This is a genomic window from Proteus sp. MB838, assembly GCF_054767435.1.
Genome location: NZ_BAABMO010000013.1, coordinates 1 through 57671 on the forward strand (window position 1 = coordinate 1; position 57671 = coordinate 57671).

Below are 57671 nucleotides of genomic sequence, written 5' to 3' on the forward strand. Positions count from 1 at the left end.
ATCGTTAAGCTCGTATGAACTGTGCAGTAATACGCCCTGATCGCGGGTGTTCCACCACATCCCTTTTTGGGCAATATTCCGTCGACCATTAGGGGCCTTAGGAACATCGATACCCGCTAAGACAATAAAAGGACGATTAGGTGATTTGACATATTGATATTGATCGAATAAATCAACTGAAACAGTGAATCCATCTTTTCCATAGTCAAGAGCGAGTGCACCTAATGCCGTTTTTTTATGAGTATTATCAAGCGCCAAATCTCCACCACTACCACCACCATTAAATCGGACGCCCCACATTTCACCGTCTGGGGTTACCCACAATTTACCTACATCTATATAGGCACCAAGTTGATTATCAGATCCCCAAGTGGTGGTAATCTGTTTAGTTCCCTGACGAGTAGGTCTTTTCGTCACAGCGTTAACAACACCGCCAACGCCGCCATTGGGGGAGATACCATAAAGCCCCGCACCAGGCCCTTTTAGTAATTCTATTCGCTCTAAATATTGAGGTAATAACTGATAATTTGGCGCTACACCATAAACACCATTGAGGGCAACTTCACCAATATTACCTTCCCCGATAGGGAATCCTCGGATCATAAAGGAATCAAGAATACCACCTGACGGAGATGTCACTTGAACGGATGGATCATCTTTTATTACATCGCCAAGAGTTTTAGCCTGTCGTTGCTCAATATATTTCGAGGTATATCCTTTAATACTAAATGGAATATCTTGGATATCTTTATTTCCCAATAAACCTATGTTGGCTTGTTGTGATAACCTACCTTTAGTTTGGGGGTTAACGCGCTCTGCGTTAACAATAATTCTCTCTTCCGCGCTGACGAAATCAGGAATTAAACTTGCTGCAATAGTCAATGCTAAAAAATGTTTGTTTGTGATCATTATTATTCTCTCAGATCTTAGAGTTATCTACTTGTTCACCAGCTAACGGATTGTTAAGTCCATGCTGAAGACGGTAATCAGTATATTGCTGTAAATGCATGCTCATTAATGAGCGGGTATACCAAGGGTGGTGGAGAAAATGTTCACGCTCTTTGTGCCAAAAATCCGCCTCTACTCTGGGTTGAAGTGCTTTAAACACAAGTTCAAGCTCTTCGCCGATCACAGTCCATATGCGGGTATCAGGGATGTCATAAAGTTGAGTTAAACAAAGCGCAATTTCATGTAAATGGCTGACAAGACAAGCATCTACAACGAAGGTTCTGACAGGTTCAATATCATCTTCAAACACCGTGGGTAAAATGCCGGGCCAGATATAAGGTTGAAGCTCATAACCTTGCTGGCGCAGTGCTGGAGCCCAACTGCGTCCATCACCAAAATCACGAATAAGCATAGTGACCGCACGACCGGAATCATCAAACAAAACTTGCGTATTTTGTTGGTGTGCCTCAAGGGCAATGCCATAAATTAAATACATCGCTAAAACCGGTTTCAGTATGACTTTGGTATAATTACGAAACCATGTTTCAGGTAAGTCGCCTGATAATGCGATCAGCTCGCTAATAAGGGGTTGGGGTTTATGTGGGAGCTCAGTAAATAATGATGCAACTGTGATAGCGATTAAATTATCGTTTCTTTCCCATGCTTGCGTATCACGAAATACGACCGAGAGAAACTTACCTTCAGCGTCATCCATACGCACGTTATGATGAAAATGCCACGCCACTTCTTCTCGGAAAAAGTCCAGCTTGCCATCAAAATCCTTATCCACCCGCAAAATATCCTCAATAATCGTACTAATACGTGGCCCCATATGAATAGATTTGGCTTGAAGGCTGCGCATTTCGCTAGTCATCCAGATAGCAACAGGTAATTTGATAAAGGGTGATTTAGATGCGGTAGGAAGCATGGTTCTAAACGACATGGATGCCGCAGTCTCAAGTTGAGGGCCTAATGGTAGAAGAATGCCTTCATCTATTTCTTTTGAGAAATGCGCAATGATCCAGTGTTCAAGATGCCAAGGATGCAGAGGAATAGGTAACCATTTTTGTGGGTTTTGGTGTTGGCTTGTAAGCCACTCACACCATTTATTCCAAACGGTTGGAAAAGCCGATGAAAACCATTGATGGATATCCTGAATATGGGGCATCTTCTCACAATAAACCATATCGGTTTGTATGGCTGCGATGCGCAGATTAACTCGTGCACCAAATTCAGCTGATAGTGCGACAATATCATCATCGCTTAAACCGGGTCTAGATTTCCAAGTTGGGTAATAAGAATGACCTTCAAGAGCGCCCCACTGATCGAGAAAAGTTGCACCATCACGCCGACTGTAATGACGTGTTATCCATTCAATAAAACAAGATGTTCCCTCTTGTGCCATCTCATTAGAAATCGTATCCCGCCACTTTGACCGATGTGCTCTAGCTAATCGATCATTATGGATACTGTTTGCTACATCTTTATTGAATTTTGTTATTCCCTCCGTTGTAGGGGTGAAACTAAGCTCGTTTTTCAGTATCCCCATAAGTTCTTCATGGGATTGCACCATTCGGTGGTGACCATCCATTGATTTAAGGATAATATCACCGCGATTAATAACGGTATTTGCAGGAAAAACGGTCGTTTGATTAAATTGAAGGATATGTATCCCATCAGAAAGCGGGTACTTAACGTTATTTTCATCATTAAAAACTTGCAGTTTATTATCATCCAATAATTTTTCTGCAAAAAGACAGCGAATGATACGAGCAAGGGCATTACGTGTTGAAAAATCTGTTTGTATAGCAGTTTGTTGCCCTGCAATACTCTTTTTCTCTACCGTCTCCATCATTTTTCTCCCAAAGAAATAAGGCTTAAACAATTAATTTAAATTTATCTATCTTGGGGGGTTACTTAACCTTTTTTTACTTTTTCGAGCGTCTTGAAAAAGGTTGATGAGTAAGCTACCATCAGAAAATGATGGTGTAAATAATAATCAATCTCATTCTCATAATTATTCGTTTTTATGGAAGATACATTATATTTATTACTAAGGTAGGTAAATATGAACGAAGAGATTAGCTATCTGTTTGTCCCTGCTAATAAAAAAGTTATGATTTCCAAAGCGTTAACTTATGGTGCAAATGCGATCATTCTTGATCTTGAAGATGCGGTTCATCCTGATGAAAAACCGCTCGGACGTGACAACATTCAAAATTGGCTAACGACAATAAATAACACCATCATTAACACCAGTATATATATCAGAATAAATCATCCTAAAGAGAAAGAATTTAAAAACGATGTTGATCTATTAAATTCATTAAATGAAACGCTAATGACAGGAGTAATGATCCCAAAACTGGAAGATGCGGAAATACTTTCCTATATAAAATCAAAACTTCATCTGGCTATATCAAAGCGACCATTTATAGGCATTATAGAAACAGCGCGTGGAGTGCACCATTGTGAAGAGATTGCCAATAGTGGTGTAACGAGATTAGCATTCGGCTCATTAGATTACTCACTAGATATTGATTGCCAACAAACAGCAGAAGCGTTGCTATACGCAAGAAGCCGAATCGTTATCGCTTCACGCATTGCCAACCTTATCTCCCCTATTGACTGTGTCACCCCTGAATTTTGCACACCTAATACATTATTAATGGATGCCAACCATGCTCGCGCTCTTGGATTTGGCGCTAAACTCTGTATTCATCCAGATCAAATAGATACTGTTAATAAGGCATTTAAACCTACTGAGGAAAAAATTAAATGGGCGCAAGAAGTGGTTAAGCAATCAACAGCCAGTTATGCTTTTCAGATTAATGGGGAGATGATTGATTTACCTTTAATAAAACAAGCCACGCGTATTATCAATGGTAAATATAAACCAAATTGAATCTATCAAAGACCACCCAAATAAGTATAGTCATCATATCAAATACAATTATTTGAGTGGTTTAAAAATGCTATATATCATTTATCCTCCCATCAATTAATACCTGGGGATGGCCTCTAGAGCATCGTTCAATACGGGCGCTAACGCGATAAACATCGGCGAGTATTTCTGGTGTGATCACCTCAGTTGGTAAACCATTGGCAACTAACTCCCCATTTTTAAGCATTAATACATGCTCTCCATGGCGTAATGCAATATTAATATCGTGAACAACAACCACAGTAATCATATTACGTTTCTTGGTTTCTCTCGCGATTAATTCCATCACATGAAACTGATAATTAAGATCGAGTGCGCTAAGTGGTTCATCTAGCAATAATAAACTTGGTCGTCGAATTAGTGATTGAGCAAGCCCCACCAATTGTTTTTGCCCACCGGATAATTCGTCAAGATATCGCATAGCTAAATGTGAAATTCCCAGTTGTTCTAATAGATCTATAACTTCACCATTCGCTGAATGAGAACGATGTTCACCTAAAGCTCGTCTTGCAACCAGAATTGACTCCAAGACACTCAAATAAACACCCGCAGGTAGAGTTTGTGGCAAATAAACTACCTGCTCTGCTCGTTTAGAAAAAGAGAGGGAGAGTAATTCATCATCACCAAGAAAAAGCTTTCCTTGTGCGCTATTAAGCCCAGCAAGCGCCCTTAACAACGTCGATTTACCACTGCCATTAGGCCCCAAAAGAACAGTAATTTTCCCTCGTGGAAGCAGTGAGACCGTTAATTCTTTAATTATTTCTCGCTTCGCATATCCCGTAGAAAGCTTTTCAATACGCAACCCAGCATTCAATCCCGTATTCATTATATTCTCCCGCGATGACGCAAAATGATACTAACAAAGAAAGGGATACCCACAAGAGAAGTCACAATTCCCACCGGAATAATCACACCAGATAAAAGGTTTTTGGAGACTAAAGAAGCTATCGATAATACCAATGCACCAATAAGGGCACTTGCGGGCAAATAAAAACGATGATCTTCGCCAACCGTCATCCGAGCAATATGAGGTGCGACTAATCCAATAAAACCTATTGGGCCAACAAATGCCACCGCCAAGGCAGAAATGATGCTAATACGAAGTAATGTTGTTAGGCGTAAGCGTCTGACGTTGATCCCAAAGCTCATCGCACGATCTTCCCCTAGACGAAGTGCCGTCAGTTTCCAAGCATTCATCAATGACAAGGGGAAGATAATCACTAATACAACCAATAAAATGTATAACTTATCCCACGATGCCCGATTAAGGCTACCCATTGTCCAGAACACTAATCCCTGAAGCGTATCTTCATTAGCGATAAATTGCATAATGGAAACAGCAGCATTAAAAGTAAACACTAACGCTATGCCAAAGAGAATAATTCCAGAGGTAGAAACTCGCATCCAACGTGAGATAAAGTCCAGTAACAACGTTGCCAGTAATGCGAAAATAAACGCATTAACTGAAATAAACCACTGAGCAGGAACCCCCGGAATACCAACCCCTAAAACAATCGCTAAAGCAGCACCAAAAGCAGCGGCAGAAGAGACGCCAAGCGTAAAGGGACTTGCCAGCGGGTTATTGAGTATAGTTTGCATTTCAGCACCCGCTAACCCGAGTGACATTCCAACGACAACCGCCATAAGGGAGTAAGGTAGCCTGATATCCCACACAATAACCCGAGTGCCAGCATCGGCAGTTTCTGGCGATATTAGTGTATTCCACAGTTCAGTCAGCGATAATCCTGAAGGCCCTAAAGTAAAATCAAGGATCAAAACGCTACATAACACGCCCCCCTAATATCATTAAGTAAAAGAAACGACGAAGTATCTGTCGCTGATATTCCTTCACTACCCTTGCTTTTGTTGTTTTACTTGAGTGTTGTTTAGACGCTCTATTTTCGCTCATTGAATGTTAGCCTGTTAGTTACCCCACGCTAGATATAAGAGATATTATAGCAAGCTAATGCGAATTAAAACTATAACGATAATAGTTACTATTCTCAATAACAAGATGTAATAGGTAAAATAAAGCTACCAGTTGATATGAATTGCTCTTATTTAATAGCAAATAAAACTTAAACATTTCAACAGATACTTTATTCATCACTAAAGCTCAATTACCCATGATGATCCTATAGCTAATGACTAGCCCAAAAAAACAACTAAAATGAGTAATGTGTCACATACCATTGCATCATATGAATTAATATTTCAATTACAATATAATAACTAGAGTTATAATTTCTTTGTGTATCTTTATATGCTATAAAAAACTATTTTAAAATCATAAAGTAAGATATTAAAAGGCAAAAAAATATTGATATAAACGATCAATAAAACACACAATGATAGTTAAAAGCTATCAAAAAAGACAAAACAGATCGTTTTAAACTATTTCCACTGCTGGCTAATTTACCCTACCCTTTCCTTCCAACAACCCAGATGCTTATCCTAATAATTTAGGTATACCCTTTATTTTATTTCAAAAAAACAGGTGAAAGGTGTTAATGAAATATAATACAGTAAACATAAATGTTCGTGTTGGTTCATTTATTAGAAGACATAGGACACTACTAGGTATCTCAGGGAAAAGCCTAGGAAAAAAATTAAATCTTTCCCAACAACATATTTCTCGATTAGAACGAGGACAAACAAATTTTACAATCGAAATTATTTTATATTTATTAAATGAATTGGATAAGACAATATTTGATTTAGTTGCTGAGGTATTTTATGAAGATCCCGGTGAAATTTTAACTGAATACCAGCGTCAACAACAATTCAATACTGAATTAACACTAATAAACTAGACTGCATTTAACATCAATCTATTTTACTGGAATTAATTTAAGTCTTAATATGATTTAAATTTACTATTTATATTATTTTGAATTATTATTTAATTACATAAAGATTGGATTATATATGCTTAAACGTCTTAACTTTATTTTAATTTATTCTGTATTATCATTAATAAGTATAACAACATCAGTCTATGCTTCACCTTCTATTGGCATTGGTAGTATGTATGATGTTTTTACACCAGAAACCCAAAGCCTCACCAAGCGCGTATATAACACAGGAACATCTACTGCGTTTGTTCGTGTTGAGATATTGGAAATTGATGCTGATCCAAAAATGAATCAGCGTGAATCAGCACAAAAAGAAATTAAAGAAGGTTCATTAACGCAAGAACGGCTGATTGTCTCCCCATTGAGATTAATTATTCCACCATCAAGTTTTCAGTCAGTCCGCATACTATGGCCAGGGGATAGAGAAAAAGAACGTTATTTTAGAATTCGTTTTACTCCCGTTCTTCCTGAAGAAAATGATGGTTTTGGAATGAGCAAAGATGAAATAACACAATACAAAAAAAATGCATTGGATGTGGGAGTTAATGTGTTAACTGGCTACGGCAGTGTGGTTGTGATGCAAGCTAAAAATCCCTTATTTAATACCGTTATTGATGACACAAATAAACAAATTTCAATAAAAAATAAAGGAAACGCCACCATTATATTGGATAATATCCGTTATTGTGAAAATATAAAGTCACACTGTGAGAATAAAGCGCGAGAAATTATCTTACCAGGAAGAGAATTTGTTCTACAAAAAAAAATAAATAATAAAATTAACTTTGTATTAATCGAAGGTGATAAATCTAACACGTTTAATTATTAATATTAATCTAAACAACTAATTTAAATTTCAGTAATCGCAAATAAATAGAGTTTATTTGTTTTATTTTTTATCAATCATAATATATGAGGTATTTCTAAATGTTAAAAAGATCATTATCCATTATATTTCTATCTTGTGGCGCCTTAGGTTCAATGGTAGCTCACGCAGCAGATGAACAACGCTATGCTATCGATTTAACGGCAACTATTCCTACAGAATCTTTTCAGGTTATCCCTGTTGAGAGTGGTTGGATAAACCAAACACAAGAAATGGCTTTCGATTTAGGCACCCGTAAATTACAAGATTTCACCAAGCAATTTCAATATAAAAACACCTCTGGGGGTATTCAAGCAACTTTAACAAATACTGACTCAAAGGGTACCGCAATCTTATCAAATGGTAATGATACCATTCCATTAGCAGTCATTTTTAACGGCGTAACACTCAGTAAAACGCCTAGCACTGTAGTTAATGCTGATGATGCCAAAACAGGCGGTCGTACCAACCTTCGTATTACACAACAAACAGATACCCCTCTAACAGTAACAGGCTCTTTTACAGGCCAAGTAGCCATGGTTTTTGAGCCTGTAGTTGAGACTCCAGTTGAGCCTGAAAGCTAATAAATTATTCAACTAAGGGGGCTCTTTAGAGCCTTCCTTCTTGCTACCTAGGCTAACCACATTTCGTTCTGATAAGAATATTTTTGTGCTTATTAAGCATCGGAACGCTTTTGTTACATAAGTATACAGTGATTTAGTGAGTATATGTGATATGAAAGTATTATTTGCATTAATGTTAATACCAGAAATAGCCTTAGGATCAAGTGTATTCCTGGCAAATAATACAATAAAAATACCGAGTGAATTTAAGCAATATTTTTATAACTCAGAAATTGTTTCTCAAGTGTATCTTAATGATTCTCCCCTTTTTGAAGCTGTCTTTTCACTTCATGAAAATGGACAAATTAATCTCTTGAGAATTTTAGATGAAGAACCTGATATTAAACCGCAAGTTAAAAATGAATGGGCTGAGATTTTACAAAAAGGCATCTCATTAGGTGCTTGTGATGCTTCCTGCCCCGCAGGACTCGTCTCTGCTGAATATCGACTAGATAATTCTTCATTAAAATTATTTACTTCGCACTATGAAACTGAACAAGTGAAAAGTGATTATATCTATTTGCCTAGCGCTTTGCCAAATGGTGTCATTATGCACAATAATTTGTCAGCCGTTTCAGTGCATTCAGCAAAGACCTGGAATTTTAGTTCATCCGTAATTTCATCTCTTTTCGGCTGGACGCAAAATATATCACTACAGTCCTATGGCTCTAGTCAGGCCAACCAATCACAAGAAACCAATATTTATGCGCTATACACCCAAAAAGAATTAGCCGGTAGCTTTATCCGCTTGGGCATTTTTTCTCCAGATACGGATAAAGGAAATGTCGAAACCAACGGATTTAATACAGGCTCTGTCGCCGGAGTGATGTGGGGAACATCAAATGCATTATTGATAAATAACGAAAGTGTCAGTGCCTCCCCTATTTATATCACGGCCGCCAATCAAGGGATCGCAGAAGTATGGCTAGATAATCGGCTCATCTATTCACAACAACTGCAACCTGGCATGCAAGCCATTGACACACGGCGTTTACCTAGTGGTATTTATAACATAACAATTAATACCCTTGAAAATGGTAAAGTTGTGGATACTCAAACGGCTCAAGTATACAAACCGCTAGGGTGGCAAAACCCTAATCAAAAATGGCGTTTGAATTTATGGGGAGGACAAAAAAAGGATTTAGTTCTTAGTAGTAAGAATACAACTGAAAATGATAGCGCATTTATTGGTGGCGGAGCCATAGATTACTTATTCACCCCCCCGTGTCATTTTAGGAAGTAGCCTCTTGATATCGGCTGATAACTATCAACTCAGTGCAAGATCAAATATAACATTATCTTCTGATGATAGTTTTTTTGCTCAATACACCCTGACTAATGAAGATACCCGAAAAAATTCAGGCGTGGATTTACGCTATTACCGAACACTTTCACCGGGGAATTCAATGAATGTATTTTGGCGTCGAACTTCCAATCAAAACTATCGTTTAACAGAGTCGTCTCAACAAGTAGGAAATACTTGGGGAGCTTCACTATTCACCCAATTACCTTGGTCTAGTTCACTGACATTGAATGGACAATATATGAAAAACCCATCAAGAGAAGGAGTTGAGATTGATACCGCATTGACAACAAAAGCGATTTTGGCTAATCGAGATGTTAATTTTCGGTTAAGTGCGTATGACCGCCCTGGGTTTAATCAAAAAAATCGGGAGCAGGGTGTGGCACTAGGCGTCAGCCTGTCAGTAATGCCGAGTGCAAAACATACTTTATCAGTAGATGCAGGTATTAACGATAGCAATAGTTATTCTAGCCTAAATTACCAATGGCAACCCCAAGATGAAGGGGCTGTTCGTTGGTTAGGTGCAGGAATATCACAAAGTAGTGAAAATACACTCATTAGCGGTAACGGCGCCTTGGAAAGTCGAACACTTAGTGGTGATGCATATGTCCAGCATTACGTGCAAGACAAAAGCACAACAACGGGGATCAACATAAGTCAAACACTGGTGTTGGGTGAAGGAAATTTTGCGGTGAGTAGTGGCGAACGCAGTTTAGGGATGGAATCGGCATTTATCGTTGACTTAGAGTCAGATGATCCCGATATGCAAATTGTCGCCTCAGACAGTATCAAAGAAACAAAATTATTTCAGGGACGAAATATCATTCCTACTGATATCTGGAAAAATGAGCCTATTCATTTTTACAGCATGGGTACAAATAACGGCAAAGTTTTTCCTGAGTATGAATCGATAAATATGAACCGGGGTAGTGTGAAATATTTAAAATTAAAAGCCGTCAAAACAACAGTGCTGGTGGCAATGCTACAAGATAACTTTGGTCAAATATTAAAGCATCGTCAGGTTACTAGTGATATCAGCAGTGGGATTATTAATGCAGAAGGCGTTTTGACATTAGATTCAGGTATTAATAACCAAAAATTAACGGTCTTAGGCAATAGTCAATCATCGGCGTTATCGTGTCAATTACCTGATGCCCTATCACCAGGAAAAGACGTACAGTTTTTCCCAGTTATTCATTGTTCACCAATAGGAGATATGTAATGCGCTATTATCATTACATTCTTGGCACTGTTATGCTCGCAATGAGTGCGGTTGTTAATAGTGCAACGATTAATTTAACCGCAAAATTCACCCCCGCAATAAATAACAGTAATAGTGATGGTATTTTTACAAATACAACCCCCAGAAGCGGATATTGTTCTCGATGGCCAAAATATTGCGATGCTAATGATGTCAGTGTTTATTTGCCGTTAACAACAACAATTTCATATCCTATTGTTGCTAAAAATAAACCTCGTGAAGGTGCTTACTTTAATTTTCCTAAAACCCCTAGAATACTTACAGTAAGAAATCAGAATACTGGTGAAACATTTGACGTTATATTTAGGGTTACTAGTTATTCTTCACAACTTACAACAAATAGCAGTTCATCTAGTTGGGATGAAGGCAAAGATTTTAGCGCACCTCGGGGAGGGGGCTGTACTTTTTATACTCCTTCATGGGGAGGAGGGTCAGGCTCAGGAAGCTGGATCCAATTTATTTGGAAAACATCAAACAACACTTCACCCTGTTATAAAATAAGTACCATAAACAGAACCGAACCTCACCGATTTTATGACATGAGCATGGGTTATTCATTAGTGGCTAAAGATAACTTATTAACCGTAGGATCAGGGACCTATAAAGGGAAATTATCATTTACTGTAGGACCAGGAGGCGACTTTGATTTTGGCGATAATTACCAAGCCAGTGACAGCGTTGTTGATATCAATCTCATTCTTTCTGTTAATCATGATTTAATCGTCACTACAACGCCTGAAAGTCGTGCGTTATCATTGCAACCTTGTAGCGCAGGTAAAATTTGTACCGAAGAGCAAGGAAAGCAAAACTGGGAACGTTGGATGATAACGAAAATTACACCTCAGCTTACTGCTCGAAGTGATTTTTTACTGTCTTCAACAGGTGCATTTACGACTTATATACAATGCCAATATGTTCACGGTGAAAATTGTGCCATAAAAAGTGACAATAATGGTCAACTGGTTCCAGTAAAAGCGTATTTGAGCTTACCAAATAATATTATTAATCAGAAAACCAATAGCACGGTTACACGTGCGCTAATGCCAATCCATAAGGATATAGTAAATAATACGTTTTTAACAAAAGATATTGGAAGTAATCGTAAGGGGAATATTGATTTTCTGGTAGCGCAACATGATGTCGATAAAATGCTTTTAACAAGACCTGATACTTACCGTGGAACGGTTACTATTATTTTTGACCCCCAAATATATTAGGATGACCATAAAAATGGTGAGATTATCAATACGAAATATCCAAATCTAAGTAAGTCAATAATGGTATTCCATCATAACCTAAAAAAAAACGCCATGCTAATCAATAGCATGGCGTCATATTCTGGCGGAACGGACGGGACTCGAACCCGCGACCCCCTGCGTGACAGGCAGGTATTCTAACCAACTGAACTACCGCTCCGCGTATCCTTTCGGACGAGATGAATATTACGAATCTCTTACCTTGTCGTCAACTATTTTTCTAACAAAAAGATGCGTTTGGATAGTTTTTAATCTCAACACTCTATTTATATCACTTTACCTTTATGCAGTTTCATCATTCGAAGCAGGAGCTGGACGCCATAAACAGTGGCCTCCTTTTTTCACCACTAAATCTAACCGAGCTTCGTGCGCAACTAACTCTTCTGCAGAGGCTTTTATTACTCTTAATCCACGCACTGGTCGTACAATACGTTGTATATCATCCCCTTTTTGCTCTTCGCTCGGTTCACCTTCCATTGAAAAAGCTAATGCGGTTTGCCCACCGGTCATAGCTAAGTAAACATCAGCGAGGATCTCGGCATCTAATAATGCGCCGTGCAGTGTTCGTTTGGAGTTATCAATTAAATATCTGTCACATAACGCATCTAGATTATTGCGTTTGCCAGGAAATAACTCCCTTGCCATAGCAAGGCTATCGGTTATTTGGCAAAAAGTTTCTGTGAGAGGAATATCACGGTTAAGCTTCTGAAACTCATAATCCATAAAGCCGATATCAAACGAGGCGTTATGGATAATTAATTCTGCACCACGAATATACGCTAAAAACTCATCCGCTATTTCTGCAAATGAAGGACAATCTTCTAAAAATTCGTCACTGATCCCGTGAACTTCAAAAGCTTCAGGATCAACCAGTCTTTCTGGTTTTATATAAACATGGAAATTTCGCCCAGTTAAGCGACGATTGATAACCTCAACGGCACCAATTTCAATGATATTATGGCCTTCATAGTGAACGCCCAGTTTGTTCATACCGGTTGTTTCGGTATCTAGTACAATTTGTCGTGTGATTGGAGTGCTCATAATCCGTTTTTATGTCAGACTTAGGGTTAATTTTTCGTATTACTTAAAAAGGATAAGTCGCCTTTATGCACAAGCAGGTAGAAATATTCACCGATGGTTCATGTTTAGGCAACCCAGGTCCTGGTGGTTATGGTGCAATTTTACGCTACCAACAGCATGAAAAAACCCTTAGTGAAGGTTTTTTTATGACCACCAATAACCGCATGGAACTCCTTGCTGCTATCGTAGCATTAGAAGCGTTAAAATTCCCTTGTAAAATTACACTGACTACGGATAGCCAGTATGTCAGACAGGGAATTACCAAGTGGATACATAGTTGGAAAAAACGCCAATGGCGTAAAGCAGATAAAAGCCCTGTGCTGAATGTTGATTTATGGAAGCGTCTTGATAAAGCCATTGAGCGTCATGAAATTGAATGGCATTGGGTTAAAGGTCATGCAGGCCATGACGAAAATGAACGCTGTGATGAACTGGCCAAAGCGGCCGCGCAATCTCCCACAAAAGAAGATACTGGCTATCTAGAAAGTCAACAAGATAAAACCTGAGAGTAATAACGGCAGATAGTGATATTAATCAGGTCGATTACGTGTAGCGCCTAAAACTCTGCCTTTTACACTCATACGCGGTAATGCAAACTTCATCGCGGTGGGTGTTAAAGGAAGCGTTCTTTTACGTGCTAATATTAAATTTAAACATCCCCCGACATGATAGCGCTTACCATCACGTTTTACGGGACGGGAAAATGGCATAATCTGGAAGTTCTGTTGTGTTATCACTTCATAATTAAGCACACTTAACCAATCAACTTGGCGACGAAGTGAAAACATCCGACAATAATAGGGCTGTTTATGCCGTAAAATAGGCGTACATTTTCCTATACCTAATAGGCTGATAGGATTAAAACTTGATAGGATGATCCAACCGTCATCCACTAATACACGATCGGCTTCTCTTAATAACCAATGAGGATCTGCACTGTAATCTAAAACATGAGCCATAAGACAGACATCAACCGATTTATTTTCAAATGGCAGATAATTGAGAGACGCCATAACATCTGTGTTTGTCGTCGTTGTAGTCACGTTAACTTGATGTGAGACCATACTGGATTTAGTATCGAGTTCAGCACTAAGTTGACCTAATTTAAGCATATGAAAACCGTATATTTTCGGCCACCAATTTTGTAATCGCAATTCAATTGCCATACGGTAATATTCTCCCCAAGGAATATTACGCCAAGAGCTTGGCATACAAATTGGTTTTCCCGAACGCGCTGCTTTCATCGTTTAACCCTTTTATATTTATAAGTAAGGTAACTTTATGGAGCTTATCAGAATTCCCGCTTTATCCGATAACTACATTTGGCTATTAAGTAATGAAAATAGTGAATGTGTGATTGTCGATCCTTCCCAAGCCAAACCGGTTATAGACATCATCTCACAACGTTCATTAACACCTGTCGCTATTTTGTTAACTCATCACCACGAAGATCATGTCGGTGGTGTTGCTGGGTTGGTTAGTAAATATCCTAACATTGAGGTTTTTGGTCCACAAGAAACACAAACTAAAGGCGCTAATAAAATTATTCATGATCAAGAACACATTATTGTTGATTCTTTTTCTTTTTTAGTCATCGGAACACCAGGCCATACATTAGGTCATGTCGCCTACTATAGCGAACCTTATTTATTTTGCGGTGACACGCTATTTTCCGGCGGTTGCGGACGTTTATTTGAAGGTAGTGCACAACAAATGTTTAGCTCATTACAAAAGTTAATGGCATTACCTGATAACACCTTAATTTGTTGTGCCCATGAGTATACATTAGCTAACTTGACCTTTGCGCACCATATTATGCCAAAAAATCCTGATATTACCGATTATTTAAACCAAGTTACTGAAATGCGCCATCATTTGCAACCAACAGTGCCGATAACACTGAAAAATGAAAAGAATATTAATCTTTTTCTAAAATCTGAAGATATTGATTTACAAAGAATTTTAGGTATAACTTCTAATACTTATGCTCCAATAAAGACATTTACAAAATTAAGAGAATTAAAAGACAACTTTTAGTTCCTATCGGTTGTTTTATTTGGGAACACTAGTATTATTTAGGGCAAAAAACACACAGGACTAATTTTCGAACATGAAGACAAAAGTGATTTTGTTCTCTATATTGCTATTGGCGGGTTGCCAGCAATCTAAGAGCATAAAACCCGATTTGTCTGCGATAACACCCACATCTTTAGGGACTTCAACTTCTTACCAACCACAATATGATATAAAAACCAATTTGTGGGGTTATGTAGTAAGTGAATTAAAAATGGATATCCCTGACAATGAAAGGATTTCGCAGCAAGAAACTTATTTTTTAAATAATCCAAAACATATACAAACCGTTGCATTACGTGCAGAGCCTTATATGTATTGGATTATTGAGGAAATAGAAAAACGTAATCTACCGATGGAGCTTGCACTGGTTCCGGTGATGGAAAGTGCGTTTAATCCTCATGTCACCTCTTCAGCTAAAGCGGCGGGCTTATGGCAATTTGTCCCTGTCACAGCTAATTATTATGGTCTAGCACAAAATCAATGGTATGACGGTCGCCGTGATGTTGTCGCTTCTACTAATGCAGCCTTAGATTTGCTTGAGCGCCTTTACATTATGTTTGATAGCGACTGGCCTTTAGCATTAGCCGCTTACAATGCGGGCGAAGGTCGTGTTATGCAAGCGATAAAAGCTAATGAGAGCAAAAACCTACCTACCGATTACTGGTCACTTTCATTACCCAAAGAGACCATGAATTATGTGCCTAAAATTCTCGCCTTAAGTAAAGTTATCCGTGACAATGAAGCCGATATCACTTTCCCGAAAAGTAACTATCGCGATAAATCATTAGCCGCAATTGATATTGGCGAACAGATAACATTAAGCAAAGTCGCTGAACTTAGCCAATTACCTATTACAACCGTAAAAGACTATAACCCTGGCTATAAGCGCGGGATCACCGCACCAAATGGCCCTCATGTTATTTTACTTCCTCGTAATAAACTTGCGCAGTTCCAAAATGCGTTTGCTGACGAAGCGATTTTAAAGACCATCCGTTTAGCGGTCGCTAAAGCCAATCAGTCGATTAAGCAAGAAGGCATTTATAAAGTCCGCTCCGGTGATTCATTTTATGCCATTGCTCGACGTTATAATATGAGCGTAAAAGAGCTACAACGACTCAATGGATTAAGTGCAAAGAGTACCCTATTAGTTGGGCAAACATTAAAAATTCATAATGCAGGTAGTGTGAACAATCGTCCGACAGGCAAACCAACCGGCGCTTCACCAAGTTACTATAAAGTTCGTCAAGGTGACTCTTATTACAGTATTGCTCGTCGTCACAATATTAATCTTAAGCAATTAATGAGCTGGAATGCTGATATCAAGATGTTAAAACCGGGAACGCAATTAACGCTTTACTTAAAAAAATAGTTTTTAGCGCCTTGATAAACAGTTAACGCCATCTAACTATCGAGCGGATAGTTAGATGGCTGTTTACTTTATAACATTTTAATACCCATCATTTATACTGATTAAGCAACGCAATAAATTCACTGATTGGCTCCGAATAGTCATGTTTATCCATATCAAGTTCAACAAGGCAAAGTTTATCTTGATGCACTTTTAATAAAGGTAATACGGTTTCTAACGCTTCTAGACTATCCACTTTCACACTATAAGCATCACAATTAAATAGCTCAGGTAACTGTGAGTAATTCCAGTTTTGGATATCATTAAAGGTATCTTTAGGCCCGTAAAAGATCTTTTCAAATGCGTAACCTTGATTATTAACAATAAAAATAACGGGATTGAGTTTTAAGCGTAATAAAGTAGAAAGCTCTTGTGCAGTCATTTGAAATGCACCATCACCAATAACAACAAAGGCACGTCCTTGGTTTTCTAATGCAAGAGTAACACCTAATGCGGCGGGTAAAGTATAACCAATGGATGCCCAAATATTACTGACCACTAATTGACTGTTACCAGAAAATATATGATTAACAGCACATAAAAAAGCATTACCTGCTTCAGCAAGAATAACCGAATTATCATCAAGGACTTTATCTAACAGAAGAGGAATAGAATCTATTTTTATCAGTCCTTGCCAATCAGGCGGTACTATTTTTTGCGGTAGTAACGCTATGTTGTGGGGATAAATATAGTCAAGGGCTAATAAGGCGTTAGGCATATCGAGTAAAGAAACGCCATAAATCTTCTCTTCCTCTATTAAGCTATAAGTATCATAAAATTGATAGCAATTTTGTGTGGGAACGTCGAAGGTAAATCCCGCTGTATTAACTTCATCCCAACTCACCCCAAGACTAATAATTAAATCAGAATTTATAATATAATCTAAACCTTGTGGATTAGATAATTCACCAAATAATATTCCACCATACTGTTGACGCCCTTCATCAACAACCCCTTTACTTCCCCATACAGTAAAAAACGGCAGATTAGTTTTTTCTAATAAATTCTCAACTTGTTTTCTTAATTGGTAACGTGATACTTGTTCGCCAATAATAATACATGGTGATTTTGATTGCTTAATTTTATTTTCAAGAAGAGTAATAACTTTATTTAAATCGTCGGGATTACTTTGAGGTAATGTTAATTGTAATGGTAACTTTGGTTTATTAACTTTCATCACACCGACATCCTCTGGTATTAATAAATAAACCGGATATCGATAACGCCACAATGTTTCTAATACTCTATCAATTTCTTCCGTCGCATTGTGATATGTTAATACAGCCGTTGTTTTTGAAATATGGCGATACATTTTTTCAAAGGCATCAAACCTACCCGTCGCTAAACAATGATGTAATGTTTTTCCTTTCTCTTGCTTTGACTGAGAAGGCGCGCCAACAATATGAATAATGGGAACCTGCTCTGCAAATGCGCCAGCAACACCATTTATCGCACTTAACTCCCCCACTCCATAGGTTGTACACAGAGCAGAAAAACCTTTGATCCGTGCGTATCCTTCACAAGCATATGATGCATTTAATTCATTACATGCGCCTACCCATTGAATATCTTTATCATTATCAACAACACCAATAAAAGGTAAATTATAATCGCCGGGAACACCAAAAATAGTTTTAATTTCTAACTCTTTTAATCTTACTAATAAATAATCTAAAACTGTAATCATAACCTGTACCTACTATTTTTATTAGAATAAAGAATGAAATTAAAGTATAGGTACAATTTGTTTTTTTTCTAATTTGATAAAATTAAAAAAATTAGAATAATTAAAATAAAAAAACTAATTTAATTAAAATAAAAAAGGTACCTATTTTTATAGATACCTTTTATTTATTAATTAGTAATTGTAATTATAACCAGAAGAACCAAGCAAAGAGAGAGATAACTAAGATACACACAAGGTTAAGTACCCCACCTACACGTACCATCTCTGTCTGTTTAATATATCCGGAGCCAAATACAATAGCATTGGGTGGCGTTGCCACTGGTAACATAAAGGCACATGATGCACCGATACCAATAATCATCGTTAACGCCATAACAGGCATGCCTAAAGCTTGTGCCACCGTTGCAAAGATAGGAACAAGTAACGCAGCACTGGCGGTATTACTGGTGAATTCAGTTAAAACAATAATAAAGGTTGTTACAGCAAGAATAATGACAAACCAATGGCTGTTACCAAAAGTATCTTTCATAAAATCAGCCATAACCAAACTTGCACCAGAAGATTGTAAAATTGCGCTCAGTGTTAAACCACCACCAAACAGCATTAATACGCCCCACTCTGTATTTTCCTGAATTTGGCTCCAACTTGCTACACCCGTCACCCCGATAACAATAGCGGCACTGACTGCAATGACGGTATCTAAATCTTTCACACCACCGAAAGCGCTACTGATAAAGGAGCTAAAGATCCAGCAAAATACCGTTACTAAGAAGATAATCATGGTAATAACACGTTTGTTATTCCACTCTAACACTTCTAATTTCAGATCAAATTTATGTTTTAGGTTAGGACGTAGCATCAGGTACATCACAATAAACATGATAGGCAATAGCACTAACATGATTGGAACACCGTACTTCATCCAAGTAATAAAATCTAAATTTAGTTGAGCAGCAGCAATTGCATTTGGCGGGCTACCCACCAACGTACCTAAACCACCGATACTGGCACTATAAGCAACACCTAATAGTACGAAGACGAAAGTATTACGTTCTGAACGAATATCTAAGTTAGATAAAATCCCTAACACTAACGGTAACATCATTGCCGCAGTTGCCGTGTTACTGATCCACATTGAGAGTAATGCCGTTACCCCAAAAAGTAATAAGACAGCAATGGAGAGCTTGCCTTTAGCAATCATCAGTAAGCGGTTAGCGATTAAGCGATCTAATCCTTGAATATGAAGCGCTGTTGCTAATGCAAATCCACCGAAGAATAAGAAAATAATCGGATTAGCAAAAGATTTTAGCGATTCATTGGTGTTCATTAACCCGAGCACTACCGCAAGGATTGGAATAAACAACGCTGTAATAGTTACGTGAATAGCTTCTGTCAGCCATAACACACCCACAAACACCATTAACGCTAAACCTGCATTAGCTTTTGGATCGTAGGGTAAAAATTCTAGCAATAACAGCAGTAGTACAACGTCGATTGCTAAAATAATTAACCCTCGTTTGTTTATCGGGCTTGATTTCGCCGATGGGGCTAAATTGGACGCATCCATGATAATACTCCACATTAGCTGACGTGAACATTAAGTTCACTAAGCCATAATTGTTAACGAAATAGGTTATATGTGAAATATAAAAACATTTCACTCCATTGAAAATGTGCAAAAGTTATAATTGGGATCTGATCCACGAGAATTAACCGATTTATTAATAAAAGAGTAAAAATTGAACACTATTTTCTCTTACGCATCACACTTTTTATTCCATTGTTCTAGTGTAAATATCCTACTTTCCCTATCTAGCGCCAAAAAAAATGGGTGAACAATACATTCACCCATTTAAAATTAATAAATCTTTCTAATCGAAATTACGATTATGCTTGGCCTTTAACTTCTTTCAGACCATTGAAAGGTGCTTTGCTACCTAATGCTTCTTCGATACGGATCAGCTGGTTATATTTAGCAACACGGTCAGAACGGCTCATAGAACCTGTTTTGATTTGGCCTGCTGCTGTACCTACTGCTAAATCAGCGATAGTTGCATCTTCTGTTTCACCAGAGCGGTGAGAGATGATAGCAGTATAACCTGCGTCTTTCGCCATTTTGATAGCAGCTAACGTTTCTGTCAGTGAACCGATTTGGTTGAATTTGATCAGGATAGAGTTAGCAATACCTTTATCGATACCTTCTTTTAGGATCTTAGTATTAGTTACAAACAGGTCGTCACCAACCAGTTGGATTTTGTCACCAAGTACTTTAGTTTGGTATGCGAAACCATCCCAGTCAGATTCGTTTAAGCCATCTTCGATAGAAACGATTGGATACTGTTTAGTCAGCTCTTCTAAGTAATGAGTGAATTCTTGTGAAGTGAAAGTTTTACCTTCGCCTTTCAGTTCGTAGTTACCAGTCTCATTGTTATAGAATTCAGATGCAGCACAGTCCATAGCCAGAGTTACATCTTTACCTAAAACATAACCCGCAGCTTCTACTGCTTCTTTGATAGCCGCTAATGCAGCCGCATTAGATTCTAAGTTTGGCGCATAACCACCTTCATCACCTACCGCGGTGTTCATGCCTTTTGCTTTCAGCACTTTTGCTAAGTGATGGAAGATTTCAGAACCCATACGAACCGCTTCTTTCAGAGTAGGAGCGCCAACAGGTTGGATCATAAACTCTTGGATATCAACGTTGTTATCAGCATGCTCACCACCATTGATGATATTCATCATTGGTAAAGGCATTGAGTATTGACCGTGAGTACCGTTCAGATCAGAAATATGCTCATACAAAGGCATACCTTTCGCTGCAGCAGCTGCTTTTGCGTTTGCTAAAGAAACAGCTAGGATTGCGTTTGCACCAAAGTTTGATTTGTTTTCAGTACCATCTAAATCGATCATGATTTTATCGATATTAGCTTGGTCTTTAGCATCTTGACCCAAAAGAGCTTTAGCGATTGGTCCATTAACAGCTTCAACCGCTTTCAGAACACCTTTACCTAAGAAACGTGACTTATCGCCATCACGTAATTCTAAAGCTTCACGAGAACCTGTTGATGCGCCTGATGGAGCCGCCGCCATACCAACAAAACCACCTTCTAAGTGAACTTCAGCTTCAACTGTTGGGTTGCCACGAGAATCGATAATTTCACGACCAAGTACTTTAACGATTTTGGACATACGGTTTTCCTCTGTACAAGTTAAATTTCCGAGAAGAGAGATACGCGCTCTCTTCTCACATATCCTATTTTAGCAAGCCTTTTTGGTAGTCAAAGGCTGCTTTCACAAAGCCAGCAAATAACGGATGGCCGTCACGTGGCGTTGAGGTAAACTCAGGGTGGAATTGACAAGCAACAAACCAAGGATGATTTGGATTTTCAATAATTTCCACCAGCTTGTTATCAACTGAACGACCTGCAATACGTAAACCCGCATCTTCGATACGTTTTAACAGTAGATTATTCACTTCATAACGATGACGATGACGCTCTGTAATCGTATTTTTACCATACAGAGTACGCACTAAACTATCGCCACTTAAATGACAAGGTTGTGCACCAAGGCGCATTGTTCCACCTAAGTCACTATTTTCTGTACGCACTTCAAGATTGCCATTCTCATCACGCCATTCAGTAATAAGCGCAATAACTGGGTATTTACAATCAGGTGCAAACTCTGTGGAGTTAGCATCTTCCATATTGGCAACATTGCGTGCAAATTCAATCATAGCCACCTGCATACCTAAACAGATGCCTAAATAAGGGATTTTATTTTCACGTGCATATCGAGCTGCCATAATTTTGCCCTCAACACCACGTTCACCAAAACCACCTGGAACTAAGATTGCGTCTAACCCTTTTAGGATTTCTACACCACGAGTTTCCACATCTTGAGAATCAATTAATTTGATATTTACCGCAACACGGCTTTTGAAACCACCATGTTTTAATGCTTCAATCACTGATTTATAGGCATCTGGTAATTCAACATATTTACCAACCATACCAATGGTAACTTCGCCTTCAGGGTTGGCTTCTTCGTAGATAACCTGTTCCCATTCAGACAGATTTGCCACTGGGCAATCTAAGCTGAATCGTTTACAGATATAATCATCTAATCCTTGCGATTTCAAGAGTGCAGGGATTTTATAAATGGAATCGACATCTTTTAATGAGATAACCGCTTTCTCGGGAACATTACAAAACAGTGCAATTTTGGCGCGTTCATTAGCTGGAATAACGCGATCTGAGCGACAAATTAATGCATCTGGTTGAATACCAATCGAGAGTAACTCTTTTACAGAGTGTTGCGTTGGTTTGGTTTTTACTTCACCCGAAGCCGCTAAATAAGGCACTAATGTTAAGTGCAGATAGAAAGTATGCTCACGCCCTACTTCTGCCGCCATTTGACGGATAGCTTCTAAGAAAGGAAGTGATTCGATATCACCGACAGTACCACCAACTTCAACTAACACGACATCATGACCTTCACCGCCACGGATGATGCGTTCTTTGATTTCATTAGTAATATGAGGAATAACTTGGATAGTAGCACCAAGATAGTCACCACGACGCTCTTTGCGTAGCACTTCTGAGTATACACGGCCGGTCGTAAAGTTATTACGACGCGTCATTTTCGTGCGAATAAAGCGCTCGTAATGGCCTAAGTCAAGATCAGTTTCAGCTCCATCGTCAGTGACGAAGACTTCTCCGTGTTGAATTGGGCTCATTGTACCTGGATCGACGTTAATATACGGATCTAACTTCATCATGGTGACATTGAGTCCACGGGCTTCTAGTATAGCTGCTAAAGAGGCTGCGGCAATGCCTTTACCCAGAGAGGATACGACCCCGCCGGTCACAAAAATATAATTCGTTTTCATGCTGAACCTGAAAGTTTAGGTGTATTTGGATGATGGATATAACTGGACGGGAACACAGTATACCCGAACCTTATTTTCGCTACAAACATTCTTAGTTGTATAAAGTTCTTTTTCATCACATTACTTATCCGTTTAAACACGAAAAAACAGTAAAAATTCAATCAACTAAACCCGTGAAAATATTTCTCAAGCATTTTAGCTTAATCCTTTCAGCTAAGATATCACTTTTAAAGAATAGATGCTTTATTTTTTTCACGATATAAAGTGTAGCAGGTTTCGTGACATATCTTTTGCTTATGATCATGCTTTTAATTTTTTTGAGGTTAATCACACTTTTTAGCAAATCAAATGCAACAACAATATTTAAAGCCACCTAAAATAAAAAAAGCGAAATTACCTTTTATAATTTCGCCTTTTATAATTTTTTATAAAAAGTGAGCAAAAACAATGAGATTTCATCTATTATTTTTCGCACTTAATGTCACAAAAACAAATAATGATGAGTCATTCTTCACTCAATTTCTTTTTCCTTCGCTTTTTGCCAACTGATCTCCATCTCTTCTAATGAAGCATTTTCTATGTTTATACCCTGCTCTGTGAGCATTTTTTCAACAAACCTAAACCGTTGCTCAAATTTACGACAAGCTCGATTAAGTGCCTGCTCTGGCTTTTGTTTTAAATGGCGCGATAAATTAACCACAGAAAAAAGCAAATCCCCCAACTCATCCTCAATACGTTGATCATCTCTAGGGGCTTTTTTCACTTCTGCCATCACTTCATCTATTTCTTCATACACTTTATCTAATACAGGAGAAAGCTCGTGCCAATCAAAGCCAACGGAGGCACAGCGCTTTTGTATTTTCTCTACTTTCATCAGTGCCGGTAAAGTAGCAGGAATATCATCAAGTAATGAATATTGTGCTTTCGCTTCACGCTCTTGAGCCTTGATTTTTTCCCAACGATGCTTTTCAGTCGCTAAATTATTTTCATTTTCTGTAGCAAAAATATGTGGATGACGACGTTCTAATTTATTGCTGATAGCTTCGCAGACATCATTAAAATCAAATAATTGCTGTTCTTGCGCCATTCTGGCATAAAAAACGACCTGATAGAGTAAGTCCCCTAACTCCTCTTTAAGTGCGCTAAAATCTTTGCGGGCAATAGCATCCAGTACTTCATAGGTTTCTTCTAATGTATAGGGGGCTATGGTGTCAAAGGTTTGTACCCTATCCCACTCACAGCCTGTTTGAGGATCACGTAATTGCGCCATAATGGCTAATAAACGTAAAATTTCACGGTTTTCTGACATTATCTGGCCTTGTATATAAAAGTGATCGTTATGTCGAGTTAACAAAATTTCGTAAAAAAATGCCAAGACACATTGTGCTTGGCATTTTATCCGTTAAGGTGACCAATGTCTTAATGAGAAAAGCGTTTGGCTTCTATGACATCAGGTAATTGATTGAGTTTCGCTAAAATACGCCCTAATACTTGGAGATTATAAATCTCAATATTCATATCAATGGTCGCTATTTGTTGCTTCACATCACTGCGGCTACTAACTCCCAGCACATTCACTTTTTCATTAGCTAAAATAGTGGTGATATCGCGTAATAAACCACTACGATCATTAGCCACAACCCGCACCACTAATGAATAACCACTTGAGTAATTCTCACCCCACACCGCATCGACAATACGCTCTGGTGCGTGAGAAAGTAACTCAGCTAATTGATCACAATCTGCACGGTGAATTGAAATACCACGTCCTTTGGTAATAAATCCAACGATATTATCGCCCGGAATAGGTTGGCAACAACGTGCGATATGATGCATTAAGTTCCCGACACCCTCGACCACAATACTGCCACCACCTGACGTGGTTGTTTTTGGTGTAGCCGTTTTATTTTCTAATGAGCGTAACGCCTCTTTGTCTTCATCTTCCGCTGTGGCTTTATTCAGCTTACTTTGTAAGAAATTGACTAATTGATTGATACGGATATCACCAACGCCTATGCCTGCCAGCACTTCATCAAGACTATGGACGTTATAACGAGCAATCAGCAGTTTTTCTGCTTCTTTCATATTAATATCAAGCGGCGCTAATTCATTATCTAAGATTTGGCGGCCTGCAATAATATTTTTATCGCGATCTTGTTTACGGAACCAATTGTGGATCTTCGCTCTTCCACGACTGGTTGTCACATAACCAAGATTAGGGTTTAGCCAGTCTCGGCTTGGATTAGGGTGTTTTTGAGTAATAATTTCAATTTGATCGCCCATTTGTAGCTGATAGCTAAATGGAACGATGCGCCCGCCGATTTTAGCACCAATACAGCGATGACCAACATCACTATGAATATGATAAGCAAAATCTAATGGTGTCGAGCCTGCAGGTAAATCAATCACATCCCCTTTTGGCGTAAAGACATAGACGCGATCATCAAATACTTGACTACGTACTTCATCTAGCATTTCACCAGAATCAGCCATCTCTTCTTGCCATGCAATTAATTTACGTAACCACGCAATACGATTTTCATAACTTCCCGTCCCGCCTTTGGTTGTTGCACCAGTAGCACCTTCTTTATATTTCCAATGCGCTGCAACACCTAATTCAGCATCTTCATGCATCTGACGAGTACGTATTTGGATCTCAACGGTTTTACCTTCAGGGCCAAGTACTACCGTATGAATAGATTGGTAACCATTTGGTTTTGGATTGGCAACATAATCATCAAATTCATCGGGTAAATGACGAAAATGAGTATGTACAATACCTAAAGCGGCATAACAATCTTGTAGGCGTTCGACAACAATACGTACCGCACGAACATCAAATAGCTCATCAAAGGCGAGATTTTTTTTCTTCATTTTTCGCCAAATACTATAGATGTGCTTGGGACGTCCGTAGATATCGACTTCAATATTCTCTTGCTGCATATAACCACGCACCGTACTGACGAAATTATCAATATACTGTTCGCGATCAATACGGCGTTCATGCAGTAAATTTGCAATTTGCTTATATTCATCAGGATGAAGATAACGGAAACAGAAATCTTCAAGCTCCCATTTTAATTGTCCAATCCCCAATCGATTGGCTAATGGTGCATAGATATTAAAACACTCTTTTGCCGCTAAGACTCGTTCATCCTCAGTGGCATCTTTCACTTCACGTAAATGGGCAATCCGCTCTGCGAGTTTAATAACTACACAACGAAAATCTTCTACCATAGACAATAACATACGGCGTACATTATCGACTTGTACTGAGCTAGTTTCGTTGGTATGTGTCGCTTTAAGCTGGCGAATAGCATCCATCTCCATTACGCCACGCACTAAATTCCATATCGCCTCACCAAAATGTTCAGTGATAACTTCCTGGTTAATAAGATCTTCTTCAGCAAGTGGGAAGAGAAGTGCTGCCCTCATGCTATCTTTATCCATACTGAGTGTCGAAAGAAGTTCAACCATCTCAACACCGCGCCATAGCAACAGTTGCGCATCTTCACGGCCCAGAACAGTACGATGACAGTATTCCCAGGTTTGCATGATTTCACTCCCCGCATTCGCATGAGTTAAATTCAAGCTATTAACCCATTTATCAACGGCAAACTCCCCTGCAGGTGTTAAGTGAGCACTTCTAACTGCAACCATATTCTCTCCCTACTCGATATAAATCTTATCTGCGACTTATTGAGTGGCTATCTGTTTATTTGCGAATAAACAATGCCATTGATTCCAGATGCCCTGTTTGTGGAAACATATCCAACATTCTTAACTGGGTTAGCTGATATCCGGAATCTAATAATATCTTACTATCTCTGGCTAACGTGGTCGGATTACAGGAAACATACACAATTTTTTCTGCGGATAACGTCACAATATGTGACATCACTTGTGCAGCTCCCGCTCTTGCGGGATCTAGCAGAACTTTATTAAATCCTTCCTGTGCCCAAGGCATAGCAGAAAAATCGGCGGATAAATCAGCATGCCAAAACTGAACATTATCTAATTGATTAAGTTCAGCATTTTTTTTCGCCATTGCCACCAGTGCAGGAACACCTTCGACACCAACGACTTTATCAACACGCTTTGCCATAGGTAATGTGAAGTTACCCATGCCACAAAACAAGTCTAGTACGCGATCGTTTGGCGATAAATCGAGCCATGCTATCGCTTGAGCAACCATCTTATGATTTATTTCATCATTAACTTGAATAAAATCCGTTGGTGCAAAGTGTAATTTTAGACCCTCTATCTGATAGAAGGGTTCCTTCTCAATCGTTGTTAATTGTGCGATCTCACCATTATCACCCGCCAGATATATCATCACTTGAGCGTGATGAGAAAAATCATCTAACAATTGCTTATCACCCTCAGATAGCGGTGATAAATGACGCAAAATCACTAATGGCCCATTATCTGCTAACACTAATTCCACATGACCTAAATCACGCACGACAGAGAGTTGCTTTAAACACTGCCACAGTGGCAATAACAGTGCATTAAGTTGTGGTTTTAATACTGGGCATTGGGTGACCATCACTAAGTCATTAGAAAGTGCTTGGCGAAATCCCATTACCAAACCCTTTTTAGGGTGATAACGTAACCCTAATCTTGCTCGGCGCCGATAGCCATACTCCGCACCGGCAATAACAGGCTGTGCTGAAATGACCACATTAGTTTCACGTTTAATAAGATGTGATAAAACCTCAGCTTTAGTGGTACGTTGCCAATCAATAGGCACATGTTGTTGCTGGCACCCACCACAATGTTGATAGTACTGACAGGGTGGTGTCACTCTTTCTGGGTTTGTGGTTAATCGTGTGATCACTTCTCCCTTGGCAAACTGGCGTTTTTCTTCGGTCAAACGAATGCGTGCAGTTTCTTGTGGAAGTAATCCTTTAACAAAAATGGTTTTGCCCTCAGCATGAGCAATACCTTGACCGTTAGCATCCAATGCATTAGCGGTTACCGCCAAGTTTTTTACCTGTTTTTTAGCAGGACGTTTTTTAGGGGAATAAAACTGCACCATAGTATTAAATTTTATGAATCTATTGCGGATTAACTCTAAAACAGCCTAGTTTGACATTTTCACTCCGCAAACAGAATTAAGTGTTTACTAGACCATTTAGAATAAGATATGAGGAGAGTATACCATCGAACAAGTTATTTACTTAACTGATATAAGCAATATTTTTATGAAATCGAAAAATATTTTTATGCTAACAAGTAGAAGTACTCTTTTATATAGATTTAATATTATTCTATAACTAAAAACTATTATATATAACGTTTACATTGAATATATTTACAATTAATAACAAATATTTTCTGTTATTTTAATAACGCGTAACTATCTCTAAGAAAAATCTAAAAATTATCATTAATCAATATGATAGATATTTCAATCGATTACACATTAATCACATACCATTAATTTTCTATATTCTTCATATGCATAATGGTCGGTCATACCACTGATATAATCTTGTATCAATCTTGTACGATAATAAAACTCTAAGGTTTTTCCCTCTTCACTATTAATATCGTAAATTTTTTCTAATGCTTCATTATAAGCAAGCTTATGTTTAATCGAAAGCTTATGATATAAACGCGTCTCAATAACATAATGAGGATGTTCATTATATTTATGTAGTCTTAGAAAATCATCGGTCGATAATAAAAGCAATGGCTTATAAATATCCAATAACCCACTGATCACTCGATAGCCCTTCATTTCAAGCTCTTCAACTTCGGGGTGACTAAATACCCACTTTTGCGCCACTCGTTTTAACGTTGCCAATAAACGATGTTCAGCACTCTTTCCTTCCAGTAAAGCGTGGTTAAAGCTGCCCTCATAAACTTGAGGTAAGTTCTTGATAAAGCGATAGGCGGTGTAAGGTACTAGTTTTCCGGTAATATAGACGCGCAAATACATAAAAAATTGATCTTGCATGCTACGCTTAGCTTCATTTTGATCAACTTTCTTAAAAGCTCGATTAACAGTGATATCAAACAGATCACCTTCTGTTACCGCACCACTTTCACTCCATGCATTTTTTAATAACTGCACTAAACGATTGATATCAAAAATACCTTTTTCTACCGCATCATCTAAATCAGCAATACAATAAGAAATATCATCTGCCGCTTCCATAATATAAGTCAGAGGGAAACGACAAAAATCTTTCATTGCAAGTTTCTCTTGTACTTCCTTAACAAATTCAGCCTCAGACCAGTAATAACCTGGTTTTTTCATTAAATAGCTAAATTCTTTCGGCGTAGCACCTTGCCAATAAGCTGGACGTGTATATTTTAAAACACAGCCAATTTGCGCATAGGTTAAATTGAGTTTTAACAAGTGATGCGCCATGCGAATTGCCTGAGCATTGCCTTCGAAATGGCATAAGTCTTGACGTAAAGTCTGTTTTAATTCATTTAAATGTCGATCTGCTGAATAGCGAATAGGTAAAAAAGGACAATTATCAAATTCTATGGAAGCATCAGGTGCTAACACCTTACGAAACCAATGTTTAATTGCAGCTTCACCAAAATGACCAAAAGGAGGATTGCCAATATCGTGCATTAAACACGCCATTTCAATTAAACTTTCAACGCTATCAATCCGTTCATTTAAGCCATATTCTTCTAATTTATTATGCTTTTTTAGTTCGCCGATTATTTGCTTAGCGATATAACGGCCTATTTGTTGTACTTCCAGCGAATGGGTTAATCGACTTCGTACCGCCGAATTTTGCTCTAATGGAAATACCTGTGTTTTTTGTTGTAACCGACGGATCGCCGCTGAATTAATAATACGCCCACGATCGCTTTCAAATTGGCGCGAGATCTGCATTTCATCATCAATATCGATATCACTGCTGTTATATTTGCGTTGATAATTTAACTTCAGTTTAAAATCGATCATTTCTATCCTCTTTCTGGTATCGATGAAACGAATTCGCTGCGTTATATCGTGTTTTTGCGATAAATGATAAACTCTTGGTTAACGCTATATATTATTAACCTACAAGGGAGTATGACACAATGAGAGTTGGCGTAATAGGTGCAATGGAACAAGAAGTCAAACTTCTGCGTGAACAAATTGAAAACTGCGAAATAGTCTCTCGTGGTGGTTGTGAAATTTATACTGGCAAAATCAATGGTGTAGATGTTGCATTACTAAAATCAGGTATTGGTAAAGTGGCTGCCGCCATCGGTACCACACTATTACTTGAACATTTTCGCCCTGATGTTGTGATCAACACCGGCTCTGCAGGTGGGTTAGATGCAAAATTAAATGTTGGCGATATTGTCGTATCAACAGAAGTACGTTATCACGATGCCGACGTTACTGCTTTCGGTTATGAACCAGGACAAATGGCACAATACCCACCGGCATTTATTGCCGATCCCAAACTGGTCAATATTGCTCAAGAGTGTATTGGATCACTAAAATTAAATGCCGTGCGTGGATTAATCTGTAGTGGCGATGCTTTTATTAATGGTGCCGAGCCATTAGCACGTATTCGTCGTACTTTTCCAGAAGTCGTCGCTGTTGAGATGGAATCAACCGCTATTGGACATGTTTGCCATCAATTTGATACACCTTTTGTTGTTGTTCGTGCCATTTCAGATGTGGCAGATAAAGAATCGCATTTAAGTTTTGATGAGTTTTTATCTGTTGCCGCACAACAATCAAGCTTAATGGTCACTACTATGCTTGATAAATTAAAAACAGAGACTCAGTTTTAATTTATTTAATCGATAAGCCGCTTAACAAACCCGTCTCTCTTTTAGCTCAGCAGGTAAGATAAAAATAGACGGGTATATTTGACTATAAAGACGAGAAAAATGCGTTTCTTAAACACTTTTGCACTGCTGCTAAGCCTGATATTGACACCTTGTTATGTTATCGCAGCCACTCCCGCACAACGTGTTATTACTTTATCCCCGTCTGCCACGGAAATGGCTTATGCCGCAGGTATGGGAGAGAATATGGTTGCGGCGAGCGCTTATTCTGATTATCCACAAGCAGCAAAAGATCTCGTACAAGTTGCCGACTGGCAAGGCATTAATGTAGAACGCATTTTGCTATTAAAACCTGATTTAATTATTGCATGGCCAAGCGGTAATCCTCAACGACCGCTCGATCAGTTAAAATCATTAGGTATCCCTATTATTTACTCTGATCCACACAGTATCGAAGAAATCATTGACGATCTTACCCGACTTTCTTCTTACAGCACTCATCCTGAAGTCGCTTTAGCAAGTGCACAAAAATTACGTCAGCAATATCAAGAATTACAGCAAAAGTACGCTTCAACGACGCCTCATCAAGCGAAGAAAAAAGTCTTTATTCAGTTTGGTATGCAACCCCTATTTACGACATCAAAACATTCATTACAAAATGAGATTACCGAACTTTGTGGCGGCGAAAATATTTTTGCGAATAGTGCAGTTCCTTGGCCACAAGTCAGCCGCGAGCAAGTGATCAGTAAAAAACCTGATTTGATTTTATTTAGTGGTAAACCAAACCAAGTTGCCGCAATACAACAATTTTGGCAACCTCAACTAGATATTCCTATTATCGCTATTGATGAAGATAGTTTTAGCAGACCAGCACCACGTATTATTTATGCGGCTCAACAGATTTGTGAGGCTATCGCAATCCACTCATTTTAAAGTCAATTAACTATTTAAATGAAGATTGAAGAGGTTAACAGACAATAGTCGTAGGCAAGCTGCAACACAACCAATAACGTGCAGTGAGCGGAGCATATATAAAGATGTGGGGATTGCTAACGCCGTGGCACGGCAGCATTGCCACGACGTCAAATAATATAAAAATCAGATACTAAACGATGAACCACAACCACAAGTGCTTTTCGCATTAGGATTGGTGACGATAAAACGTGAGCCCTCAAGGCCTTCAGTATAATCAACACAGCCACCCACTAAATACTGCAAGCTCATTGGATCAATAACTAAGGCAACGCCTTGTTTTTCTATGGTCATATCACCTTCATTCATGGCATCATCAAAGGTAAAACCATACTGGAATCCGCTACAGCCACCACCGGTGATATAAACACGTAGACGCAGATTTGGGTTTTCTTCATCCGCAATTAGATCTTTTACTTTATTTGCAGCCGCATCTGTAAATTGTAACGGCAGAGCCATATCATCACTCATTGTTCACTCCAGACTGGATAATCCAGTAAAAAACAGCCAGCAAAAATTGATGCTTCTTGCTGATATAATGTGATGATTATCTAATACCTGCTCTTAACCTTCAAGTTTGTTGTGGACAAAATGCACTTTTTGATACACAACTTTTCATTATTAATGAGTGCCAACTCGAACAATAACAATGATAAATCAAAATGTTGTTGTCGTGTATTTGGCTTCATCTGCACTGTGCTTTAGAATAGGCGTTAATCTTACGCTCACCCATCATTAGGAGTCTGACATGAGCAAGTCTGAAACGCTTTATAATCTCGCACAACAAGTGATACCTGGTGGCGTCAATTCACCGGTTAGAGCATTTAACGGTGTTGGTGGCACACCGCTTTTTATTGAACGTGCTAATGGTGCGTATATTTATGATGCCGATGGACGTGCTTATCTTGACTATGTCGGTTCATGGGGACCGATGGTATTAGGCCACAATCACCCCGCTATTCGCCACGCTGTAACTGATGCGGTGCAAAAAGGCTTAAGCTTTGGTGCTCCTACGGCTGCTGAAGTGGAAATGGCAAATTTAGTCACTGAGTTAGTGCCTTCGATGGATATGGTTCGTATGGTGAACTCAGGTACAGAAGCCACCATGAGTGCCATTCGTCTTGCTCGTGGCTACACGGGTCGTGACAAAATCATTAAATTTGAAGGCTGTTACCATGGACATGCAGACTGCTTATTAGTCAAAGCAGGATCTGGTGCATTGACGATGGGACAACCAAACTCTCCAGGCGTTCCTGCTGATTTTGTTAAACACACTTTAACTTGTACTTACAACGATTTAAATTCAGTACGTCAAGCATTTGAAAATTATCCGGAAGAAATCGCCTGTATTATTGTTGAACCCGTTGCCGGTAATATGAACTGTGTTCCACCTAAAGCCGATTTTCTACCGGGATTACGTGCATTATGTGATGAATTTGGTGCATTACTGATTATTGATGAAGTAATGACAGGTTTTCGTGTCGCATTAGGCGGCGCACAAGCTTATTACGATATTGATCCTGACTTGACCTGTTTAGGTAAAATTATAGGTGGTGGCATGCCTGTAGGCGCCTTCGGCGGACATAAAGAAGTGATGTCTCAATTAGCCCCTATCGGTCCTGTCTACCAAGCGGGAACATTATCGGGTAACCCTATTGCGATGGCGGCGGGTCTAGCTTGTTTGCAAGAAGTTTCACAACCGGGAGTTCACCAAACACTGGATGAACTTACCACTATGTTAGCGAATGGCTTACTTGAAAAAGCACAACAAACAGGTATCCCTATGGTAGTGAACCATGTAGGCGGTATGTTTGGTTTATTCTTTACCGATGCCAAAGAAGTGACCTGCTATCAAGACGTAATGAACTGCGATGTCGAACGCTTTAAACAGTTCTTCCACTTAATGTTAGAAAAACGTATTTACCTCGCTCCGTCGGCTTTTGAAGCAGGCTTTATGTCTATCGCTCATAGCAAAGAAGATATTCAACGTACTATCGATGCGGCTGAATATGCCTTTAGCAAAATGAAAGCGTAATCTTTCATTACTTAAATAGCATTTATTGCTGGTATTGCTGGCAAAAAAATATCCTCCGCGATTGCAGGAGGATATTTTTTATCTCAATAGTATTGTGAATAATTACTCAGAAAACAGATCGCGTAACCATTTAGGCGCCGCACTATCGTCGCCGTCGCTCTCTTGTGGTAACGGTGTACAGAGGCTATCAGGATCTGCTGTCCACACAGGTAATGTACGCACGCCGCCACCATAACAAACAAAGTTACCTTCAGCATTAATCGACATCTGTGCTATATCTTCTGGTACAGGTGGATTTAATGTTAATGGTGTTTGATTTTCTAAATAATGACGATAAAGGATCAATGCCCCTGTCGATCCTGTTAAGTTAGTTGGGCCATTATTATCACGTCCCATCCATGCAATAGTGACTTCTTTACCATCAATACCCGCAAACCAGCTATCACGTAAGTCGTTGGTGGTTCCGGTTTTACCTGCAAGGTTATATTGACCAAATTTAGGTTTTAATGCTCGTGCTGCTGTACCTGAATTAACCACCTGTTGCATACCAAACAGTGTCATATATGCTGCTTGTGGAGAAACCGTTGTTTCTGCTTGCGGGTAGCTTTGATAAAGCACCGTACCATCTTGGTTGATAACGGAGCGCAATGCCGATAATTTAGCGCGATTACCTAAACTTCCGATTGTTTGGAAAGTTTGCGCCACTTCCATTGGAGTTAAGTTTAGTGCGCCAAGTAACATCGCTGGTACTTTTTCTAAATTTTCTGCAGGGGCACCTAGTTTGATCCACGTTTTGATCACTTGGTCTAACCCGACTTCTAAACCAAGATTAACCGTTGGTACATTACGTGATGTAGCAAGAGCATCCACCAACATTAATCGCCCTTTATAACCACGATCGTAGTTACGTGGTTGCCATGGTTTTCCTCCCGGAATAGGCACTGAAATAGGTTCATCCGCCAACCAGGTATTTAAACGAAAACGCTCAGGCTCACTTAATGCGGTTAAATAAGTTGCCGGTTTTGCTAATGAGCCAATTGAACGACGAGCGGACATGGCACGATTAAAACCGGCATATTGTGGTTGTGAACCGCCCACTAACGCCCTAACCTCACCACTGAGGCGATCTACAACGACCATCGCGCCTTCGAGATCGTTGATTTTGCGTGTTTTACGTAAATCAGCAACTCCCGTTTCTACCGCTTTTTCCGCTGCATCTTGTGAAACAGGATCAAGCGTTGTAAAAATTTTAGTCCCCGATAAATCTTTAACCTGATCACCTAATTTAGTTTGTAGCTCTTGACGAACTAACTGCATAAATGCCGGTTGTGGCGTTAGCGCTTCGCTACGAGGTTTTACTCCTAAAGGACGTGCGCTTAATACATCATAAAGCTCTTGATCGATAATTTGTTGGGTCTGTAATAATTTTAGTACCACATTACGGCGCTCTAATGCAGCCTTAGGATTGCGCCATGGATTGTATGCAGAAGCCCCTTTCACCATTCCAACCAATAATGCTTGTTGATCAAGACTTAGTTCATCAACAGGTCGACCAAAATAGTAAAGGCTAGCCAATGGAAAACCACGAATTTGCTCATCACCACTTTGCCCTAAGAACACCTCATTAAGATACAGCTCTAAAATACGATCTTTGCTATAGCTCGCATCCATAATAATCGCCATATAGGCTTCATTAAGCTTTCTTTTTAGCGTTCTTTCATTGGTTAGGAATAAGTTCTTTACTAATTGCTGCGTTAAAGTACTTCCCCCTTGTACCGCTCTACCTGCGGTAAAGTTCGCTAACACCGCACGACCAATAGAATAAATACTGATGCCATCATGCTCATAAAAACGGCGATCTTCCGTAGCAATTAATGTATCGACTAATAGTTGAGGAAATTTATCTCTTGCTAAGAATAGACGCTGTTCACCATTAGCCGATTGCATCATAGTGATAAGCTTAGGATCGAGGCGGAAGAAACCAAATTGACGCTGGTTATTCATATTGGTGATACTCACCAATGAGTTTTGTTCAAAGGTCAATTTCGCTAAAATTTGCTCTTCGCGACCATCTGGAAAATCAAACGGTCGACGTAACATCTCTATAGTGCCATTTTTAACCACAAATTCCCCAGGACGGGTGATTTTATTGACATGGCGATACTGCATACCTTCCAGTAAGCTTACCATCTCTTTTTGGCTATAGTTCATGCCAGGTTCTAAATTGACAGTACGTCCATAAACGGCAGCAGGCAATTCCCATACATTACCGTCAAGGCGCTCTTTAATTTGGGAATATAAATAAACACCATAGATGCCGACTAAAACCGCAACCACAATGGCGATTTTAACAAATAACCAAAACCAAGAACGCCTTCTATTGGTTTTCTTTACTGGTTTTTTCTTTCTACTCATGAACAGTTTCTCTCATTAAAACCTCTTCACCACACCCTTAGGGTAAAGAAGCCTAACATTGTCGCTATTTTTCCAAGCTATCCCACAGGAAAGCTCTCAAATTGTTATTCAGCACGTATATATACGCGCTAACTCCATTTTTTTACACGTCGAGTGGGGGCCGTTGTTGCGGGTGAATCTGACCACAAATGTTTGGGATATCGCCCCTTCATCTCTTTTTGTACTTGTGTATAGCTTCCGGCCCAAAAAGTAGCGAGATCTTGTGTTTTTTGGATAGGTCGCATAGCTGGAGAAAGTAACTCCATCACTACAGGTAATTGCCCTTTTGCCACAATAGGACTTTGTTTTTCACCATAAACCTCTTGGATCCTGATAGCAATAATCGGCGGATTATCTAAATCATACCTAATCATCACTTTAGTGCCCGTTGGAGCAATATAGTGTGTTGGGAACAGCTCTTGCAATAATTGTTGCTCATGCCAAGTTAACTGATTTTTAATTATCCCATTAATATCCATTTGTAGCAGTGCCTTAAGTGATTGGGTATCGCCTAATTCAGGTTGTAACCACAATTCTAATGAGTCTAATAAAACGGCTTCATTCAATACAGGTAAATTGGCCTCAGGGCACCACTTTTGCGCTAAAGCAAGGCGAATAAACAGTTGCTTGCTCGCTTCACTTAAGGGTAGAGCACTTAATCCTTGTTTACGTAACCAATTTAATAATGCCGTTTGCATTTGCGCTTTATTAGGTTTATCTAATGGCATTTGGCTAACGGTTAACTGGCCTAATTGGCGCTGTTGCCACGCAAGAAGTGTACCGCGCTTTTCATCCCATTCAACGGTGGTATTATCTTGTATCAATTCCGGAAAGATAGAGGATACTTCATTAATATCAATAGGTAAGGCTAATAAAATTCGCACATCCGCATAATGTGCATTTTGCAACAACAATGGTGCTAAAATCCACGGCGATTGGCTCATTGGTTGAGTATTATCCATCATTGCGCCTTGTCCATTAGCGAGGCGAAATCGACCTTGATTATCACGGTTTTTGGCTATTCTATCTGCAAATCCGACACTCAATAGTGATGCTAATAATTCTGGGCGACATTGCCCTTTGCATTGCTGTAATAGCTGTTTTTCACGCTGTGACCATTGATGATTTTTCTGTTGGATCAGCCATTCAAGATTAATCTCTCTGTCTCTTGGTGGCTGTTCTAAAATGGCACACAACCTTGCTGCGGTAGCAAGATGATGCTCACTTTTTTCACTAGCATAATCTAATATTGCCGCCAATCGGGGATCGATGCCCCACTGTGCCATACGTACTCCCCGCGAGGTTAATCCCCCTTGATTATCAATGGCACCTAATCGTTGCAATAATGTTTTAGCTGCGTTTATTGCTGCTGGTGTAGGCGTATCTAACCAAGAGAGTTGGTTTATATCACGACATCCCCATTGCAATATTGAAAGCCATAACGAAGAGAGATCACTAGATAAAATTTCAGGTACTTGGTGAGTTGCCCCGCGCTCAGCTTGTTCCTGACTGATTAAGTGCCAACAAATTCCGGCTTCAAGACGTCCTGCCCGCCCCGCTCTTTGCGTTTGTGAAGCTTGACTTATTCGTTGGCGCAATAAGCTTGTTACACCACTTTTTAAGTCAAACTGGGCACGTTTTTCAATGGTACTGTCGAGCACCAAGCGAATACCTTCGATTGTTAAACTGGTTTCTGCAATATTTGTTGCTAATACAACTTTGCGATATCCCTTTTCTACAGGCTCTATGGCCTGTTGCTGTTGTGCTAATGAAAGTGCTCCATAAAGTGGAAAAATTAAGGTGTGTTTATCCACTTTGTCAGCTAATAATTGCGCAACTTTAATAATTTCTGCACTACCGGGCAAAAAAACAAGTAAAGAGCCCGTCTCTTGTGTAAGCAAACGTCGCGCCATCGTGGCAACTTCTTGTTCAAAAGGCAGGTGTGATTGAATAGGATAATAATGCCGTGAAACAGGATAACTGCGCCCTTCAGAGCTAATCATTGGCGCATCCGGCAATAGTGAAGTTAATTTTTGATTATCTAATGTTGCAGACATCACTAAAAGGCGTAAATCATCACGTAATCCTGATTGCACATCTAATAGCAGTGCTAACGCTAAATCTGCTTGCAAACTCCGCTCATGAAATTCATCAAGTATCACTAAACTTACACCTGTCAGTTCAGGATCTTGCTGTAACATACGTGTCAACACCCCTTCGGTGATCACTTCAAGGCGCGTCTGCTGACTCACTTTACTTTCAGCACGCATGCGATACCCCACCGTTTTACCCACCTCTTCATTGAGTTGACTTGCTAAACGATAAGCGATGCTTTTTGCCGCAATACGCCTTGGCTCTAATAAAATAATTTTGCCATCAAATATATTTTGTTGAAGCAAATACAGCGGCAGTGCGGTTGATTTTCCCGCCCCTGTGGGGGCGTGAAGTAAGACTTGGGGACATTGTTTTAATGCAGTAACAACAGATCCTGCTACCTCAAAAATTGGCAATAGATGCACACAAGCTCCATAACTGATTAACTTTCTCTGTGGCTCATTGTAGCATTAGCCCTTTATTAAAGGACGTATTTTCACCGGGGTGATTATGAAATTTGAACAACCACTACAATCTGCCACTTTATTAAAACGATACAAACGTTTTTTAGCAGACGTAGTGACGGCAAATGGTGAAGAATTCACGCTCCATTGTGCTAATACGGGTGCGATGACGGGATGCGCAACTCCAGGTGATACAGTTTGGTATTCCACGTCATCGAATGTCAAAAGAAAATATCCTCATAGTTGGGAATTAACCCAAACTCAATCAGGTGATTGGATCTGTATTAATACCTTAAGAGCTAATACGATCATTGCCGATGCGATAGAAGCTGGCGATATTCCAGAATTATCTGACTATGATGAGATAAGACGCGAAGTGAAGTATGGCAGTGAGAATAGCCGTATTGATATTTTACTTAAGTCAAATCATAAAGTTGACTGCTATATTGAAGTGAAATCGGTCACTTTATTAGATGCTGGAATGGGCTATTTTCCTGACGCTAAAACAGAGCGAGGTCAAAAGCACCTTCGAGAGTTGACCGCTATCGCAAAATCGGGCTTAAGGGCTATCTTATTTTACGCTGTCCCCCATACTGGCATTACACAAGTGTCTGTTGCTAAAGAGATTGACCCTAAGTATGACTTATTGCTAAAACAAGCATGTGATGCTGGGGTTGAAATTTTATGTTATCGCATCAATATTAGTGAGTACGATTTAACAATTGGAAAGCAATTACCTTTTATTTCAAAAGGTTAATACATTTTCATGGTGTTGGTTAAGTATTTTTTAACTAAAATGGCCTTTTTACTTGCGTGCCTTCACATCATGAGAAAACTTATTAAAGGAATAATTGCTATCCGCGCGGGCATCTGCTATTTATAGCGCCCTATTTTTTTCCCTTCCTATTTAAGGTGGGGGATTATTCAGAAAATGCGTATGTAGGAGAAGCATTATGCAAGAAGGGCAAAAGCGTAAAACATCGTCCATGAGCATTCTCGCTATTGCTGGCGTTGAGCCATATCAGGAAAAACCGGGCGAAGAGTACATGAACGAAGCCCAATTAGCGCATTTTAAGCTAATACTTGAATCTTGGCGCAATCAGCTCAGGGATGAAGTCAACCGTACCGTCACTCATATGCAAGATGAGGCGGCCAACTTCCCAGATCCTGTTGACCGTGCTGCACAAGAAGAAGAATTCAGTCTTGAGCTGCGTAACCGTGATCGTGAACGTAAACTCATAAAGAAAATTGAGAAAACACTGAAGAAAGTTGAAGATGATGACTTCGGCTTTTGTGAGTCTTGCGGTGTTGAAATCGGCATCCGCCGTTTAGAAGCTCGTCCAACAGCCGATCTCTGTATCGACTGTAAAACATTAGCTGAAATCCGTGAAAAACAGATGGCTGGCTAATTAATGAGTATAGCCTCAGTACTTAGGTGCTGGGGCTTTAATCTAAACGTTAATACCCAAGATGACAGTGTGTATTAGGCATTTAGTGCCATTATTAATAAACCAACTTTGTTTTGGTGGTTTGGTTACAGCATTGGCTCGTTATCTTCAAGCTGACACAAATTATGAGCGTTGGCGCTTTCACATCAATAATATCATCCTCCAATTAATACTTCTTGATACAATAACTCAGACTATTCGCACTGTGATGACGATGTTTATTCACATAAAAGAGAAGTTATTTGCGTATAATTCTATCACTATAGCTGATGGCCATAAGCAAGGAATAATATTGATGGAGCACATTTTCTTACCTCGTCAACCGTTGCTGTCAGGCAAGATTATTCGTTAACATTATGATGAAGATGCACAATAACCCACACAAAGCATTCTCAAAAAATGTTCAGTAGGCTATGATTAGCCGCTTAATTTTTTAATTATTAGATTTAATTATTCGAGGTGTCATATTTTTAACCGAGTAGCGCATTTCTGCCGTAATTTGCTAGGACGACAAACAACATCGTCAGATACAGAATCGGTAGCGAGTGAAAGGCCTGTCACTGCATCTGACCGACCTAAAAAAGAAACACAAACGACTGTGCGTCGGCGTCCTGCCCTATCCGCAGACCGTCCCCGTAAGAACAAAAGTAATAACGAAAAGGCGAACGGGAGTGATTTGCCAATGACTGTGATCCCAAGAGATCAACACCCGATTTCGCGTAAAGACATCAGTGATAACGCACTAAAAGTTCTTTATCGTCTGAATAATTCAGGCTTTCAGGCTTATTTAGTGGGTGGTGGTGTACGCGATCTATTATTAGGGAAAAAACCAAAAGACTTTGATATTGCTACCAATGCAACGCCAGAAGAAGTTCGTCGATTATTTCGTAATAGCCGCTTAGTAGGTCGACGCTTTCGTCTAGCGCATATTATGTTTGGCCCCGAAGTGATTGAAGTCGCTACTTTCCGTGGCTCTCATGAAGATCATGAAACATCCGATCGCAATCAGTCACAACAAGCACAAAGCGGTATGTTGCTGCGCGACAATATCTTCGGATCGATTGAAGAAGATGCTATTCGTCGGGATTTTACCTTAAATAGTCTCTATTACGGCGTCGATGATTTTGCTGTACGTGATTATGTGGGGGGCTTGGCTGATCTTAAATCAGGTACTATTCGTTTAATTGGCTCTCCTGAAACTCGCTATCGTGAAGATCCAGTTCGGATGCTAAGAGCTATCCGCTTTGCCAGTAAACTGGATATGCGTATCGCACCGGAAACTGCAGAGCCAATTAGCCAATTAGCACCACTATTACGTAATATTCCTTCAGCACGCCTATTTGAAGAATCGCTGAAATTATTACAAACAGGACATGGTTATAAAACCTATCGGTTAATGCGCCATTTCCAACTCTTAGAGCCTCTTTTTCCATTAGTTGCCTCAAGGATCACTGAGCAGCAAGATACCCCAATGGAAAGAATGATCGAACAGGTGCTAAAGAATACCGATTATCGTATTAGTAAAGAAATGCGCGTAAATCCGGCATTCTTATTTGCAGCAATTCTATGGTATCCCTTAGTGGAGCATGCCGAAAAACTGGCTCAAGAAAGTGGACTGTCTTATTACGATGCTTTCTCAATGGCGATGAATGATATTTTAGATGAGCAATGTCGTACTATTGCGATCCCTAAACGTATCACCACCACGATGCGTGATATTTGGCAATTACAGCAGCGTTTACCTAAGCGTCAAGGGCGCCGAGCCAATAAACTGCTTGAGCATCCTAAGTTCCGTGCAGCATTTGATCTACTGGAATTACGCGCTAATGTACAAAGAAATCCTGATCTGGAAGCATTAGCCGCTTGGTGGGCTGATTTTCAGGTTTCAAACAATACACAACAACGCTCTATGGTCTCTGAATTAGGTCCAGGCCCGGTACGCAAAAGAACACGTCCTCGTAAACGTCCTCGTCACCCTAATGCAAAAAATAATGCACCAAGACAAGAGAACAAACATGAGTAAGCAACAACAGCGTGTGTATATTATTCTGGGCAGTAATTTAAACTCACCAGAACAGCAAGTAAAATCGGCGATAAAAGCGATTAGTGAAATCCCTAATACTACACTGATTGCCCAATCACCTTGGTATCGCACACGCCCTATGGGACCTCAAGATCAACCCGATTATCTCAATATGGCTGTCGCCGTTGATACTACTTTAGCCCCAGAAGAGTTGCTCGACCATACACAAGCAATTGAACTTGCCCATGGTCGTGAAAGAAAAGCAGGTAATCGTTGGGGACCTCGTACCCTTGATTTAGATATCATGTTATTTGGTGATCAAGTTATACAGACCGAACGTTTAACTGTGCCTCATTATGGACTTAAGGTGCGTGAATTTATGCTTTATCCATTGGCGGATTTAGCACCTGAACTTTGTTTCCCTGATGACGGAGAACGATTAGCAGACAGATTAGCGCTCGTACCTAAAAATGGTATGGAAAAGTGGTGATACCACATAATAAGCGTGTTTGATGTTAATGGTTGGTGCTGTTGACTGACAGTATCAACCCCGTTCACAACTCTCTTGTACTGTTCCTTTATCGCGTTATCCCTCCCCATAAGTGATAAAATACGCCCTTCCCTCCCGCCTGTTATATCACCATTTCTAATTCTTGGATAAATATCAAAATATTTTTTATTTCTATTTTTTATTATTCAATTCACGACTTTTTCTTCGTTTTTAGTACGTAGATGCTACAATCAGCAGTTAATGTTTTTTATTTATGTCATATTCTCTTTAATAAACAAATAATTAACTGACATAAATAACTCAATTTACACGCAACACGCCATGGAGTTTATTATCATGAAGCCGGTTACGCTATCTACGCTCAATCGCTATAAACAAGAAAAGAAAAAGTTTGCCACTATCACGGCTTATGATGCTAGCTTTGCTCGTCTATTTGCCAATGAAGGTATTCCTGCCATGTTAATTGGTGATTCACTCGGTATGACACTACAAGGTCATGACAGCACATTACCTGTCACCGTTGAGCAAATTGCCTATCATACCCGTTGTGTAAGAGCAGGCGCCCCTAACGCTTTCTTAATTGCTGATATGCCTTTTATGTCTTATTCCACTCCAGAGCAAGCCTGTCTTAACGCAGCTATTTTAATGCAAGCGGGAGCGAATATGGTCAAAATTGAAGGAGGAAGCTGGCTTATTCCTACAGTCAAAATGCTCACTGAACGCGCAGTGCCTGTTTGTATTCACCTAGGCTTAACCCCTCAATCTGTTAATGTGTTTGGTGGCTATAAAGTACAAGGTCGAGAAGAAGCTGCTGCAGAGCAACTTAAGCAAGATGCTATGGCGCTTGAAGCCGCAGGAGCACAACTAGCTGTATTAGAATGCGTCCCCGTTTCCGTAGCAAAAACTATTACCGGATCACTCAATATTCCCGTTATCGGCATTGGTGCCGGCAATGTCACTGATGGACAAATTCTTGTGATGCATGATTTATTAGGTCTAACACCTAATGCCCCTAAATTTTCTAAAAATTTCTTACAAGAAGCTGGCTCCTTACCCGAGGCTGTCAGACTGTATGTTCAACAAGTTGAACAAAAACTGTTCCCTCAAGAACAACACTCATTTAACTGATTTATCATTTAAATTCATTAAAATAGTTTAAAGGAGTCACGCTATGCTAATTATTGAAACAACGCTTATCTTACGCCGCGAAATTAAGCGACTAAAACAAGAAGGTAAACGCATTGCATTGGTTCCGACCATGGGCAACCTGCATCAAGGTCACCTAAAACTGATAGAAGAAGCGCGTATTCATGCTGATGTGGTTATCGCCTCTATTTTTGTTAATCCAATGCAATTCGATAGAGAAGCCGATTTAGCAAACTATCCACGAACCCTACAAGAAGATTGCGAGTTACTGCGCGATAAACATGTTGATATTGTCTTTGCCCCATCAGCGAAAGAGATGTACCCAAATGGGATGGAAAACCAAACGATTGTTGAGGTTCCAGTACTTTCTTCTGTGTTAGAAGGCGCTAGTCGCCCAGGACATTTCCGCGGTGTAACAACCGTTGTAAGTAAACTATTCAACCTTGTACAGCCTGATGTCGCGCTATTTGGTGAAAAAGATTATCAACAACTGCAGATCATAAAAAAAATGGTCAGTGATTTATGTTTTGATATCAGTATTATTCCAGTCCCTATTGTGCGTGATAAAACAGGATTGGCATTTAGCTCTCGAAATCGTTTGTTATCAGATAATGAAAAACAACAAGCCCCTGTGCTTTATCAAGCTATGCAACAGATAGCCGAGCAATTAAAATCGGGAAACCTTGATGTTAACCAACTATTACAAACTGCCAAAGCAACCCTTGAACAGCAAGGCTTTCGTGCTGATGAATGTTTTATTTGTGATGCACAAACACTAGCACCACTTAGCGAAGAGAGCCGATGTGCCGTTATTTTAATGGCAGCTTGGTTGGGTAACACTCGTTTAATCGATAGCCAACAAGTTAGCTTAGTCTAATGAATAATTAAAAATAGGAAACACAACAATGCTACGCACCATGTTACAAGGCAAACTTCATCGCGTAAAAGTCACCCAAGCTGATCTTCACTATGAAGGCTCTTGCGCGATTGATCAGGATTTTATGGATGCCGCTGGTATTCTTGAAAATGAAGCCATTGATATTTATAACGTTGATAATGGTGAACGTTTCTCTACTTATGCCATTTGCGCAGAAAGAGGATCTGGTATTATTTCTGTCAATGGCGCAGCCGCTCGCCGTGCTGCTGTAGGTGATCGCTTAATTATTTGCTCTTATGTTCAAATTCCAGATAGCGATGCGCGTAGCCATAAACCCAACATTGCCTATTTTGAAGGCGACAATGAAATGAAACGCATTGCTAAAGCCGTTCCCGTTCAAGTCGCTTAATCTGCCTATCCCCCTTACAAATGGAGGTTCCCTGTTTGTGAGGGGTAATTCTGCCCTGCTAATTGTCTCGATTCAATACGCTAAAAGCGAGAGACAAAGCGCAAAAGCGTGTTTTTGCTCCCTTTTTTCTCGCATAACTTCCTGTAGCTTGTTATAAAACAGATAAATATTACCTAACAATGCTTAGCCTAATAAAAATATGATAAACGTTGCTCTCATCGATGATCACATTGTTGTGCGTTCTGGGTTTGCACAACTGCTAATGCTAGAGCCGGATATTAATATTGTCGGTGAATACGCAAATGGCCAAGAAGCTTGGCCCTATTTATTAAATGATAATATTGATGTGGCGGTGATGGATCTCTCTATGCCTGGAGAGAGTGGCCTACAATTACAAAGTCGATTAAAACAAAAACGCCCTGATTTTCGGACAATTATTTTAAGTATTTATGATACCCCCGCATTTGTACAAAGCGCTTTAGATTCCGGTGCCCATGGCTATTTAACTAAGCGCTGTGGTCCACAAGAGCTCGTTCAAGCAGTACGTGCTGTGTATCAAGGGGACTGTTATCTCTGTGCTGATGCCATGAAAGCACTTCGACAGACACCAGAAAAAGAAGATGCTTTACATAGTTTAACCCCTCGCGAAAGAGAGATTTTTAATCTGCTAGTACAAGGTATTAATGTTAAAGCTATCGCCGTACAACTGAATCTCAGTCATAAAACGGTGCATGTTCATCGAGCCAATATACTGGGTAAATTGAACTGTGAAACAACCATTGATTTAGTCCATTTTGCATTAAACAACCAGTTAATCACCGGAACACTCTAACATGCAAAGAGGCGCACGTTTTTTTCTTCAATCTCTCTTTTTATTGTTGACCTACTCTTTACTCTGGTTGTCACTTTGGGTGATCAGTTTTTATCTTAGTCATAATGGTCAACAAGCCGCACTTTTTTTACCTCAAGGCTTACGGCTAGCATTATTTATTTTACTTTGGCGACGTTTTTGGTTGCCGATGTTATTGGCCGAATGGGGGCTTTATTACTGGCTAACTCAACAGCAATTAATTACCCATGTAACTCTTTATCTCTCACCTTTAATCAGCTTATTGGTCGCACTAGAAGTACAACGGATCTGGTGGCGTTACCCACTTTATTGGCAACGGTTAACCTTACTTATCGCAGCGGTCGGATTTAATAGCCTATTACAAGCCTTCCTACTCAGTTTTTTTCTCACGACGTCCACCAGCGCAATATTTTTGACCTCAATAACAGGTGGTATTTTATTAGCTCCCTTTGTTTTTCTACTTTATGAATATTTACGCGAATTACAAAGTCGAGTATTAATCGCCGAAATCACCCCAGAGCCACCATTGCGTACCTCCTTATTAATGTGGGTATTTCTCTTTTGTCTTATTGGATTAAGTGCACAATTCTTTCTTACCCCAGAAATTGAACGCTTATTAGTTATTCTGGTGTTTATTCCTAATGTTTTTATGGCTTATCGTTATGGTTGGCAAGGGGGCGTATTATCCGCGTTGTTAGGTAGTTTAATGATTACCTTTGCTAGACAAGTAAATGGTGCTTTTGCCGATTTGCATGAATTAGAGATGTTTTTAACAACCCAAGCCTTAATTGGTATTGGTTTAGGTATAGCTATTAGTCGCCAGCAACAACTTGCCAATAATTTACGTCATTATCAGCTACGTTTAGAGCAAGAGTTACAAGCACGCCGAGCGTTGATGGAACAACTAGTACATACCGAAGAAGATGTTAAAAAAGCCATTGCTCGTGAATTACATGATGAAATTGGACAAAATATTACAGCTATTCAAATTCAGTCAATGTTAGTAAAAAGAAGTGCAGATAACGATAAAACACGTCAGTCAGGCGAGCAAATTGAGCGATTAGCCCAACAAATACATCAATCTACCCGACAACTGCTACGCCAACTAAGGCCGCCTATTTTAGAAGAGATGTCATTAGAGAAGGCACTACACCATTTAATTGATGAGTTCTCATTTCATGAAAATGGTATTCACTGTCATTTTCATTATGCTCTTGAAACAGAGCCTGAAAGCGACACCATTATTTTTACACTCTACCGACTAGTGCAAGAACTACTCAATAATATCAGCAAACACGCTAATGCCAGTGAGATCCACATTTCGCTTACTCAACATCAAGCACAATTACGACTGGTTGTTCATGATAATGGTATTGGCATTTTGCCTACACAACCTAATAACGGTTTTGGGCTACGAGGTATTGAAGAGCGGATCTGCGCATTGGGGGGAGAATGGGAAGTAATTAGTCAGCTTGGTACTAAAATAATTGTTAACTTACCCACAAATTCAATAGAAAAGCGTGAAAACTAGGAATTAGTCTTAGTCATCTACAACCTTCTCTCATTCTTTTTAACTGCATTTTTCTTACATTGGCAATATCAGAGAGGATGTTATGTTAGGTAAAAATTCGGCATCAATAAATAAGACCTATGATTTTTGGCGTAAAAATTTAATGTTGTCGATGATCATTGGCTATGCCACGTTTTACCTGACTCGTAAAAGCGTCAATTTTGTGATGCCCGTTATGCAAACGGAACTGCATCTAGATAAAAGTGATATTGGCTGGATAGCCAGCCTGTTTTATCTCACTTATGGTCTATCAAAATTTCTCTCTGGTATTTTCCATGACCAATACGGCTACCGTTGGTTTATGGGCGCAGGTCTGGTAATGACAGGGGTGATGAATATTATTTTTGCCTACTGTTTATCCTTTCCTGCCTTGCTTTTAGTCTGGGCACTTAATGGTTTCTTTCAAGGATGGGGTTGACCCCCTTGTGCAAGGTTACTCACCCATTGGTATTCACGTAATGAACGCGGTTTCTGGTGGGGATTATGGAATATCTCCATCAATCTTGGCGGGATGAGTATTCCCCTTTTAACCGCTTGGTTGGCAACCCATTTTAGTTGGCAAATAGCCTTAGTTATTCCCGGCCTAATAGGTATTGTTATGGGTTTATGGCTTTGTATGCAACTAAAAGGAACACCAGCAGAAGAAGGGTTACCCACAGTAGGTGTATGGCGGCGCGATATTTTTGAATTACGTCAAGAGCAAGTATCGCCTCCGACCCCTATGTTAACCATTTTGAAAGAAAGCATCTTATTTAACCGAATGATCTGGTTACTAGGTTTTTCTTATATTTTAATTTATCTCATCCGTATGGCGATAAATGATTGGGGAAATATTTGGTTATCAGAAACCCATGGCGCTAACTTGTTAAGTGCTAATGCCATTCTTTCTCTTTTTGAGATGGGTGGATTGTTAGGCGCGTTATGTTCAGGCTGGGGCTCGGATTTATTATTCCGTGGTCAACGAGCACCAATGATATTGCTGTTTTCACTCGGGCTTTTTATCGCAGTAACAGCACTTTGGCTAATGCCAATTCATCATTATGCATTGCTTGCAGCCTGTTTTTTCAGTATCGGTTTTTTTGTGTTTGGACCACAGATGTTAATCGGACTTGCTGCCACAGAATATTGTCATAAAAACGCAGCAGGTACGGTAACAGGCTACTTGGGATTGTATGCCTATTTAGGGGCTGCAATAGCAGGTTGGCCATTAAGTCAGGTCATGGCGCATTATGGTTGGACTGGGATGTTTGTATTATTAACCAGTGCTGCGGCCTTAATGGGACTACTACTAATGCCATTGCTGATCGCTGATGTCAGTAAACGTGAGCATTTAGTTGGCCCACTTTCATTTTCCGATGACGACACATTTAAAAGGTTCTGAACATGAAACTGAAAACTCTCTCTACACTTGTTGCCGCCGGCTTAGCTCTTTCTACGGTAAGTTTATCCACCAGTGCCGCGGGTCGCTTAGTGGTTTATTGCAGTGCCACAAATGCGATGTGTGAAGCTGAAACTAAAGCTTTTGCTGAAAAATATGATGTTAAAACCACTTTTGTTCGTAATGGCTCCGGCAGTACATTAGCGAAAATAGAAGCAGAAAAACGCAATCCACAAGCTGATGTTTGGTATGGCGGAACAATGGATCCTCACTCACAAGCGGGTGAAATGGATCTGCTAGAGCCTTATGCATCCCCCAATCTTGATCAGATCATGCCACAATTTCGTGATCCGGCTAAACGCAAAGGAAACTACTCTTCTGCGGTTTATGTCGGTATTCTAGGTTTTGGTGTCAATAAAGATCGTTTAAAAGAGAAAGGTCTACCTATTCCGACCTGTTGGAAAGATTTAGTCAAACCTGAATACAAAGGTGAAATTCAAATCGCTGATCCACAAAGTTCGGGCACTGCATACACTGCATTAGCAACTTTCGATCAATTGTGGGGAACAGAGCAAGCCTTTGATTATCTGAAAAAACTAAATACCAATATCTCTCAATATACTAAATCAGGTATTGCACCAGCGCGTAACGCCGCCCGTGGTGAGGCCGCGATTGGTATCGGCTTCTTACACGACTATTCACTCGAAGTTGAAAACGGGGCACCACTAGAGCTTATCTCACCTTGTGAGGGCACAGGTTACGAAATTGGCGGTGTCAGTATCATCAAAAATGCCCGTAATATGGATAACGCTAAGTTATTTGTAGACTGGACACTCTCTAAAGAAGCACAAGAAATTAGTTGGAAAGAGGGTAAATCTTACCAAATTCTCACCAATACCACGGCTGAGTCTTCCCCGATGGCTTTGAAATTATCAGACTTAAAACTGATTAACTACGACATGGATAAATATGGCGATAGTGATGTTCGTAAGGAGCTGATAAATAAATGGGTTACCGAAGTAAAAATGGGTAAATAGCCTATCAATAGGGCGAGAGATGCTCTCGCTCTTTTTTTTACATAATAATAATGAGCTTTACTGTCGGGGGATTTATGTCTCACACACTCGCTTTGTCTGAAAAAAAGAGGTGGGATCCCATATTTTTATGGGTCCTGATTGCATGGATGGCATTTATATTAATGCCTTCATGGAGCCTTGATTATGGTCTATTTGATTCTACCGCAGATGAATTACTTACCTCTTATGGCTGGAGTAACTTAAATATCAGTCTGCTCTGGTTTTTACTTCCCAGCATACTATTAATTCGTCCTTTACATCCTGTAGGGCGAGAAAATCGTATTCGCCACTATTTTGATGCAAGTTTTGCCTTTTTCTGCGCCTTTATCACTATTGTTACCGCAACGATGGAAGGTCGTGGTCTGGGTTATTCGGTTATCGTGCTATTTATTTCATTAGGAATGATAGCCAAGCATGCTTTAACACGCTTAGAGTGGTTAGGGGGTGATAGCTTTGTGATTGGCTCATTAATCACAGTTATCGCCTTAATCGGTGTTTTTATTATCTTTCCAAGTGTCGCTATCTTTATTCCGATGTTTCAAGATAGTGCTGGCAATTTTGCCCCCTTTGAATTTATAGCCATTCTCAGCCAAGCCCATATTGTTCAGGTGATGATCAATTCAATCTTACTGTCTATCGCAGTTGGTATTGGCTGTACTTTTTTTGGTTTGATCCTCGCCATTTATACATCACGTATTGCAGTAAGATCAGCGATTATTGGTCGAGTATTTTCTATTTTACCTATTGTCACTCCCCCTTTTGTTGTGGGTTTAGGTGTGACCTTGATGATGGGACGTTCAGGTTATATCACTGAATTTTTGGCAACTTATGCAGGTTTAGAAAATACCAACTGGTTATATGGCTTTACGGGAATTTGGCTTGCACAAGTACTTGCCTTTACCCCTATGTCTTTTATGATCTTAGATGGTGCAATTAAAACAATCCATCCGTCATTAGAAGAGGCTTCTTATACCCTTAGAGCTAATCGCTACCAAACATTCTTTCATGTTTTTATGCCGTTACTAAAACCAGCATTAGCCAATGCCTTTTTGATCGTTATAGTGCAATCACTGGCTGATTTTAGTAACCCATTGGTGCTAGGTGGCAACTTTGACGTGATTGCCACTCAAATTTATTTCTATATCACCGGCTCTCAACTTGATTACCAAGCAGCAAGTACCTTAGGTGCTTCACTGTTGGTATTCTCATTATTAGTGTTCTGCATTCAATATATGTGGATTGGCAAACGCTCATATGTCACGGTGTCAGGTAAATCCTATCGTGGTGATGTTCAACCATTACCCACCTCCTTAGTAACCTTTGTCACTAGTGTGCTGGGTATTTGGGTTATCTTTAATATCTTACTCTATGGCAGCATTTTCTACGGCAGTTTTACGGTTAACTGGGGTGTGGATTACACCTTAACCTTTGATAACTTTATTAAATTATTTGGTCAAGGGATGAGCGACGGCGCATGGCCATCATTACTTGATACCTTACTTTATGCGGGTATCGCAGCACCTATTACCGCTATTTTAGGGCTTTTGATCGCCTATATTGTCGTGCGCCAAGATTTTAAAGGTAAAAAGAGTATCGAATTTACGACCATGCTCTGTTTTGCCGTTCCCGGTACTGTTGCGGGGGTCTCTTATATCTTGGCATTTAATGATTCGCCGTTTTATTTAACAGGAACGGCAGCCATTGTGATTATCTCAATAACCATGCGTAACGTGCCCGTGGGAATACGAGCGGGTATTGCAGGATTAGGGCAAATCGATAAATCGTTGGATGAGGCGTCATTAAGTTTAAGAGCAAATTCCATGCGAACTATTTTGTATGTGCTATTGCCTTTATTACGCCCCGCTATTTTATCCGCTTTAATTTATAGTTTTGTCCGCGCAATAACCACCGTCAGTGCGATTGTATTCTTAGTGACTCCTGAAACTCGCGTTGCTACCGCTTATATTTTAAATCGTGTTGAGGATGGTGAATACGGCGTCGCAATTGCCTATGGCTCGATTTTAATCATCGTGATGTTGGCTATTATTTTCTTATTTGACTATTTGATTGGCGAAGCCCGTGTTTCACGCTCTAAAGCCAAAAATGCACAGTAATACGGAGTATAAATCATGACACAATCACATTTCGTTGAACTGAAAAATATTGTTAAGCGTTTTGGTACAAACACGGTAATTGACACTCTCAGTTTATCTATTCCTCAAGGAAAAATGGTTTCGTTATTGGGGCCATCAGGTTGCGGTAAAACGACAGTACTACGCTTAGTAGCTGGATTAGAAAAACCAACAGAAGGTAAAATTTTTATTGATGGTGAAGATGTTACTGATCGCTCAATCCAACAACGTGATATTTGTATGGTGTTTCAGTCTTACGCCCTGTTCCCTCATATGTCCTTAGGTGACAACATTGGTTATGGCTTAAAAATGTTAGGTCGCCCAAAGGCAGAGATCAAACAGCGAGTGGCAGAGGCTCTAGCCTTGGTAGATTTAGCAGGATTTGAAGATCGTTTTGTCGATCAGATTTCAGGCGGTCAGCAACAACGAGTGGCATTAGCTCGTGCTTTGATCTTAAAACCCAAAGTGCTGTTATTTGATGAGCCATTAAGTAATCTGGATGCTAACTTGCGCCGTAGCATGAGGGAGAAAATTCGTGAATTACAACAACAGTTTAATATCACCTCCCTGTATGTTACCCATGACCAAAGTGAAGCTTTTGCCGTTTCCGATATGGTGTTAGTGATGAATAAAGGCAAAATAATGCAATTAGGTTCACCACAAACTTTATATCGCCAACCGGCCTCTGAGTTTATGGCAAGTTTTATGGGAGATGCCAATCTCTTCCCTGCTACTCTAGGGGCTGATTATGTGGATATTTTTAATTATCGCTTACCTCGCCCCGAGAACTTTAACAGCAACAAAACCGAAATTAGAGTGGGTGTCAGACCTGAAGCTATTACCTTATCTCAACAAGGTGAAGCTTGTCAGCAATGTACAATAATCCATGTCGCCTATATGGGACCACAATATGAGGTGACTGTTGCATGGCAAAATCAAACATTGTTATTACAAGTGAATGCAACCCAACTTCAACCTAATGAAGGTGATAGCTATTATCTACAAATCCATCCTTATGGAATGTTTATCTTGGAATAATGGCTTTTATTTTAGTGAGTGAGGCACCCAATGGGTGCCTCTTTTTTTATCGTTATAAACTACAGCATCTTCCCCTGATGTGACATCCTGGTGTAAATACAGAAGTGATATTACAGATAAGCTTATAATCTTATCCTTTTGTTTTATAATGTTATTATTTGTTTTATTGTTATATGGTTGCTATTCCCCTTGCGCAAGATATTTTTGCATTTCATCAGTTGGCACCATACCGCCCCCCGTCGCCCATACTAAATGCGTCGCATTGTGCATTTTTTGACTATCAAGTGATAAACCTTGTAGATAGTCTTTAGCTTGAGAAACATGAATAGCCCCTGTCATTCCTGCTAAAGCGGAAGGCTCTAGCTGGATCCCTTCTTCTTTGTTTAACAAGCTCAATAAGTTATATAACTCTTGATCATCAATGGTGTAATAGCCATCAATCAAACGCTCCATTGCCCGTCCAACAAAGCCAGAGGCTCTACCTACCGCCAAACCGTCAGCTGCAGTAATATTGTCGATACCCACTTCTTGAACAGAAATACCATCATGTGACTGGGTATACACCCCAAGTAACATACAAGGAGAATGGGTTGGCTCAGCAAATAGACAATGTACTGCATCACCAAATGCCAGTTTTAATCCAAAAGCAACACCACCAGGCCCTCCGCCTACACCACATGGCAGATAGACAAACAGAGGATGTTCACTATCGACCGGAATATTAAGCGTTTCAAATTGATGTTTTAAACGCAATCCAGCGACGGCATAACCCAAGAATAATGTTTTTGAATTTTCATCATCAATAAAGAAACAACGAGGATTTTTTTCTGCCTCTTTACGTCCTTGTTCAACTGCAATACTGTAATCTTGCTCATATTCCACAACATTAACACCATGAGCTCGTAGCTTGTCTTTTTTCCATTGACGAGCATCCGCAGACATATGAACACTAACGCTAAAGCCCAGTTTTGCACTCATAATGCCAATCGACATTCCTAAGTTACCCGTGGAGCCGACGGCAATACTGTATTGGCTAAAAAATTTGCGGAATTCATCAGAAAATAATTTTTCATAATTATCCTCTGTGGTCAGAAGCCCGGCCTCTATGGCTAATTTTTCAGCATGAGTGAGCACTTCATAAATCCCCCCGCGCGCTTTAATTGAACCAGAAATAGGTAAGTGGCTATCCTTTTTCAAACGCAATTGTCCCTCAATAAGGGTGTTATAGCGCTTTTCTAGTGCCTCTTTCATTTGAGGGATATCCACAACGGCTGATTCGATGATCCCCTCAGTTGATGCGGTTTCTGGAAAGGCTTTCATTAAATAAGGTGCAAAACGTTGTAATCTTGCCTGTGCATCCATCACATCATTTTGCGTTAAACCTACATAAGGAAGTCCCTGGTCAGTTGAGGTAACATTGGGGTTAAACCAAACCACCTCTTTTAAATCCACTAAATCACGTACCAGTGGATAATCATTTTTTAATTTATTTATATCTATCGTGGTCATCGTCATTCTCTTTTATATGACAAAAGAAAGCATAAAAGTGCCCCCTAATGCCACAAATGAAGCAATAAAGGTCGCGATACTATAAAAACGGAAAGTTTCGCTTAATGTGGCATTACAATACTGTTTTACTAACCAAAATAGGGAGTCTGTGACAATCGTACAGCCAATAGCCCCAGAGCCAATTGCCAATGTAATAATTTCAGGGCTAATATCTGGATACATTGGCATTAATGGTGCAACGATAGCGGTCGCCCCCATCATAGCAACCGTTGCTGATCCTACTGCTGCATGCAGAATAATCGCTACTAGCCAAGCTAATAAAATAGGATGCATATCCAAATTAGAGAGGAGCACCGCCAATGAATCGCTTAAACCACTCCCTTTTAAAATGCCGTTAAATGCGCCCCCAGCACCAATAATTAACAAAATATTGGCAATAGAGCTAAAACTATCTTCTGTTTTTTTCAATAGGGTACTCATGCCCATATTACGGCGAATACCTAAAATATAGTAAGCAACAAAAGCAGCAATAAACATTGCCGTAATCGGGTTACCAATAAATTGTAATGCAATATAAACCGAAGTACCTTTTTCCATATTAAGCTCTGCGGCGGTCTTAATCAGCATCAGAACAATAGGTAATAAAACCGTAAATAATGTCGCCCCAAGTGAAGGTAAATCTTTTTCTTGACGAATTTCCATATCAGAAAATGCTTCTGGTACGGTTTTAAAAGGTAAGCGCTCACCCAATACTTTTAAGAAAAGAGGCCCGCCCACTAATGAGGCTAATAATCCAACAGCAAGACCGGCAACGATCACCGTTCCCATATCGGCCCCTAACTCATTAGTGACAAAAAGCGCTGCAGGGTGTGGAGGAACAATACAATGCACGGCCATTAATGCAGTACATAAAGGGATGGCGAGTTTTAATAATGAGGTGTTTGTTTTTTTAGCAATAGAGAATGCTAATGGAATAAGTAGCACTACCCCTACTTCAACAAACAGGGTAATACCACAAATCAGTCCCACCAATACCATAATAACATCCGGTGATAACCAACGGCATTTTTGTAAGGTGATACCGATGCGCTCCGCCGCCCCCGATATTTCCATCATTTTACCGAGAATAGTACCCAAACCAATAATGGCGGCTAAAAATCCCAGCGTTCCCCCAATCCCATTTTCAATTGCACTGACCATTTCTAATGGGTTCATTTTCATTGCCATACCGACAAAAAAACTGGCAAGTAGTAGTGCTAAAAATGGATGAAACTTAAGTTTTATTATAGTAAAAACAATGAGCAAGATACTTATAATCAGAGTACCTAGTACCCATAGTGTCGGTTCCATAGATCAATCCCTAATTTTTATTTATTGTTAAACATATTGAATATTAATCATTCGACACTTACAAATGATGAAAATAGATACTAAGATGAATTCAATTAAGCCAAATAGGTGATCAGATGCACAAATATTTATCATTTAGATTTCATCTTGGCTATCTTTCACCTTAACATTAACTTGATTATTACCTTACGTTACTAATAATAATTAAATGAGAATAAAAAATGTTTGGATCTTCTAACGTGATTTTGAGAAATAAGCGCTTATCCAGTTATCAATTAGCACGACTTCACACTTTTGAAGCAACGGGACGGCATTTATCATTCGCTTTAGCCGCAGAGGAATTGTCCTTGACGCCTAGCGCGATCAGCCATCGTATTAATACACTAGAGAAAGAATTAGGGATAAAGCTATTTAATCGCTTTCATCGGCGTATTGAATTAACCGAAGAAGGTGAACGTATTTATTGGGCATTGAAAAAAACACTTGAAGATATTAATCAAGAGATTTTAGATATCTATAATCAAGAAATATCTGGCGTATTAACGGTGTATTCTCGCCCTTCTATTGCGCAATGTTGGCTTGTACCTCGTATTTCTGATTTTACTCAACGCTATCCTTCTATTGAATTAAACTTACTTACTGGCAATGACGATATTAATTTTCGTGGTTATGGTATCGATCTCGCTATCTATTTCGATGATAAACACCTGAAAAATCTCTATTGTGAAGATTTAATCTCAGAATCAATTATTCCTGTTTGTAGCCCTGAATATGCTGCTCGCCATGAATTAGTAGGTAATATCCATCACCTTGCTAATTGTACTTTGTTACATGATAGACAAGCTTGGAGTAATAACTCTGATTTTGATGAATGGCGCGCTTGGAGTGAATATATGGGATTAGGATTATTTCCAAATAAAAGTAATATTTGTTTTGATCGCTCTGATTTAGCTGTTATTGCTGACGTTAATCATTCCGGTGTCGCAATGGGGCGTAAACGCTTAATTCAAAAACAACTCGCAAATAATGAATTAATAATCCCTTTTGATAATTGTGAGTTTTTTTGTGCACAACGCTATTATCTGGTTACCCGCGATGAAAAGAGTAACGCTAAAGTACAACTTTTTATTCAATGGCTGAAAAAACAGATCTTACAAGGGATGTGATCTGACAAAATAACAAAGAGATCGGTTTAATCTAAACCGATCTCTTACTCATTGGATGATGGTGATGAAATTAATCCGCTAAAAAGTGTTTATCTTCAAGGACAATTAATGGCTCAATATCACTGTCTTTTTTTATCACTAATGTCGGATCAGAGCGTAAGCAACAACCACCATAATGTCCATCTACCGTAAAGGTACAAACCTGAATATA

Annotated in this window: 45 protein-coding genes, 1 tRNA gene and 3 pseudogenes (1 of these 49 running past the window's edge); 28 read left to right on the top strand and 21 right to left on the bottom strand. The window is 39.5% G+C overall.

Going from position 1 to position 57671, the window contains the following annotated elements; translation table 11 throughout:
* The coding region (locus ACYUCW_RS07605; protein WP_460408331.1) for a TonB-dependent receptor plug domain-containing protein at positions 1 to 909 on the bottom strand (909 nt) is incomplete at its 3' end.
* Positions 910 to 919: 10 nt separating this feature from the next.
* Positions 920 to 2803 (bottom strand): IucA/IucC family protein, encoded by a 1884-nt coding sequence (locus ACYUCW_RS07610; protein ID WP_036972051.1) that lies wholly within the window; start codon positions 2801 to 2803, stop codon positions 920 to 922.
* A 213-nt stretch (positions 2804 to 3016) separates the two neighbouring features.
* Here ACYUCW_RS07610 and ACYUCW_RS07615 point away from each other — a divergent pair, with 213 nt between their 5' ends.
* Complete coding sequence (locus ACYUCW_RS07615; RefSeq protein WP_004247306.1) at positions 3017 to 3853, top strand: HpcH/HpaI aldolase/citrate lyase family protein; 837 nt, start codon at positions 3017 to 3019, stop codon at positions 3851 to 3853.
* Positions 3854 to 3923: 70 nt separating this feature from the next.
* Here the strand turns inward: ACYUCW_RS07615 and ACYUCW_RS07620 are convergent, their stop codons facing one another.
* Both ACYUCW_RS07620 and ACYUCW_RS07625 read right to left on the bottom strand, forming a co-directional pair.
* The gene (locus ACYUCW_RS07620; protein WP_460408332.1) at positions 3924 to 4718 is read right to left on the bottom strand and encodes an ABC transporter ATP-binding protein; all 795 of its coding nucleotides are present in this window, start codon (positions 4716 to 4718) and stop codon (positions 3924 to 3926) included.
* A pseudogene (locus ACYUCW_RS07625) lies at positions 4718 to 5668 on the bottom strand (FecCD family ABC transporter permease); the annotation flags it as partial. The gene ACYUCW_RS07620 and the pseudogene ACYUCW_RS07625, both read right to left, overlap by 1 nt.
* Before the next feature lie 734 nt (positions 5669 to 6402).
* On the opposite strand from ACYUCW_RS07625, the gene ACYUCW_RS07630 reads away from it, so the two are divergent.
* The 6 genes from ACYUCW_RS07630 to ACYUCW_RS07655 all read left to right on the top strand — a co-directional run bounded on the left by ACYUCW_RS07630 (position 6403) and on the right by ACYUCW_RS07655 (position 12016).
* On the top strand, positions 6403 to 6705 hold the full coding sequence (locus ACYUCW_RS07630) for a helix-turn-helix domain-containing protein (RefSeq protein WP_004244968.1): 303 nt from the start codon (positions 6403 to 6405) through the stop codon (positions 6703 to 6705).
* A gap of 115 nt (positions 6706 to 6820) precedes the next feature.
* Positions 6821 to 7576 carry a hypothetical protein gene (locus tag ACYUCW_RS07635; RefSeq protein ID WP_036972059.1) on the top strand — a complete coding sequence of 252 codons (756 nt, stop codon included), beginning with the start codon at positions 6821 to 6823 and terminating at the stop codon, positions 7574 to 7576.
* 98 nt (positions 7577 to 7674) lie between these two features.
* Complete coding sequence (locus tag ACYUCW_RS07640; RefSeq protein ID WP_004247302.1) at positions 7675 to 8196, top strand: CS1 type fimbrial major subunit; 522 nt, start codon at positions 7675 to 7677, stop codon at positions 8194 to 8196.
* A gap of 151 nt (positions 8197 to 8347) precedes the next feature.
* Positions 8348 to 9478, top strand: a complete 1131-nt coding sequence (locus ACYUCW_RS07645) for a TcfC E-set like domain-containing protein (RefSeq protein WP_460408333.1) — start codon at positions 8348 to 8350, stop codon at positions 9476 to 9478.
* 4 nt (positions 9479 to 9482) lie between these two features.
* Positions 9483 to 10760, top strand: a complete 1278-nt coding sequence (locus tag ACYUCW_RS07650) for a hypothetical protein (protein WP_460408334.1) — start codon at positions 9483 to 9485, stop codon at positions 10758 to 10760.
* Positions 10760 to 12016: a hypothetical protein gene (locus ACYUCW_RS07655; protein ID WP_004247300.1), complete on the top strand. Its 1257-nt coding sequence runs from the start codon at positions 10760 to 10762 to the stop codon at positions 12014 to 12016. Before ACYUCW_RS07650 ends, ACYUCW_RS07655 begins: the two co-directional genes overlap by 1 nt.
* A 122-nt stretch (positions 12017 to 12138) precedes the next feature.
* Here ACYUCW_RS07655 and ACYUCW_RS07660 read toward each other — a convergent pair.
* Both ACYUCW_RS07660 and dnaQ read right to left on the bottom strand, forming a co-directional pair.
* A tRNA-Asp gene (locus tag ACYUCW_RS07660) sits at positions 12139 to 12215 on the bottom strand.
* Between the two features lie 122 nt (positions 12216 to 12337).
* On the bottom strand, positions 12338 to 13096 hold the full coding sequence (gene dnaQ, locus ACYUCW_RS07665) for a DNA polymerase III subunit epsilon (protein ID WP_004247299.1): 759 nt from the start codon (positions 13094 to 13096) through the stop codon (positions 12338 to 12340).
* Between the two features lie 65 nt (positions 13097 to 13161).
* Here dnaQ and rnhA point away from each other — a divergent pair, with 65 nt between their 5' ends.
* Complete coding sequence (gene rnhA, locus ACYUCW_RS07670) at positions 13162 to 13641, top strand: ribonuclease HI (RefSeq protein WP_004244975.1); 480 nt, start codon at positions 13162 to 13164, stop codon at positions 13639 to 13641.
* A gap of 24 nt (positions 13642 to 13665) precedes the next feature.
* Here rnhA and ACYUCW_RS07675 read toward each other — a convergent pair whose 3' ends face one another.
* Positions 13666 to 14379: a class I SAM-dependent methyltransferase gene (locus tag ACYUCW_RS07675; protein ID WP_004244976.1), complete on the bottom strand. Its 714-nt coding sequence runs from the start codon at positions 14377 to 14379 to the stop codon at positions 13666 to 13668.
* A 37-nt stretch (positions 14380 to 14416) separates the two neighbouring features.
* Here ACYUCW_RS07675 and gloB point away from each other — a divergent pair, with 37 nt between their 5' ends.
* Positions 14417 to 15172 carry a hydroxyacylglutathione hydrolase gene (gloB, locus tag ACYUCW_RS07680; RefSeq protein ID WP_460408335.1) on the top strand — a complete coding sequence of 252 codons (756 nt, stop codon included), beginning with the start codon at positions 14417 to 14419 and terminating at the stop codon, positions 15170 to 15172.
* A gap of 73 nt (positions 15173 to 15245) precedes the next feature.
* Positions 15246 to 16580 (top strand): murein transglycosylase D, encoded by a 1335-nt coding sequence (mltD, locus tag ACYUCW_RS07685; RefSeq protein ID WP_460408336.1) that lies wholly within the window; start codon positions 15246 to 15248, stop codon positions 16578 to 16580.
* A gap of 88 nt (positions 16581 to 16668) precedes the next feature.
* Here mltD and ACYUCW_RS07690 read toward each other — a convergent pair whose 3' ends face one another.
* From ACYUCW_RS07690 to dgt, 8 genes are all read right to left on the bottom strand, one after another.
* The gene (locus tag ACYUCW_RS07690; protein WP_004247296.1) at positions 16669 to 18306 is read right to left on the bottom strand and encodes an alpha-keto acid decarboxylase family protein; all 1638 of its coding nucleotides are present in this window, start codon (positions 18304 to 18306) and stop codon (positions 16669 to 16671) included.
* Between the two features lie 184 nt (positions 18307 to 18490).
* Complete coding sequence (locus ACYUCW_RS07695) at positions 18491 to 19873, bottom strand: SLC13 family permease (RefSeq protein ID WP_004247295.1); 1383 nt, start codon at positions 19871 to 19873, stop codon at positions 18491 to 18493.
* Between the two features lie 320 nt (positions 19874 to 20193).
* Complete coding sequence (eno, locus tag ACYUCW_RS07700) at positions 20194 to 21495, bottom strand: phosphopyruvate hydratase (RefSeq protein ID WP_004244982.1); 1302 nt, start codon at positions 21493 to 21495, stop codon at positions 20194 to 20196.
* Positions 21496 to 21559: 64 nt separating this feature from the next.
* On the bottom strand, positions 21560 to 23197 hold the full coding sequence (gene pyrG / locus ACYUCW_RS07705) for a glutamine hydrolyzing CTP synthase (protein ID WP_004244983.1): 1638 nt from the start codon (positions 23195 to 23197) through the stop codon (positions 21560 to 21562).
* Between the two features lie 511 nt (positions 23198 to 23708).
* Positions 23709 to 24506 (bottom strand): nucleoside triphosphate pyrophosphohydrolase, encoded by a 798-nt coding sequence (gene mazG / locus ACYUCW_RS07710; RefSeq protein ID WP_460408337.1) that lies wholly within the window; start codon positions 24504 to 24506, stop codon positions 23709 to 23711.
* A 110-nt stretch (positions 24507 to 24616) separates the two neighbouring features.
* A complete protein-coding gene (relA, locus tag ACYUCW_RS07715; protein WP_004244986.1) occupies positions 24617 to 26857 on the bottom strand; it encodes a GTP diphosphokinase in 2241 nt (746 codons plus the stop codon).
* Positions 26858 to 26912: 55 nt separating this feature from the next.
* Positions 26913 to 28238, bottom strand: coding sequence for a 23S rRNA (uracil(1939)-C(5))-methyltransferase RlmD (rlmD, locus tag ACYUCW_RS07720; protein ID WP_049200924.1), 1326 nt, complete (start codon positions 28236 to 28238; stop codon positions 26913 to 26915).
* A gap of 387 nt (positions 28239 to 28625) precedes the next feature.
* Positions 28626 to 30134 (bottom strand): dGTPase, encoded by a 1509-nt coding sequence (dgt, locus tag ACYUCW_RS07725; protein WP_004244988.1) that lies wholly within the window; start codon positions 30132 to 30134, stop codon positions 28626 to 28628.
* 119 nt (positions 30135 to 30253) lie between these two features.
* Between dgt and mtnN the strand changes: the two genes are divergently transcribed.
* Complete coding sequence (gene mtnN, locus ACYUCW_RS07730; protein ID WP_460408338.1) at positions 30254 to 30961, top strand: 5'-methylthioadenosine/S-adenosylhomocysteine nucleosidase; 708 nt, start codon at positions 30254 to 30256, stop codon at positions 30959 to 30961.
* A gap of 99 nt (positions 30962 to 31060) precedes the next feature.
* Positions 31061 to 31891: a vitamin B12 ABC transporter substrate-binding protein BtuF gene (gene btuF, locus ACYUCW_RS07735; protein ID WP_049196305.1), complete on the top strand. Its 831-nt coding sequence runs from the start codon at positions 31061 to 31063 to the stop codon at positions 31889 to 31891.
* Between the two features lie 165 nt (positions 31892 to 32056).
* Here the strand turns inward: btuF and erpA are convergent, their stop codons facing one another.
* Positions 32057 to 32401 (bottom strand): iron-sulfur cluster insertion protein ErpA, encoded by a 345-nt coding sequence (gene erpA, locus ACYUCW_RS07740; RefSeq protein ID WP_004244992.1) that lies wholly within the window; start codon positions 32399 to 32401, stop codon positions 32057 to 32059.
* A 277-nt stretch (positions 32402 to 32678) separates the two neighbouring features.
* Between erpA and hemL the strand changes: the two genes are divergently transcribed.
* Positions 32679 to 33965, top strand: coding sequence for a glutamate-1-semialdehyde 2,1-aminomutase (hemL, locus tag ACYUCW_RS07745; RefSeq protein ID WP_004247289.1), 1287 nt, complete (start codon positions 32679 to 32681; stop codon positions 33963 to 33965).
* A 102-nt stretch (positions 33966 to 34067) separates the two neighbouring features.
* Here hemL and mrcB read toward each other — a convergent pair.
* Together mrcB and hrpB are read right to left on the bottom strand one after the other, a co-directional pair.
* A pseudogene (gene mrcB, locus ACYUCW_RS07750) lies at positions 34068 to 36377 on the bottom strand (bifunctional glycosyl transferase/transpeptidase); the annotation flags it as partial.
* A 131-nt stretch (positions 36378 to 36508) separates the two neighbouring features.
* Positions 36509 to 38938 (bottom strand): ATP-dependent helicase HrpB, encoded by a 2430-nt coding sequence (gene hrpB / locus ACYUCW_RS07755; protein WP_460408339.1) that lies wholly within the window; start codon positions 38936 to 38938, stop codon positions 36509 to 36511.
* Between the two features lie 85 nt (positions 38939 to 39023).
* Between hrpB and sfsA the strand changes: the two genes are divergently transcribed.
* The 14 genes and pseudogenes from sfsA (at position 39024) to fbpC (ending at position 53435) form a co-directional block, all read left to right on the top strand.
* Positions 39024 to 39734 carry a DNA/RNA nuclease SfsA gene (sfsA, locus tag ACYUCW_RS07760; RefSeq protein WP_004244997.1) on the top strand — a complete coding sequence of 237 codons (711 nt, stop codon included), beginning with the start codon at positions 39024 to 39026 and terminating at the stop codon, positions 39732 to 39734.
* Positions 39735 to 39930: 196 nt separating this feature from the next.
* Positions 39931 to 40386, top strand: a complete 456-nt coding sequence (gene dksA / locus ACYUCW_RS07765) for an RNA polymerase-binding protein DksA (protein ID WP_004244998.1) — start codon at positions 39931 to 39933, stop codon at positions 40384 to 40386.
* Positions 40387 to 40471: 85 nt separating this feature from the next.
* On the top strand, positions 40472 to 40777 hold the full coding sequence (locus tag ACYUCW_RS07770; RefSeq protein WP_004247285.1) for a hypothetical protein: 306 nt from the start codon (positions 40472 to 40474) through the stop codon (positions 40775 to 40777).
* Positions 40778 to 40891: 114 nt separating this feature from the next.
* Complete coding sequence (gene pcnB / locus ACYUCW_RS07775; protein WP_371316993.1) at positions 40892 to 42448, top strand: polynucleotide adenylyltransferase PcnB; 1557 nt, start codon at positions 40892 to 40894, stop codon at positions 42446 to 42448.
* Complete coding sequence (folK, locus tag ACYUCW_RS07780) at positions 42441 to 42938, top strand: 2-amino-4-hydroxy-6-hydroxymethyldihydropteridine diphosphokinase (RefSeq protein ID WP_004245001.1); 498 nt, start codon at positions 42441 to 42443, stop codon at positions 42936 to 42938. Before pcnB ends, folK begins: the two co-directional genes overlap by 8 nt.
* A gap of 357 nt (positions 42939 to 43295) precedes the next feature.
* Entirely contained in the window at positions 43296 to 44087 is a 792-nt protein-coding gene (gene panB / locus ACYUCW_RS07785) for a 3-methyl-2-oxobutanoate hydroxymethyltransferase (protein WP_004247283.1), read from the top strand.
* Positions 44088 to 44130: 43 nt separating this feature from the next.
* On the top strand, positions 44131 to 44982 hold the full coding sequence (panC, locus tag ACYUCW_RS07790) for a pantoate--beta-alanine ligase (protein ID WP_004245004.1): 852 nt from the start codon (positions 44131 to 44133) through the stop codon (positions 44980 to 44982).
* Between the two features lie 28 nt (positions 44983 to 45010).
* Positions 45011 to 45391 carry an aspartate 1-decarboxylase gene (panD, locus tag ACYUCW_RS07795; protein ID WP_004247282.1) on the top strand — a complete coding sequence of 127 codons (381 nt, stop codon included), beginning with the start codon at positions 45011 to 45013 and terminating at the stop codon, positions 45389 to 45391.
* A gap of 199 nt (positions 45392 to 45590) precedes the next feature.
* On the top strand, positions 45591 to 46223 hold the full coding sequence (locus ACYUCW_RS07800; RefSeq protein ID WP_460408340.1) for a response regulator: 633 nt from the start codon (positions 45591 to 45593) through the stop codon (positions 46221 to 46223).
* Between the two features lies 1 nt (position 46224).
* The gene (locus ACYUCW_RS07805) at positions 46225 to 47772 is read left to right on the top strand and encodes an MASE1 domain-containing sensor histidine kinase (RefSeq protein ID WP_004245007.1); all 1548 of its coding nucleotides are present in this window, start codon (positions 46225 to 46227) and stop codon (positions 47770 to 47772) included.
* An 82-nt stretch (positions 47773 to 47854) separates the two neighbouring features.
* Positions 47855 to 49192, top strand: a pseudogene (uhpC, locus tag ACYUCW_RS07810) (MFS transporter family glucose-6-phosphate receptor UhpC).
* A 2-nt stretch (positions 49193 to 49194) separates the two neighbouring features.
* A complete protein-coding gene (locus tag ACYUCW_RS07815) occupies positions 49195 to 50226 on the top strand; it encodes an ABC transporter substrate-binding protein (protein WP_460408341.1) in 1032 nt (343 codons plus the stop codon).
* 74 nt (positions 50227 to 50300) lie between these two features.
* Positions 50301 to 52379 (top strand): ABC transporter permease, encoded by a 2079-nt coding sequence (locus ACYUCW_RS07820; protein WP_460408342.1) that lies wholly within the window; start codon positions 50301 to 50303, stop codon positions 52377 to 52379.
* Between the two features lie 15 nt (positions 52380 to 52394).
* On the top strand, positions 52395 to 53435 hold the full coding sequence (gene fbpC / locus ACYUCW_RS07825; protein WP_004245012.1) for a ferric ABC transporter ATP-binding protein: 1041 nt from the start codon (positions 52395 to 52397) through the stop codon (positions 53433 to 53435).
* 180 nt (positions 53436 to 53615) lie between these two features.
* Here fbpC and ACYUCW_RS07830 read toward each other — a convergent pair whose 3' ends face one another.
* Together ACYUCW_RS07830 and dsdX are read right to left on the bottom strand one after the other, a co-directional pair.
* Positions 53616 to 54944, bottom strand: a complete 1329-nt coding sequence (locus ACYUCW_RS07830; RefSeq protein ID WP_460408343.1) for a D-serine ammonia-lyase — start codon at positions 54942 to 54944, stop codon at positions 53616 to 53618.
* Positions 54945 to 54956: 12 nt separating this feature from the next.
* Positions 54957 to 56294 carry a D-serine transporter DsdX gene (dsdX, locus tag ACYUCW_RS07835; protein WP_004247276.1) on the bottom strand — a complete coding sequence of 446 codons (1338 nt, stop codon included), beginning with the start codon at positions 56292 to 56294 and terminating at the stop codon, positions 54957 to 54959.
* A 221-nt stretch (positions 56295 to 56515) separates the two neighbouring features.
* On the opposite strand from dsdX, the gene dsdC reads away from it, so the two are divergent.
* Positions 56516 to 57460, top strand: a complete 945-nt coding sequence (gene dsdC, locus ACYUCW_RS07840) for a DNA-binding transcriptional regulator DsdC (protein ID WP_460408344.1) — start codon at positions 56516 to 56518, stop codon at positions 57458 to 57460.
* A 70-nt stretch (positions 57461 to 57530) separates the two neighbouring features.
* Here the strand turns inward: dsdC and gss are convergent, their stop codons facing one another.
* Positions 57531 to 57671, bottom strand: the end of a protein-coding gene (gss, locus tag ACYUCW_RS07845) for a bifunctional glutathionylspermidine amidase/synthase (RefSeq protein WP_196722291.1). 1737 nt of this gene lie beyond the right edge of the window; the window shows 141 of its 1878 coding nt (coding positions 1738-1878); the start codon falls outside the window, past its right edge; its stop codon occupies positions 57531 to 57533.

Excerpts from the sequence above, each read along its gene's own strand:
- ACYUCW_RS07610 (WP_036972051.1), bottom strand. The coding sequence starts at position 2,803 with ATGATGGAGACGGTAGAGAAAAAGAGTATTGCAGGGCAACAAACTGCT.
- ACYUCW_RS07615 (WP_004247306.1), top strand. The coding sequence starts at position 3,017 with ATGAACGAAGAGATTAGCTATCTGTTTGTCCCTGCTAATAAAAAAGTT.
- ACYUCW_RS07620 (WP_460408332.1), bottom strand. The coding sequence starts at position 4,718 with ATGAATACGGGATTGAATGCTGGGTTGCGTATTGAAAAGCTTTCTACG.
- ACYUCW_RS07630 (WP_004244968.1), top strand. The coding sequence starts at position 6,403 with ATGAAATATAATACAGTAAACATAAATGTTCGTGTTGGTTCATTTATT.
- ACYUCW_RS07635 (WP_036972059.1), top strand. The coding sequence starts at position 6,821 with ATGCTTAAACGTCTTAACTTTATTTTAATTTATTCTGTATTATCATTA.
- ACYUCW_RS07640 (WP_004247302.1), top strand. The coding sequence starts at position 7,675 with ATGTTAAAAAGATCATTATCCATTATATTTCTATCTTGTGGCGCCTTA.
- ACYUCW_RS07645 (WP_460408333.1), top strand. The coding sequence starts at position 8,348 with ATGAAAGTATTATTTGCATTAATGTTAATACCAGAAATAGCCTTAGGA.
- ACYUCW_RS07655 (WP_004247300.1), top strand. The coding sequence starts at position 10,760 with ATGCGCTATTATCATTACATTCTTGGCACTGTTATGCTCGCAATGAGT.
- dnaQ (WP_004247299.1), bottom strand. The coding sequence starts at position 13,096 with ATGAGCACTCCAATCACACGACAAATTGTACTAGATACCGAAACAACC.
- rnhA (WP_004244975.1), top strand. The coding sequence starts at position 13,162 with ATGCACAAGCAGGTAGAAATATTCACCGATGGTTCATGTTTAGGCAAC.
- ACYUCW_RS07675 (WP_004244976.1), bottom strand. The coding sequence starts at position 14,379 with ATGAAAGCAGCGCGTTCGGGAAAACCAATTTGTATGCCAAGCTCTTGG.
- gloB (WP_460408335.1), top strand. The coding sequence starts at position 14,417 with ATGGAGCTTATCAGAATTCCCGCTTTATCCGATAACTACATTTGGCTA.
- mltD (WP_460408336.1), top strand. The coding sequence starts at position 15,246 with ATGAAGACAAAAGTGATTTTGTTCTCTATATTGCTATTGGCGGGTTGC.
- ACYUCW_RS07690 (WP_004247296.1), bottom strand. The coding sequence starts at position 18,306 with ATGATTACAGTTTTAGATTATTTATTAGTAAGATTAAAAGAGTTAGAA.
- ACYUCW_RS07695 (WP_004247295.1), bottom strand. The coding sequence starts at position 19,873 with ATGGATGCGTCCAATTTAGCCCCATCGGCGAAATCAAGCCCGATAAAC.
- eno (WP_004244982.1), bottom strand. The coding sequence starts at position 21,495 with ATGTCCAAAATCGTTAAAGTACTTGGTCGTGAAATTATCGATTCTCGT.
- pyrG (WP_004244983.1), bottom strand. The coding sequence starts at position 23,197 with ATGAAAACGAATTATATTTTTGTGACCGGCGGGGTCGTATCCTCTCTG.
- mazG (WP_460408337.1), bottom strand. The coding sequence starts at position 24,506 with ATGTCAGAAAACCGTGAAATTTTACGTTTATTAGCCATTATGGCGCAA.
- relA (WP_004244986.1), bottom strand. The coding sequence starts at position 26,857 with ATGGTTGCAGTTAGAAGTGCTCACTTAACACCTGCAGGGGAGTTTGCC.
- rlmD (WP_049200924.1), bottom strand. The coding sequence starts at position 28,238 with ATGGTGCAGTTTTATTCCCCTAAAAAACGTCCTGCTAAAAAACAGGTA.
- dgt (WP_004244988.1), bottom strand. The coding sequence starts at position 30,134 with ATGATCGATTTTAAACTGAAGTTAAATTATCAACGCAAATATAACAGC.
- mtnN (WP_460408338.1), top strand. The coding sequence starts at position 30,254 with ATGAGAGTTGGCGTAATAGGTGCAATGGAACAAGAAGTCAAACTTCTG.
- btuF (WP_049196305.1), top strand. The coding sequence starts at position 31,061 with ATGCGTTTCTTAAACACTTTTGCACTGCTGCTAAGCCTGATATTGACA.
- erpA (WP_004244992.1), bottom strand. The coding sequence starts at position 32,401 with ATGAGTGATGATATGGCTCTGCCGTTACAATTTACAGATGCGGCTGCA.
- hemL (WP_004247289.1), top strand. The coding sequence starts at position 32,679 with ATGAGCAAGTCTGAAACGCTTTATAATCTCGCACAACAAGTGATACCT.
- sfsA (WP_004244997.1), top strand. The coding sequence starts at position 39,024 with ATGAAATTTGAACAACCACTACAATCTGCCACTTTATTAAAACGATAC.
- dksA (WP_004244998.1), top strand. The coding sequence starts at position 39,931 with ATGCAAGAAGGGCAAAAGCGTAAAACATCGTCCATGAGCATTCTCGCT.
- folK (WP_004245001.1), top strand. The coding sequence starts at position 42,441 with ATGAGTAAGCAACAACAGCGTGTGTATATTATTCTGGGCAGTAATTTA.
- panB (WP_004247283.1), top strand. The coding sequence starts at position 43,296 with ATGAAGCCGGTTACGCTATCTACGCTCAATCGCTATAAACAAGAAAAG.
- panC (WP_004245004.1), top strand. The coding sequence starts at position 44,131 with ATGCTAATTATTGAAACAACGCTTATCTTACGCCGCGAAATTAAGCGA.
- panD (WP_004247282.1), top strand. The coding sequence starts at position 45,011 with ATGCTACGCACCATGTTACAAGGCAAACTTCATCGCGTAAAAGTCACC.
- ACYUCW_RS07800 (WP_460408340.1), top strand. The coding sequence starts at position 45,591 with ATGATAAACGTTGCTCTCATCGATGATCACATTGTTGTGCGTTCTGGG.
- ACYUCW_RS07805 (WP_004245007.1), top strand. The coding sequence starts at position 46,225 with ATGCAAAGAGGCGCACGTTTTTTTCTTCAATCTCTCTTTTTATTGTTG.
- ACYUCW_RS07815 (WP_460408341.1), top strand. The coding sequence starts at position 49,195 with ATGAAACTGAAAACTCTCTCTACACTTGTTGCCGCCGGCTTAGCTCTT.
- ACYUCW_RS07820 (WP_460408342.1), top strand. The coding sequence starts at position 50,301 with ATGTCTCACACACTCGCTTTGTCTGAAAAAAAGAGGTGGGATCCCATA.
- fbpC (WP_004245012.1), top strand. The coding sequence starts at position 52,395 with ATGACACAATCACATTTCGTTGAACTGAAAAATATTGTTAAGCGTTTT.
- ACYUCW_RS07830 (WP_460408343.1), bottom strand. The coding sequence starts at position 54,944 with ATGACCACGATAGATATAAATAAATTAAAAAATGATTATCCACTGGTA.
- dsdX (WP_004247276.1), bottom strand. The coding sequence starts at position 56,294 with ATGGAACCGACACTATGGGTACTAGGTACTCTGATTATAAGTATCTTG.
- dsdC (WP_460408344.1), top strand. The coding sequence starts at position 56,516 with ATGTTTGGATCTTCTAACGTGATTTTGAGAAATAAGCGCTTATCCAGT.